At 52.5% G+C, this 57,671-nt stretch carries 48 protein-coding genes (2 of these 48 running past the window's edge); 27 read left to right on the forward strand and 21 right to left on the reverse strand.

Features of this window, described 5'->3' with window-relative positions; genetic code table 11:
* From menB to pmrD, 4 genes are all read left to right on the forward strand, one after another.
* Nucleotides 1-552, forward strand: the 3' portion of a protein-coding gene (gene menB, locus ACLJTG_RS18150; RefSeq protein WP_000640013.1) for a 1,4-dihydroxy-2-naphthoyl-CoA synthase. The gene continues 306 nt to the left of window position 1, outside the view; only the last 552 of its 858 coding nucleotides appear in the window; its start codon lies off the left edge, out of view; its stop codon occupies nucleotides 550-552.
* Nucleotides 552-1,514: an o-succinylbenzoate synthase gene (menC, locus tag ACLJTG_RS18155; protein ID WP_001255560.1), complete on the forward strand. Its 963-nt coding sequence runs from the start codon at nucleotides 552-554 to the stop codon at nucleotides 1,512-1,514. The genes menB and menC overlap by 1 nt, the downstream gene beginning before the upstream one ends.
* Nucleotides 1,511-2,878 carry an o-succinylbenzoate--CoA ligase gene (gene menE, locus ACLJTG_RS18160; protein ID WP_000144666.1) on the forward strand — a complete coding sequence of 456 codons (1,368 nt, stop codon included), beginning with the start codon at nucleotides 1,511-1,513 and terminating at the stop codon, nucleotides 2,876-2,878. Before menC ends, menE begins: the two co-directional genes overlap by 4 nt.
* A 97-nt stretch (nucleotides 2,879-2,975) precedes the next feature.
* The gene (gene pmrD / locus ACLJTG_RS18165) at nucleotides 2,976-3,233 is read left to right on the forward strand and encodes a signal transduction protein PmrD (RefSeq protein WP_000455132.1); all 258 of its coding nucleotides are present in this window, start codon (nucleotides 2,976-2,978) and stop codon (nucleotides 3,231-3,233) included.
* Here the strand turns inward: pmrD and arnF are convergent.
* The 7 genes from arnF to arnB are packed head-to-tail and all read right to left on the reverse strand — an operon-like array spanning nucleotide 3,228 to nucleotide 10,580.
* Nucleotides 3,228-3,605, reverse strand: a complete 378-nt coding sequence (arnF, locus tag ACLJTG_RS18170) for a 4-amino-4-deoxy-L-arabinose-phosphoundecaprenol flippase subunit ArnF (protein ID WP_000538694.1) — start codon at nucleotides 3,603-3,605, stop codon at nucleotides 3,228-3,230. The genes pmrD and arnF overlap by 6 nt on opposite strands.
* Entirely contained in the window at nucleotides 3,605-3,940 is a 336-nt protein-coding gene (gene arnE / locus ACLJTG_RS18175) for a 4-amino-4-deoxy-L-arabinose-phosphoundecaprenol flippase subunit ArnE (RefSeq protein WP_000579484.1), read from the reverse strand. Before arnE ends, arnF begins: the two co-directional genes overlap by 1 nt.
* Nucleotides 3,937-5,583: a lipid IV(A) 4-amino-4-deoxy-L-arabinosyltransferase gene (gene arnT, locus ACLJTG_RS18180; protein ID WP_198898344.1), complete on the reverse strand. Its 1,647-nt coding sequence runs from the start codon at nucleotides 5,581-5,583 to the stop codon at nucleotides 3,937-3,939. Before arnT ends, arnE begins: the two co-directional genes overlap by 4 nt.
* Nucleotides 5,580-6,479: a 4-deoxy-4-formamido-L-arabinose-phosphoundecaprenol deformylase gene (arnD, locus tag ACLJTG_RS18185; protein WP_000169766.1), complete on the reverse strand. Its 900-nt coding sequence runs from the start codon at nucleotides 6,477-6,479 to the stop codon at nucleotides 5,580-5,582. The genes arnT and arnD overlap by 4 nt, the downstream gene beginning before the upstream one ends.
* Complete coding sequence (arnA, locus tag ACLJTG_RS18190; RefSeq protein WP_000648753.1) at nucleotides 6,476-8,458, reverse strand: bifunctional UDP-4-amino-4-deoxy-L-arabinose formyltransferase/UDP-glucuronic acid oxidase ArnA; 1,983 nt, start codon at nucleotides 8,456-8,458, stop codon at nucleotides 6,476-6,478. Before arnA ends, arnD begins: the two co-directional genes overlap by 4 nt.
* Nucleotides 8,455-9,438: an undecaprenyl-phosphate 4-deoxy-4-formamido-L-arabinose transferase gene (gene arnC / locus ACLJTG_RS18195; protein ID WP_000458894.1), complete on the reverse strand. Its 984-nt coding sequence runs from the start codon at nucleotides 9,436-9,438 to the stop codon at nucleotides 8,455-8,457. The genes arnA and arnC overlap by 4 nt, the downstream gene beginning before the upstream one ends.
* Before the next feature lie 2 nt (nucleotides 9,439-9,440).
* Nucleotides 9,441-10,580: a UDP-4-amino-4-deoxy-L-arabinose aminotransferase gene (gene arnB, locus ACLJTG_RS18200; RefSeq protein ID WP_001279284.1), complete on the reverse strand. Its 1,140-nt coding sequence runs from the start codon at nucleotides 10,578-10,580 to the stop codon at nucleotides 9,441-9,443.
* A 298-nt stretch (nucleotides 10,581-10,878) separates the two neighbouring features.
* On the opposite strand from arnB, the gene pmrG reads away from it, so the two are divergent.
* Entirely contained in the window at nucleotides 10,879-11,484 is a 606-nt protein-coding gene (gene pmrG / locus ACLJTG_RS18205) for a lipopolysaccharide core heptose(II)-phosphate phosphatase PmrG (RefSeq protein WP_017465977.1), read from the forward strand.
* Nucleotides 11,485-11,528: 44 nt separating this feature from the next.
* On the opposite strand, the gene nudI is transcribed toward pmrG, so the two are convergent.
* Entirely contained in the window at nucleotides 11,529-11,954 is a 426-nt protein-coding gene (gene nudI / locus ACLJTG_RS18210) for a nucleoside triphosphatase NudI (RefSeq protein WP_079951361.1), read from the reverse strand.
* A 278-nt stretch (nucleotides 11,955-12,232) separates the two neighbouring features.
* Between nudI and ACLJTG_RS18215 the strand changes: the two genes are divergently transcribed.
* The 7 genes from ACLJTG_RS18215 (at nucleotide 12,233) to ACLJTG_RS18245 (ending at nucleotide 18,693) form a co-directional block, all read left to right on the forward strand.
* Complete coding sequence (locus tag ACLJTG_RS18215; RefSeq protein WP_001670658.1) at nucleotides 12,233-12,775, forward strand: YfaZ family protein; 543 nt, start codon at nucleotides 12,233-12,235, stop codon at nucleotides 12,773-12,775.
* A gap of 114 nt (nucleotides 12,776-12,889) precedes the next feature.
* Nucleotides 12,890-14,086, forward strand: coding sequence for a nicotinamide mononucleotide deamidase-related protein YfaY (locus ACLJTG_RS18220; protein ID WP_000935685.1), 1,197 nt, complete (start codon nucleotides 12,890-12,892; stop codon nucleotides 14,084-14,086).
* A 249-nt stretch (nucleotides 14,087-14,335) separates the two neighbouring features.
* Nucleotides 14,336-15,118, forward strand: a complete 783-nt coding sequence (locus ACLJTG_RS18225) for an IclR family transcriptional regulator (protein WP_000894170.1) — start codon at nucleotides 14,336-14,338, stop codon at nucleotides 15,116-15,118.
* A gap of 13 nt (nucleotides 15,119-15,131) precedes the next feature.
* Nucleotides 15,132-16,337 (forward strand): L-rhamnonate dehydratase, encoded by a 1,206-nt coding sequence (gene rhmD / locus ACLJTG_RS18230; RefSeq protein ID WP_111742540.1) that lies wholly within the window; start codon nucleotides 15,132-15,134, stop codon nucleotides 16,335-16,337.
* Nucleotides 16,338-16,392: 55 nt separating this feature from the next.
* The gene (locus tag ACLJTG_RS18235; RefSeq protein ID WP_000028931.1) at nucleotides 16,393-17,682 is read left to right on the forward strand and encodes an MFS transporter; all 1,290 of its coding nucleotides are present in this window, start codon (nucleotides 16,393-16,395) and stop codon (nucleotides 17,680-17,682) included.
* Nucleotides 17,683-17,707: 25 nt separating this feature from the next.
* Entirely contained in the window at nucleotides 17,708-18,511 is an 804-nt protein-coding gene (gene yfaU, locus ACLJTG_RS18240; RefSeq protein ID WP_000992941.1) for a 2-keto-3-deoxy-L-rhamnonate aldolase, read from the forward strand.
* Nucleotides 18,512-18,516: 5 nt separating this feature from the next.
* Nucleotides 18,517-18,693, forward strand: coding sequence for a hypothetical protein (locus ACLJTG_RS18245; RefSeq protein WP_001112764.1), 177 nt, complete (start codon nucleotides 18,517-18,519; stop codon nucleotides 18,691-18,693).
* Between the two features lie 109 nt (nucleotides 18,694-18,802).
* On the opposite strand, the gene sseL is transcribed toward ACLJTG_RS18245, so the two are convergent.
* The 4 genes from sseL to glpA all read right to left on the reverse strand — a co-directional run bounded on the left by sseL (nucleotide 18,803) and on the right by glpA (nucleotide 24,315).
* Nucleotides 18,803-19,825 carry an SPI-2 type III secretion system effector deubiquitinase SseL gene (gene sseL / locus ACLJTG_RS18250; RefSeq protein WP_079951358.1) on the reverse strand — a complete coding sequence of 341 codons (1,023 nt, stop codon included), beginning with the start codon at nucleotides 19,823-19,825 and terminating at the stop codon, nucleotides 18,803-18,805.
* 425 nt (nucleotides 19,826-20,250) lie between these two features.
* The gene (glpC, locus tag ACLJTG_RS18255) at nucleotides 20,251-21,441 is read right to left on the reverse strand and encodes an anaerobic glycerol-3-phosphate dehydrogenase subunit GlpC (RefSeq protein WP_410959044.1); all 1,191 of its coding nucleotides are present in this window, start codon (nucleotides 21,439-21,441) and stop codon (nucleotides 20,251-20,253) included.
* Nucleotides 21,438-22,697, reverse strand: coding sequence for a glycerol-3-phosphate dehydrogenase subunit GlpB (gene glpB / locus ACLJTG_RS18260; RefSeq protein WP_079951357.1), 1,260 nt, complete (start codon nucleotides 22,695-22,697; stop codon nucleotides 21,438-21,440). Before glpB ends, glpC begins: the two co-directional genes overlap by 4 nt.
* A complete protein-coding gene (gene glpA, locus ACLJTG_RS18265) occupies nucleotides 22,687-24,315 on the reverse strand; it encodes an anaerobic glycerol-3-phosphate dehydrogenase subunit A (protein ID WP_000857207.1) in 1,629 nt (542 codons plus the stop codon). Before glpA ends, glpB begins: the two co-directional genes overlap by 11 nt.
* Nucleotides 24,316-24,587: 272 nt before the next feature.
* Between glpA and glpT the strand changes: the two genes are divergently transcribed.
* Entirely contained in the window at nucleotides 24,588-25,946 is a 1,359-nt protein-coding gene (glpT, locus tag ACLJTG_RS18270) for a glycerol-3-phosphate transporter (RefSeq protein ID WP_000948739.1), read from the forward strand.
* Nucleotides 25,947-25,950: 4 nt separating this feature from the next.
* Nucleotides 25,951-27,021: a glycerophosphodiester phosphodiesterase gene (glpQ, locus tag ACLJTG_RS18275; protein ID WP_000858952.1), complete on the forward strand. Its 1,071-nt coding sequence runs from the start codon at nucleotides 25,951-25,953 to the stop codon at nucleotides 27,019-27,021.
* Between the two features lie 114 nt (nucleotides 27,022-27,135).
* Here glpQ and ACLJTG_RS18280 read toward each other — a convergent pair whose 3' ends face one another.
* Entirely contained in the window at nucleotides 27,136-28,014 is an 879-nt protein-coding gene (locus ACLJTG_RS18280) for a LysR family transcriptional regulator (RefSeq protein ID WP_000176719.1), read from the reverse strand.
* Between the two features lie 161 nt (nucleotides 28,015-28,175).
* Here ACLJTG_RS18280 and ACLJTG_RS18285 point away from each other — a divergent pair, with 161 nt between their 5' ends.
* On the forward strand, nucleotides 28,176-29,366 hold the full coding sequence (locus ACLJTG_RS18285; RefSeq protein WP_000660247.1) for an MFS transporter: 1,191 nt from the start codon (nucleotides 28,176-28,178) through the stop codon (nucleotides 29,364-29,366).
* Between the two features lies 1 nt (nucleotide 29,367).
* Here the strand turns inward: ACLJTG_RS18285 and yfaE are convergent, their stop codons facing one another.
* The 5 genes from yfaE to ACLJTG_RS18310 all read right to left on the reverse strand — a co-directional run bounded on the left by yfaE (nucleotide 29,368) and on the right by ACLJTG_RS18310 (nucleotide 35,201).
* Nucleotides 29,368-29,622 (reverse strand): ferredoxin-like diferric-tyrosyl radical cofactor maintenance protein YfaE, encoded by a 255-nt coding sequence (gene yfaE, locus ACLJTG_RS18290; RefSeq protein ID WP_000533921.1) that lies wholly within the window; start codon nucleotides 29,620-29,622, stop codon nucleotides 29,368-29,370.
* Nucleotides 29,622-30,752 carry a class Ia ribonucleoside-diphosphate reductase subunit beta gene (nrdB, locus tag ACLJTG_RS18295; RefSeq protein WP_000332026.1) on the reverse strand — a complete coding sequence of 377 codons (1,131 nt, stop codon included), beginning with the start codon at nucleotides 30,750-30,752 and terminating at the stop codon, nucleotides 29,622-29,624. Before nrdB ends, yfaE begins: the two co-directional genes overlap by 1 nt.
* A 112-nt stretch (nucleotides 30,753-30,864) precedes the next feature.
* Nucleotides 30,865-33,150 carry a class 1a ribonucleoside-diphosphate reductase subunit alpha gene (nrdA, locus tag ACLJTG_RS18300; RefSeq protein ID WP_001076487.1) on the reverse strand — a complete coding sequence of 762 codons (2,286 nt, stop codon included), beginning with the start codon at nucleotides 33,148-33,150 and terminating at the stop codon, nucleotides 30,865-30,867.
* A 355-nt stretch (nucleotides 33,151-33,505) separates the two neighbouring features.
* Nucleotides 33,506-34,234: a bifunctional 2-polyprenyl-6-hydroxyphenol methylase/3-demethylubiquinol 3-O-methyltransferase UbiG gene (ubiG, locus tag ACLJTG_RS18305; RefSeq protein WP_001091009.1), complete on the reverse strand. Its 729-nt coding sequence runs from the start codon at nucleotides 34,232-34,234 to the stop codon at nucleotides 33,506-33,508.
* An 82-nt stretch (nucleotides 34,235-34,316) separates the two neighbouring features.
* Nucleotides 34,317-35,201: a GntR family transcriptional regulator gene (locus ACLJTG_RS18310; RefSeq protein ID WP_000944714.1), complete on the reverse strand. Its 885-nt coding sequence runs from the start codon at nucleotides 35,199-35,201 to the stop codon at nucleotides 34,317-34,319.
* Between the two features lie 49 nt (nucleotides 35,202-35,250).
* Here ACLJTG_RS18310 and ACLJTG_RS18315 point away from each other — a divergent pair, with 49 nt between their 5' ends.
* The 4 genes from ACLJTG_RS18315 to rcsC all read left to right on the forward strand — a co-directional run bounded on the left by ACLJTG_RS18315 (nucleotide 35,251) and on the right by rcsC (nucleotide 43,803).
* Complete coding sequence (locus tag ACLJTG_RS18315; protein ID WP_000098078.1) at nucleotides 35,251-36,576, forward strand: MFS transporter; 1,326 nt, start codon at nucleotides 35,251-35,253, stop codon at nucleotides 36,574-36,576.
* A gap of 14 nt (nucleotides 36,577-36,590) precedes the next feature.
* Nucleotides 36,591-37,793: a mandelate racemase/muconate lactonizing enzyme family protein gene (locus ACLJTG_RS18320; RefSeq protein ID WP_000705581.1), complete on the forward strand. Its 1,203-nt coding sequence runs from the start codon at nucleotides 36,591-36,593 to the stop codon at nucleotides 37,791-37,793.
* 409 nt (nucleotides 37,794-38,202) lie between these two features.
* Nucleotides 38,203-40,839, forward strand: a complete 2,637-nt coding sequence (gyrA, locus tag ACLJTG_RS18325; RefSeq protein ID WP_001281271.1) for a DNA topoisomerase (ATP-hydrolyzing) subunit A — start codon at nucleotides 38,203-38,205, stop codon at nucleotides 40,837-40,839.
* A 117-nt stretch (nucleotides 40,840-40,956) separates the two neighbouring features.
* On the forward strand, nucleotides 40,957-43,803 hold the full coding sequence (rcsC, locus tag ACLJTG_RS18330) for a two-component system sensor histidine kinase RcsC (RefSeq protein WP_000876075.1): 2,847 nt from the start codon (nucleotides 40,957-40,959) through the stop codon (nucleotides 43,801-43,803).
* 102 nt (nucleotides 43,804-43,905) lie between these two features.
* On the opposite strand, the gene rcsB is transcribed toward rcsC, so the two are convergent.
* Complete coding sequence (gene rcsB / locus ACLJTG_RS18335) at nucleotides 43,906-44,556, reverse strand: response regulator transcription factor RcsB (protein ID WP_001061919.1); 651 nt, start codon at nucleotides 44,554-44,556, stop codon at nucleotides 43,906-43,908.
* A gap of 16 nt (nucleotides 44,557-44,572) precedes the next feature.
* Nucleotides 44,573-47,242, reverse strand: coding sequence for a phosphotransferase RcsD (rcsD, locus tag ACLJTG_RS18340; protein ID WP_000083201.1), 2,670 nt, complete (start codon nucleotides 47,240-47,242; stop codon nucleotides 44,573-44,575).
* Between the two features lie 728 nt (nucleotides 47,243-47,970).
* Here rcsD and ACLJTG_RS18345 point away from each other — a divergent pair.
* The 5 genes from ACLJTG_RS18345 to ACLJTG_RS18365 all read left to right on the forward strand — a co-directional run bounded on the left by ACLJTG_RS18345 (nucleotide 47,971) and on the right by ACLJTG_RS18365 (nucleotide 53,788).
* Entirely contained in the window at nucleotides 47,971-49,107 is a 1,137-nt protein-coding gene (locus ACLJTG_RS18345; RefSeq protein ID WP_000865526.1) for a porin OmpC, read from the forward strand.
* Between the two features lie 114 nt (nucleotides 49,108-49,221).
* Nucleotides 49,222-50,274 carry an FAD:protein FMN transferase ApbE gene (gene apbE / locus ACLJTG_RS18350; RefSeq protein WP_000784306.1) on the forward strand — a complete coding sequence of 351 codons (1,053 nt, stop codon included), beginning with the start codon at nucleotides 49,222-49,224 and terminating at the stop codon, nucleotides 50,272-50,274.
* An 80-nt stretch (nucleotides 50,275-50,354) separates the two neighbouring features.
* Nucleotides 50,355-51,416, forward strand: a complete 1,062-nt coding sequence (ada, locus tag ACLJTG_RS18355; RefSeq protein WP_064043069.1) for a bifunctional DNA-binding transcriptional regulator/O6-methylguanine-DNA methyltransferase Ada — start codon at nucleotides 50,355-50,357, stop codon at nucleotides 51,414-51,416.
* Nucleotides 51,417-51,418: 2 nt separating this feature from the next.
* Entirely contained in the window at nucleotides 51,419-52,069 is a 651-nt protein-coding gene (alkB, locus tag ACLJTG_RS18360) for a DNA oxidative demethylase AlkB (protein ID WP_000884991.1), read from the forward strand.
* Nucleotides 52,070-52,144: 75 nt separating this feature from the next.
* On the forward strand, nucleotides 52,145-53,788 hold the full coding sequence (locus ACLJTG_RS18365; RefSeq protein WP_064043068.1) for a multidrug ABC transporter permease/ATP-binding protein: 1,644 nt from the start codon (nucleotides 52,145-52,147) through the stop codon (nucleotides 53,786-53,788).
* A gap of 176 nt (nucleotides 53,789-53,964) precedes the next feature.
* Here the strand turns inward: ACLJTG_RS18365 and eco are convergent, their stop codons facing one another.
* A complete protein-coding gene (eco, locus tag ACLJTG_RS18370; protein ID WP_061380659.1) occupies nucleotides 53,965-54,459 on the reverse strand; it encodes a serine protease inhibitor ecotin in 495 nt (164 codons plus the stop codon).
* Between the two features lie 413 nt (nucleotides 54,460-54,872).
* Between eco and napF the strand changes: the two genes are divergently transcribed.
* The 3 genes in view from napF to napA are tightly spaced (each overlapping or abutting the next) and all read left to right on the forward strand, a layout consistent with a single transcriptional unit that may run on beyond the window.
* Nucleotides 54,873-55,364 carry a ferredoxin-type protein NapF gene (gene napF, locus ACLJTG_RS18375; protein WP_079951355.1) on the forward strand — a complete coding sequence of 164 codons (492 nt, stop codon included), beginning with the start codon at nucleotides 54,873-54,875 and terminating at the stop codon, nucleotides 55,362-55,364.
* Nucleotides 55,354-55,617 (forward strand): chaperone NapD, encoded by a 264-nt coding sequence (gene napD / locus ACLJTG_RS18380; protein ID WP_001260058.1) that lies wholly within the window; start codon nucleotides 55,354-55,356, stop codon nucleotides 55,615-55,617. The genes napF and napD overlap by 11 nt, the downstream gene beginning before the upstream one ends.
* Nucleotides 55,614-57,671: the 5' portion of a nitrate reductase catalytic subunit NapA gene (gene napA, locus ACLJTG_RS18385; protein ID WP_079951354.1), read on the forward strand. 429 nt of this gene lie beyond the right edge of the window; the window shows 2,058 of its 2,487 coding nt (coding positions 1-2,058); it begins with the start codon at nucleotides 55,614-55,616; the stop codon falls past the right edge of the window. The genes napD and napA overlap by 4 nt, the downstream gene beginning before the upstream one ends.

The following is a 57,671-nucleotide window of genomic DNA, read 5'->3' on the forward strand; positions in this document are numbered from 1 at the left end:
GTGCATCACCTGAACGTGCTGGACTTTCAGCGCCAGATTCGCACCTGTCCAAAACCGGTTGTCGCGATGGTCGCGGGTTACTCCATCGGCGGTGGTCATGTGCTGCACATGATGTGCGACCTGACCATCGCGGCCGAAAACGCCATCTTCGGCCAGACCGGTCCGAAAGTCGGCTCCTTTGACGGCGGCTGGGGCGCTTCGTATATGGCGCGTATCGTTGGTCAGAAGAAAGCGCGTGAAATCTGGTTCCTGTGCCGCCAGTACGATGCGCAACAGGCGCTGGATATGGGGCTGGTTAACACCGTTGTGCCGCTGGCGGATCTGGAAAAAGAGACCGTGCGCTGGTGCCGCGAAATGTTGCAAAACAGTCCGATGGCGCTGCGTTGCCTGAAAGCGGCGCTGAATGCCGATTGTGACGGTCAGGCCGGGCTGCAGGAGCTGGCGGGCAACGCTACCATGCTGTTCTACATGACGGAAGAAGGGCAGGAAGGCCGTAACGCCTTTAACCAGAAGCGTCAGCCTGACTTCAGCAAATTCAAACGGAACCCATAATGCGTAGCGCGCAGGTATACCGCTGGCAGATCCCCATGGACGCGGGGGTGGTTCTGCGCGACAGGCGGTTAAAAACTCGCGACGGGCTGTATGTTTGTCTGCGTGACGGCGAGCGTGAGGGATGGGGAGAGATCTCTCCGCTGCCGGGCTTCAGTCAGGAAACGTGGGAAGAGGCGCAGACGGCGCTCCTGACGTGGGTGAACGACTGGCTTCAGGGGAGCGAGGGATTACCCGAGATGCCTTCGGTCGCGTTTGGCGCAAGCTGCGCGCTGGCGGAACTGACAGGCGTATTGCCGGAGGCGGCGGACTATCGCGCTGCGCCGTTATGCACTGGCGATCCTGACGATTTGGTGCTGCGGCTTGCCGATATGCCCGGCGAGAAAATCGCTAAGGTCAAAGTGGGTCTTTATGAAGCGGTACGCGACGGCATGGTGGTTAATTTGCTGCTGGAGGCGATCCCGGATCTGCATCTGCGTCTGGATGCGAATCGCGCCTGGACGCCGCTAAAAGCCCAACAGTTCGCAAAGTATGTTAATCCGGATTACCGCGCTCGTATCGCCTTTCTCGAAGAACCGTGTAAGACGCGGGATGATTCCCGCGCCTTTGCCCGTGAAACCGGCATCGCGATTGCCTGGGACGAAAGTCTGCGCGAAGCGGATTTCACCTTTGAAGCCGAAGAGGGCGTCAGGGCTGTGGTTATCAAACCTACGCTGACCGGATCGCTTGATAAAGTGCGTGAGCAAGTCGCTGCCGCCCATGCGTTGGGACTGACGGCGGTCATCAGCTCTTCGATCGAGTCCAGCCTCGGCCTGACGCAACTGGCGCGGATTGCCGCCTGGTTGACGCCGGGAACGCTGCCTGGACTGGATACCTTGCATCTGATGCAGGCGCAACAGATTCGCCCCTGGCCCGGTAGCGCGTTGCCTTGTCTGAAGCGTGATGAGCTGGAACGACTGTTATGACATTCACGGACTGGCCGTGGCGCCACTGGCGTCAGGTTCGCAGTCAGGCGCCCGCTCTGCGCCTGAACGATGAAGTGCTAAGCTGGCGCGCCCTCTGTGAGCGTATTGATGCGCTGGCGGGCGGGTTTGCCGCGCAGGGCGTACGCGAGGGCGACGGTGTCCTGCTGCGCGCCGGGAATCAGCCGCGCACTCTGTTGGCATGGCTTGCGCTGATGCAGTGCGGCGCGCGGGTTCTGCCCGTCAATCCGCAGTTGCCCCAGACGTTGCTGGAGGCGCTGGTGCCGAAGTTAACGCTGCGTTTTGCGCTGACACTGGAAGGCGAAAACGCGTTTTCCGGATTAACCGCGTTGCAGATACAAAAGAGCACAGCGGCGTATGCTGTGGACTGGCAACCGCAGCGTCTGGTTTCCATGACGCTGACATCGGGTTCCACAGGATTGCCAAAAGCGGCCGTACATACGTGCCAGGCGCATCTTGCCAGCGCGCAGGGAGTGCTTTCGCTAATGCCGTTTGGCCCTCAGGATGACTGGCTGCTATCGCTGCCGCTGTTTCATGTATCTGGGCAGGGTATTATGTGGCGCTGGCTCTTCGCCGGGGCGCGCATGACGGTACGCGATAAGCAACCGCTGGAGCAGATGCTGGCAGGGTGTACTCATGCTTCGCTGGTGCCGACGCAGCTATGGCGGTTGCTGGCGAATCGGGCGGCGGTGACGCTGAAAGCCGTTTTGCTCGGCGGCGCGGTGATTCCGGTTGAACTCACCGACCAGGCCAGCAAACAAGGGATTCGCTGCTGGTGCGGGTATGGGCTCACGGAGTTCGCGTCTACGGTATGCGCCAAAGAGGCCGATGGTTCGGATGATGTGGGCGCGCCGCTTCCCGGCAGAGAGATCAGAATCGTCGATAATGAAGTCTGGCTGCGCGCCGCCAGTATGGCGGAAGGTTACTGGCGTGATGGCAAACTGATCCCGCTGGTTAATGACGAAGGCTGGTTTGCCACGCGCGATCGCGGCGAGCTGAACCACGGCAGGCTAACCATCGCCGGGCGGCTGGACAACCTGTTCTTTAGCGGCGGCGAAGGCATTCAGCCGGAGGAAGTCGAACGCGTTATTAACGCGCATCCGCTGGTGCAACAAGCCTTTGTCGTGCCGGTAGAAGATAAAGAGTTTGGCCATCGTCCCGTTGCGGTTGTGGAGTATGCATCGCAGGCCGGAGACGTGAACCTCGCTGAATGGGTTCGCGATAAGCTGGCGCGTTTTCAACAGCCGGTTCGCTGGTTGACGCTGCCGTCAGAACTGAAAAACGGAGGGATTAAAATATCTCGCCGTGCGCTCCAGCAGTGGGTGTGTAAGATCTGTAAAAATTAATGTTAGGTTAATATACAACCATTCCATCGCTATTGCCGTTTTGTTTATCCGTTGATGTGTAACGTGTTATGAACAATCAGCGTGAAACGGGGGCGCTATGGAATGGTTGGTTAAGAAATCGCATTATGTCAAAAAGAGGGCGTGCCATGTTCTGGTGCTGTGCGATAGCGGCGGTTCGCTAAAAATGATCGCCGAGGCGAATTCCATGATATTACTGAGTCCCGGCGATATCCTGTCGCCTTTACAGGATGCGCAGTATTGTATTAATCGGGAAAAACACCAGACCTTAAAAATCGTTGATGCACGCTGTTATTCCTGCGACGAATGGCAGCGGTTGACGCGCAAGCCATCATGATCTGGCGGGCAGAAAAATCAGCATTACCCCCGCCATAATGCACAATACGCCGAGCATCGCTTTTAGGCTGAAAGCGCCTTGCAAACCGGGTAACAACATTGAGGCTACCCAGACAAGCACATAACTGAGACTCAGCAGCGCATAGGCTTTGCTGAGCGCGAGCGTGTGTAATGTTTTCTGCCAGCAGAAGACGGAAACCAGATACCCCGCCAAACCGGCGAATAGCGCCAGGGTCGCGGCATTAAATGCGCCCAGCCCGGAAATAAACGCCAGTGGATGCGCTATCGATGGCAGTCGCATCATGGCGAATCCTAAACTCAACTGGGCGAGGGAGGCAATCGCAACGCTTATCAGTCCCCACATTACGCCCATTATGCCGCACTCCCCAGAATGATAATGCCGCTGATAATTAATGCGACGCCCAACCAGTGGCGGGGCGGAACCTGTTCATGCCAGATTTTCCAGGCCGCCAGCGTGACCCAGACAAAATTCAGACTCAACATCGGGTAAGCAATTCCCACCGGCAGGGTTTGTAGCACCAGCAGCCACAGCACCATCGCTGCACCCATGCATATCAGCGCCAGGCCCAGCCACAGCATCAAGTGACGGCGGCGTCCGCCCGTCGTCAATGGCCGTGTCGCTTGCTTCTGGCAGAGCTGACCGCCAACGCTGAGCAGACTGGCAAGCACCAGAACGATGCCGATCATTTAGGCCGATACTGAATTAACACCAGACGCCCCTGATAATCAACATTGTCCGCAGGGGGAAGGGAAAGAGCGCTGATGTCTTCGTCTTTGTCTATTGAAAGTACTAGCGTAATAATGCCCTCCTGACGATGCTGGTTGAGCCAGGCGTTAAAATCGTCGGCTTTAACGAATTTATTCTGTACATCAGGATAGCTAAGACCATACCTGAGTTCGCCCGCGTGTCCGTAGAGCATAATATCGTCTCGTTTCAGACTCCAGGCCAGCCCGGCGGCGACGCCCACGCTGTCGGCAAGAATATAGCGGCTTGATGCCAAAGGCGCCTGGGTCATTTCGACAAAAAACTGTGGCTGTTTGGACTCCATCACCCTGTCGGGGACGGAAAAGCCGAACAGCAGCGCCAGTCCCAGCGGACAAAACGCGGGTAATAGGTATTGTTGGCTATGACAGAGGCTATACCAGCCCACAAACGCCCAAACAGTAAAGACGCCCCAGACGCAAAAAACTTTATAGGTTTCGATATGCGTCCACACCGGCGATTTCAGCGGGCCCCATGAGGAGACGACAAACGCTGCGACGATCCCGACTAACCCGAACACCAGGTTGATCCCGCCGTTGACACGTAGCGCGGCGACGCCTTCTTTTACGTTATGCAGGACGAAGCGCGCCATGAGTATCGCTATCGGTGCGAAACAGGAAAGAACATAGGTGGGCAGTTTCCCTTTCGCAATACTGAAAAAGAGAAGCGGCATGATCGTCCATCCGAGCAAATAGAATGCGCCGTTTCGCTCGCGCCAGCCCAGTTTAAGCGCGCCAGGCAGTAACCCCAGCCACGGTAAACTTCCCGCGAGCAGTACCGGCAGATAGTACCAGAAAGGGGCTTTATGCTGGGCATCGCTCATGGCGAATCGCTGGATATGCTCCACCCAGAAAAAGTAATGCCAGAAATCGGCTTCGCGTCGCGCAATGGCGATCGCCCAGGGAAGGACAACCACAAAGCAGCTCAAGACCGCCAGCCAGCCGTAAAGCAAAAAGTCCTTCCAGCGTTTCTGAACAATGACCCACGGCAGCACGCTCACCACCGGTACGGCCAGGGCGAGGAAGCCTTTAGTTAATACACCCAGACCGCAGGTTGCGCCCAGTAGCAAAAACATCCCAATCTTGCCCGTTCGGGTCGTGGCCTGCATCCCCTGCCAGAAACAACACATCCCGGCCGTAAGCCAAAGGGCGATCATCGGGTCGAGTACCGCATACGTCCCGATACTGTAAACGGCAAAGAGGGAGAGAAAGATAACGGAGGCGAGCAACGCGGTACGTTTATCCCGCCATAAGCGGAACGTCAGCCACGCCACCAGCGCTGCGGCCAGCAATGTCGTTAAAATAGCGCCGGCCCGCACGCCAAAATTGGTAGCGCCAAAAAGCCACTGACCCAGACTGTTTATCCAGTAACCGGCTATCGGTTTTTCAAAATAACGTAATCCCAGAAAATGCGGCACGATCCAGTCGCCAGACGCCAGCATCTCCCGACTTATTTCGGCATAGCGCGTTTCATCCGGCTGCCAGAGCAGGCGGCTATTGACAGGAATAACATAGTAGAGCGCGATAAATGCGGCGAAAGCCAGATAATAGCGTATCGATTTCATCATGAGGCGCTCGCTGCCTGTTGGCACCCCAGCCAACCTTCACGGCCAGGGATGTGCCCACGTACAATTTGCCCCAACGGCAGAGACTCAGGCGATGTCGGCAGCAGTTCGCCCAGAGGACAAAAGGTGATCCCCGCGTCACGTGCACGAACGAGCAAATCTTCAAACAGCGGCTGATGGACAATACCTTCGACTTCCGCATGGATGGTATATACCGGCGTGCCTTTGTCCTGCAACATACGGGAGATAATCCAGGTATTGAACGACTGCGCCTGAACGGCGGGGCCGATAACCTCATCCCATGTGGGTAAGGTGACCGGGATTTGCGGCGTCCCTGTCTGGCCCGGCATCAGTAGCGGACGGAATAAGGTGGTTCCACGGCAATCGCTGTTATACCTCAGGTTGAACGGCTCTTTCGCACGAACAACGCGCCCATCCGCTCGCCAGCCGGCCGCGGCTGAGCAGGTGACGGGTTTTCCGATAATGGCCTCAAGCGCCGTTATGCCGCGCGCGATATCTTCTTCAAGCTGGCGGATACTCCAGTGGCCGCTGTGAGTCTGCCACGCATGGTGATCCCAGGCATGTAGTCCCGTCTCATGGTATGTTGCCGTTTCACGAATAATCCCGGCATTAGCGTTGCCGATATTTTTTCCCGGCCAGGCGGTGCCGGCCAGCAGGATATCCCAACCGTAGAGCGAGGCGGCGTTTGAACGTAGCATTTTCCATAAAAATCGCGGTCTTATCAGACGCCAAAGATGACGTCCCATATTGTCCGGCCCGACGCTGAAGAAAAAGCTGGCCTGAACGCCGTGGCGATGCAATGTCGCCAGCAGCCGGGGAACACCTTCACGCGTTCCTCGCAAGGTATCAACATCAATGCGTAAACCGACTTTCGTCATGATGCGCGTTCCGCGACATCTACGCTGCGCAGAAAGAAGTCCAGCGTTTCTTCAACCGTATCACGCATCGCAATAGACGGCTCCCAGCCCAGACAGCGCCTGGCATTGTCGATACTGGGTTTCCGGTGTGCGACATCCTGATAACCCTTGCCGTAATAACTACGGCTTTCGACGACCTGGAAACCGGCAAACGGTGGGAAATGGCAGCGCAGCGGATGCTTATCAAAACTGTCGAGCAACAGCGTCGCCAGTTCCTGAATACTGGCTTCGTTGTCAGGATTGCCGATATTAATGATTTTGCCATCGCACCGATCGCCATCATTCACAATAATGCGGAATAATGCTTCGATCCCATCGCGAATATCGGTGAAACAGCGCTTCTGCTGACCACCGTCGATAAGCTTGATCGGCGTCCCTTCTACCAGGTTCAGAATCAACTGCGTTATCGCGCGTGAACTGCCGATACGCGCCGCGTTCAGGCTATCCAGCCGCGGCCCCATCCAGTTAAAGGGACGGAAAAGCGTGAAGCGCAATCCCTCTTTTTCGCCATAAGCCCAAATCACCCGGTCGAGAAGCTGTTTGGAAACGGAGTAAATCCAGCGTGGCTTATTCACCGGCCCGACGATCAGATTCGATTTGTCCTCGTCAAAAGAGGCGTCCGTACACATGCCGTACACTTCAGAGGTAGACGGGAAAACCACGCGTTTACGGTATTTCACGCAATAACGGATAATCCGCAGGTTTTCTTCAAAATCAAGTTCAAAGACGCGCAGCGGGTTGCGGGTGTATTCAATCGGGGTTGCAATTGCTACCAGCGGCAGTACGACATCGCATTTTTTGACATGATATTCGATCCATTCTGAGTGGATGCTGATATCTCCCTCCACGAAATGAAATCGAGGGTGGAGCAGGAATCGGCTAATGGCGTTGCTGCCGATATCCATACCGTAGACCTCGTAATTCTCTTCATTCAGTAACCGTTCGGTCAAATGATTGCCGATAAAACCGTTGACGCCGAGGATGAGAACGCGAATGCGACGTTTACCGCTGGTCGCTGGTGGACGGTTCAAACGCGCGCCCGCCACCAGACCAAGCGTCTGTGCAAGCTGCGAGCCCTGTACAGTAATGCCGTCTCCGGCCTGGCCGGTAATAATCTCCAGCGCGCCATCAGCGCAGGCGACCCGCAGCGGAGAGACCGAAATTACCGAGCCGGGAAGCGCGCCCTGCGCATCCGGACAAATTCGGGAAGACCAGATAGTGAATTTTTGCGAGCCGTTATAGCTGAACGCGCCGGGCCAGGGGGCGGCTACCGCCCGCACCAGGTTATGCACAGTGGAAACCGGTTTATGCCAGTCGATAAGGCCATCTTCCGGCCTGCGGCGACCATAATACGTAGCGTCAGACTCACGCTGGGGAACAGAAGGTATATCGCCGCATTTCATGGTGGGCAGGATGCTATTAAGCAACTGGCGCGCGGCCTGGCATAGCTTATGATGCAGGGTAAGCGCAACATCGTCCTGCGCAATAGCAACGCGTTGACTGGCGACAATCTCTCCGGCGTCGGCACGTTTGACCATACGATGCAGCGTTACGCCCGTTTCGCTTTCGCCGTTAACCAGAACCCAGTTTAGCGGCGCACGGCCACGATAGGCAGGCAATAGAGAACCGTGCAGATTGAACGCGCCAGCCGGGGCGAGGTGCAGAATTTCTTCGCTTAACAGGTTGCGGTAATAGAACGAAAAAATAATATCCGGCGCAAGCTCAGCGATGCGGTCGACCCAGATAGGATGATTTACGTTATCCGGCGCATAAACCGGAATCCCTAATCCTGCCGCCAGCCGGGAGACGGAGCCAAAAAAGGTGTTTTCCGCAGGATTGTCGGCATGAGTAAAAATCGCGGCAATGTCATACCCGGCATCCAGTACGGCCTGCACGCCCTGACATCCCATATCGTGATAGGCAAAAATAACGGCTTTCATTGGTGACTTTCCTCAGTAAACGACGTGCTTTCCGGGTAGATAACTTGTTGAACAAAATAGCGGGGGCGGGCGCGGACATCGTTATAAATGCGACCAATGTATTCGCCCAGCAGCCCCATACCGATGAATTGCGCGCCGATGAAGGTAAACAGGACGGCAAAGAGCATAAATACGCCTTCCGCCGCCCACTGCGGCCCCAGCGCCAGGCGAAGTACAATAAGCAATACCGACAGGCTAAACCCGCCGATGGCGATAACGCTGCCCAGCAGGCTCAACAGGCGCAGCGGCGTCGTCGTCAGGCAGGTCACCAGGTCATACATCAGGTTAATGAGACGCATAAAACTGTATTTAGAGTCGCCAAATTCACGTTCAGCGTGATGCACCGGGATCTCGGTAGCCCGACGAGCGAAAATGTTGGCCAGAATAGGGATAAAGGTGCTGCGTTCATGGCAGCGCAACATGGTATCGATAATAGGGCGGCGATAGGCGCGTAACATGCAGCCGTAATCGCCCATCGCTTTGCCCGTTGTGCGCTGGATCAGCAGATTAATGATTTTTGACGCCGATTTGCGAAACAGGCTGTCCTGTCGGTTCTGGCGCACGGTGCCTACCACATCGAACCCTTCATCGGCTTTCGCCACCAGGCGCGGGATCTCTTCCGGCGGGTTTTGCAGATCGGCATCCAGCGTAATGATGAGATCGCCGCTTACATGGCTAAACCCCGCCATAATTGCTGCATGTTGACCGTAGTTACGGTTGAGTAAAATAGAGATGATATGGCTATCGGCCTCCTGGGACGCCTTAACCATCAGCTCCGCCGAGCTATCGCTGCTACCATCATCTATCAATAAAATCTCCCACGCTTTGCCCAGACTCTCGCAGGCGGTGGTGGTGCGTCTTATCAATTCCGGCAGGCTTTCCTGTTCGTTATAGACAGGAATAACCACCGAGACTTTTTTTATGGGGGCGGCGTCAAACATGCTTATTGTCCTGCTATCTGATGAAGGGCGGTAATGACCCGATCAAAGTCACTCTCGGTCATGTCCGGGAAGAGCGGCAGTGAGCAGATCCGCTCGCTGTTCCACTCGGTGTCAGGCAGCGTGAGCGTTGGGAAACGTTCGCGATAATATTTTTGCGTATGCGCGGCGCGGAAATGCAGCCCTGTGCCGATGCCTTTCGTTTTCAGCGATGCCATCAGAGCATCCCGGGTAATACCGCAACGGGCTTCATCGACCCGGATAATGAATAAATGCCAGGCGTGAATATGTTCCCACGACGGAAGGCTCAGAGGCTGAAAAGGCAGGTCTGCCATTGCCTGGTGGTACTGCGCTGCGATGGCGGCGCGGCGAGCGTTAAGCGCATCCAGTTTCTGTAACTGAGCAAGCGCGATAGCGGCGTTGAGGTCGGGCAAATTATATTTGTAGCCCGGCGCCAGGACTTCCGCTTGTGGCGCGCGTCCTCCGCTCTGTCGATCCCAGGCATCAACGCCAAGCCCGTGAAACTTGAGACTGCGCAGTTTATCGGCGAATTGCGGGTTATCCGTGACGACGATACCGCCTTCAGCGCAGGTGATGTTCTTAATGGCGTGGAAGGAGAAAATCGCGGTGCCCCGGGCGCCAATGTGGCGACCTTTGTAGCTGGTTCCTGTCGCGTGCGCCGCGTCTTCAATCACCGGGATGCCATAACGCTCGCCAAGAGCGTAAATAGCGTCCAGATCGGCGGGCGCGCCAGCGTAGTGGACGGGGATAATTGCTTTGGTTTGTGGCGTAATCGCGGCTTCGATATGTTCAGGCGTGACCATCAGCGTATCGCGATCGACATCGACCATGACGGGGTTCGCGCCGAGTAAAACGATCATATTTAGCGTAGAAACCCACGTCATTGACGGTGTAATGACCTCGTCGCCTTCACCAATGCCCAGCGCCATCAACGCGATGTGCATACCGGCAGTGGCTGAACTGACGGCAACGGCATATTGATTGCCTGTTAGCCGACAAAATGCCGCTTCCAGTTCCTGATTTTTCGGGCCGGTTGTTATCCAACCTGAGTCCAGTACGGTCTTAACGGCAGCGAGCTCTTCCGCGCCCATCGCCGGACGGGAGAAAGGCAAAAAGTCCGACATCATTTTTCCTTCAGCCATTGAAAGCCGCTTTTCAAATATTTCGGCAATAGAAAAGGGCTTATTTTTTAACGCATTTAGCTGAACCCTACTGGATGAAGATTAAATTAACATTAAGAAATTAAGGTGAAGTAAAAAGATAATTTTTAACGGAATTATGCTTTGCTTTCGCCGAAAGTTTAAGGCATTTTATGCATGCCCAAAAGCTGTTTTTATGTTTCTGGTCTGGTCTTCCGTCGCGGAATTTCATTTTAATTGTATTGCTATTAAGTTAGCTGCACTGTCTGCCTGAGAGGTTAATGTGCTGGCATTTACCCTACGCTTTATTAAAAACAAACGCTATCTCGCGACTCTGGCGGGGGCGTTGGTTATTATCGCCGGGTTGACCTCACAACATGCCTGGAGTGGTAACGGTCTACCGCAGATTAACGGTAAAGCGCTGGCGGCGCTGGCGAAGCAGCATCCGGTAGTCGTGTTATTCCGCCATGCCGAGCGGTGCGATCGTTCCGATAATACCTGCCTGTCAGACAGCACGGGGATTACGGTCAAGGGTGCGCAAGATGCCAGAGCGCTGGGTAAAGCCTTCAGTGCCGATATACAAAATTACAATCTCTATTCCAGTAATACGGTGCGCACCATCCAGTCGGCAACCTGGTTTTCTGCGGGCAGGTCGCTTACGGTGGATAAAAAAATGATGGATTGCGGCAGCGGTATTTATGCTTCAATCAATACGTTACTGAAAAAGTCGCAGAATAAAAATATAGTCATTTTTACCCATAATCATTGTTTGACGTATATTGCAAAAAATAAGCGCGGCGTAAAGTTTGATCCGGACTATCTTAATGCGCTCGTTATGCATGCGGAAAACGGAAAACTCTTTTTAGATGGTGAATTTGTTCCCGGCTAGCCGCATGTTAAAAGCGTAAAGACAGCCTGAAGCGGCTGTCGTCATTATAATAACCCTTTCAATGCTAATGTGTGGCGTGTCGCTGCATTCAAATCATACAGCGCCAGTTCTTCTGGCTTGACCCAGGCGTAGTCCTGAAATTCGTCGTTAATACATATATCGCGGTTAGCGGAAACACAGTCGAAGATGAGATAAATCATATAAATCTCTTCTTGTCTGCCATCAGCGTAGGTTTTAACGCGGATATCGTCGCGAAAGGTCCACGGCGTAATATCGCTCAGAATCAGTTGTTCGCCGAGTTCTTCCCGAATCTCCCGACGCAGCGCCTCTTCAATGCGTTCGCCTGGCTCGACCCCGCCGCCCGACAGCGCCCACTGACCGGGAAAGACGCCGCGGTTGTCGGCCATTTTGCACAGCAGATAACAGCCATCATTTTGAATTAATGGGCAAACTATAGTTCGTTGACGCATAAGTCGCTTCCTTAAACCACCAGGTCGTCAGCTTAACAAATCATTCTGCGAAATTCTTTGTGAAAAATGGAAGCGATAACGCAGACTGCGTTTTTTGTTAATCCTGTTGATGCAGGCGTCGCCATGTGATGGCGCAATGATGCGGCATGGCGAAAGTAGTATTTCGTTACAATATGTTTTTGGAATGGTTTTTTAGTGCATTGATTCCTCAGCGTCTGGCAGTACAATTCTGCCGTTTTGGGGAGTTTTTCTTTATGTGCTTGCTGGAAAGGGTAAAAATGAAAAAAAGCATATTATTAGGTTTTGCCGGAATGCTGTTCGTTTCTGCATCGGCGCAGGCCATCAGTATTAGCGGCCAGGCGGGCGAAGATTACACCAACATTGGCGTGGGTTTTGGTACGGAATCGACGGGACTGGCGCTAAGCGGCAACTGGATGCACAACGATGATGATGGCGACGCTGCGGGCGTGGGTCTGGGGCTGAACATTCCGGTGGGACCGCTGCTGGCGACGGTCGGCGGTAAAGGTATTTATACCAATCCAAAAGACAGCGATGAAGGCTATGCGGCGGCTGTCGGCGGTGGGCTACAATGGAAAATCGGCAACAGCTTCCGTCTGTTCGGCGAGTATTATTATTCACCAGATTCGCTGTCCAGCGGTATCGACAGCTATGAAGAAGCGAATGCAGGCGCGCGTTTCACCATTATGCGCCCGCTGAGCATTGAAGCCGGTTATCGTTACCTGAACCTGGCGGGTAAAGACGGCAACCGCGATAATGCGATTGCTGACGGCCCTTATGTTGGCGTAAACGCCAGCTTTTGATGCTAACGGCGCGGCAATCGTCGCGCCATATTCCTCCTGTTCCCGTCATTCTTCTTTCCACGTCATATTCGTCTTTGCGTTATAGTGTTTTCATCATAAGAGCAGGAGAACACAATGCTAAATGTGGAAATGCTATCCACCGGGGATGAGGTGTTGCACGGACAAATCGTTGACACCAATGCCGCCTGGCTGGCTGATTTTTTCTTTCATCAGGGCGTTCCGTTATCACGGCGAAATACGGTAGGCGATAATCTGGACAGTCTGGTCGCTATCTTGCGTGAACGCAGTCAACATGCTGATGTTTTGATTGTTAATGGCGGGTTAGGGCCGACCAGCGATGATTTAAGCGCGCTCGCCGCGGCAACGGCAAAAGGCGAAGGATTAGTACTGCACCAGGCGTGGCTGACCGAAATGGAACGCTACTTTCAGCAGCGTGGCCGCGTGATGGCGCCGAGCAACCGTAAACAGGCGGAACTGCCTGCCAGCGCGGAGTTTATTAATAATCCGGTCGGCACTGCCTGTGGATTTGCGCTACAGCTCAACCGCTGCCTGATGTTTTTCACCCCCGGCGTACCGTCGGAATTTAAGGTTATGGTGGAGAAGGAAATCTTACCGCGGTTACGCGCGCGTTTTTCGCTGCCGGAGCCGCCGCTTTGCCTGCGGTTAACGACTTTTGGACGTTCAGAAAGTGACCTCGCGCAGCGTCTCGATTCACTGCCGTTGCCGCCCGGCGTGACGATGGGGTATCGCTCATCAATGCCGATCATTGAACTGAAATTGACCGGCCCGGCTACGCAACGGGAGGCGATGCTGGCGTTATGGCCAGAGGTCAAACGGGTTGCCGGGCAGAACCTGATTTTTGAAGGTACGGAAAACCTGCCGGCGCAAATAGCCCGCCGCCTGCAGGAAAGGCAGTTGAGTCTGACGTTGAGCGAGCAATACACCAGCGGCTTACTGGCGCTACAGCTTTCCCGCGCCGGGGCGCCTGTTCTTGCCAGCGAAGTCGTTCCTTCTCAGGAAGAGACGCTGGCGCAAACGGCGCACTGGACGACAGAACGGCGCAGCAATCATTATGCCGGTCTGGCGCTGGCCGTGTCGGGGCTGGAAAACGAACATCTTAATTTCGCGCTGGCGACGCCGGATGGCACGTATGCCTTACGCGTGCGTTTTAGCGCCAATCGGTATAGCCTGGCAATACGTCAGGAGGTCTGCGCGATGATGGCGCTAAATATGCTGCGCCGCTGGCTTAATGGCGAGGACATTACCAGCGAGCATGGCTGGATAGACGTGGTTGAATCATTGACATCATAATCCCTTTCTCTTATCTGCGATGGGAACGACATCGTGAGCCGGATAAGGCCGCTATGCCATTATCCGGCAATATCATCTGCTTTTTTGTCCAGCCAATTGTACTGAATACAAAGTAATACGTGCGTTAATTCACATTTATATGGTTAACCCTTCCACTCCGTTGGAAGGCGGATAAGCTTTGACGCGCTTCACAATTTTTTCCCTACTGACCTTTCACACTGATTCCAGTGTCTCAGACTGGAGTCCAATATGTTGGAATCAAGTAAAGTCCCGGCTCTTACTCGCGCAATCGACATCCTCAATTTGATCGCGCGTATTGGCCCATGCAGCGCGGCAATCATTATTGAAACGCTGCGTATTCCAAAAAGCACCGCGTACCTGCTGTTGAATGAATTAAAACGTCAGCGATTTATTAGCCTCGATCATCAGGATAACTACTGCCTGTGGACTAAGCTCGTTGAATTGTCGGGTCATGCGCTCAGCAAGATGGATCTGCGGGAGCTGGCGCGTCCTCGTCTAACACAACTGATGGATGAAACCGGGCTGCTGTGTCACTTGGGGATCATCGACCACGAAAATGCGTATTACATACTGAAAGTGGAATCCTCATCCACTATCAGCGTGCGCTCGCATGAGGGGAAAAGCCTCTCTCTTTATCGTTCCGGCATCGGCAAATGCCTGCTGGCATGGCAGCCGGCCGCCGTACGCAAAGCCATTATTGAACAACTGGTATGGGAGCGAGCCACGCTGACCACCATCACCGAGCCGCAACAATTGAATGATGAGCTGGAACGCATTCGCCAGCGAGGATGGAGCTTTGATAACGGGGAGGATTATCCGGATGTCCGCTGCGTTGCCGCACCGGTATTTAATGCCAGAAACGAACTGACCGCGGCAATTTCAGTGGTCGGCACGCGCCTGCAAATCAACGAAGAGAATCTTGATTATTTGGCCGGTAAAGCTATTGCCTGTGCCAAAGATATTTCACGCCTGTTGGGATGGAAAAGTCCCTTCGACTCACTCGCATCTTAAAATGGAGAATATTATGACTCTTCCTAAAATTAAACACGTTCGAGCCTGGTTTATTGGGGGCGCTACCGCAGAGAAAGGGGCTGGCGGCGGGGATTATCACGACCAGGGAGGAAATCACTGGATTGATGACCATATCGCCACTCCCATGAGCAAATATCGCGACTATGAGCAGTCTCGTCAGTCTTTTGGGATCAACGTGTTAGGGACGCTGATTGTCGAAGTAGAGGCGGAAAATGGGCAGACGGGGTTCGCCGTTTCGACAGCAGGGGAGATGGGCTGTTTTATCATAGAAAAACATCTTAACCGGTTTATTGAAGGCAAATGCGTAAGCGATATCAAACTTATTCACGATCAGATGCTCGGCGCGACCATGTACTACTCCGGTTCCGGCGGTCTGGTGATGAACACGATTTCCTGTGTGGATCTGGCGCTGTGGGATCTGTTTGGCAAGGTGGTTGGGCTGCCGGTTTATAAATTGCTGGGCGGAGCGGTGCGCGATGAAATTCAGTTTTACGCCACCGGCGCACGCCCGGATCTGGCTAAAGAAATGGGCTTTATCGGCGGTAAAATGCCGACTCACTGGGGACCGCACGATGGTGATGCGGGGATCCGTAAAGATGCCGCGATGGTGGCGGATATGCGTGAAAAGTGCGGGCCGGATTTCTGGCTGATGCTCGACTGCTGGATGAGTCAGGATGTGAACTATGCGACTAAACTGGCTCACGCCTGTGCGCCATTTAATCTCAAATGGATTGAAGAGTGTCTGCCGCCGCAGCAGTATGAAGGCTATCGCGAATTAAAACGCAACGCGCCTGCAGGGATGATGGTTACCAGCGGCGAACACCATGGTACGCTGCAATCCTTCCGCACTCTGGCAGAAACCGGCATTGATATTATGCAGCCGGATGTTGGCTGGTGCGGCGGATTAACCACGCTGGTTGAGATCGCCGCGCTTGCCAAATCGCGCGGGCAACTGGTGGTGCCGCACGGTTCGTCTGTCTATTCGCACCATGCAGTTATTACTTTCACTAATACCCCTTTCAGCGAGTTCCTGATGACCAGCCCGGACTGCTCCACCCTGCGTCCGCAATTTGACCCGATTCTCCTGGATGAGCCGGTGCCGGTGAATGGACGCATCCATAAATCAGTGCTGGATAAGCCGGGCTTCGGCGTCGAGCTTAACCGTGACTGTCACTTGAAACGCCCTTATAGCCACTAATAACTCGTGCGTTGCCTTTGTACGGCAACGCCCTCATCCTGTTGAGGATATTGCTATGAGCATCACTTTACTTGACGGCGTAGTGAAGAAAAACCGCGCACGTTTAATTCCTTTTATGTTGGCGCTGTATGTACTGGCGTTTCTGGATCGTTCAAATATTGGTTTTGCCAAAGAGACCTATCAGATAGATACCGGGCTAAGTAATGAAGCCTACGCGCTAGGGGCCGGTATTTTCTTTGTGGTTTACGCTTTCCTTGGCGTACCGGCTAACCTGCTGATGCGCAAATTTGGCGCAAGAACCTGGATCGGCACGACTACCCTGCTGTGGGGCTTTCTCTCTGCTGCGATGGCCTGGGCGGATAGTGAAGCAAAATTTCTGATAATCCGCACGCTATTGGGCGCGGCGGAGGCTGGATTTTTCCCCGGCATGATCTATCTAACTTCACAATGGTTCCCGCAGCGTAACCGTGCCAGCATTATGGGGCTATTTTATATGGGCGCGCCGCTGGCGTTAACGTTGGGTTCGCCGCTCTCCGGCGCTCTGCTGGAGATGCATGGTTTTATGGGGCACCCGGGATGGTTCTGGATGTTCGTTATCGAAGGCCTACTGGCGATTGGCGCAGGGATATTCACCTTTTTCTGGCTTGATGACACTCCGCAGCAGGCGCGTTTTCTTAGCCTGGAAGAAAAGAACGCGCTTATCAGGCAACTGGCGAGCGAAGAAGAGAAAAAGGTCACGTCAAGGCTTGCGGATGCGCTGCGTAATGGACGCGTCTGGCAACTGGCTATTATTTATCTGACGATTCAGGTGGCGGTATACGGACTCATCTTTTTCCTGCCGACCCAGGTTGCCGCGCTATTGGGCACTAAAGTGGGCTTTACCGCTTCGGTGGTAACAGCGGTTCCCTGGGTGGCGGCTTTGCTTGGCACATGGCTTATTCCTCGCTACTCCGACCGTACCGGCGATCGCCGTAACGTTGCGGCAGTGACGTTACTGGCTGCGGGTATTGGCATTGGCCTGTCAGGTCTGGTTTCTCCGGTGCTCGCTATTCTGGCGCTCTGTGTTGCAGCAGTAGGATTTATTGCCGTTCAGCCCGTATTCTGGACCATGCCGACGCAGCTACTTTCCGGTACGGCTCTGGCGGCAGGAATTGGTTTCGTTAATCTGTTTGGCGCTGTGGGCGGTTTTATTGCCCCAATTCTGCGCGTAAAAGCGGAAACGTTGTTTGCCAGCGATGCGGCGGGCCTGCTGACGCTGGCCGGAGTCGCCATCATTGGCTCATTAATTATCTTCACGCTGAGCGTTAATCGTCCGGTGGCGCAATCCGGCGCTGCGCATCATTAATCTTATCTACGTTGTAAGGATCGCTATGAACGCATTGTTATCAAATCCTTTTAAAGAAGGATTACGTAAAGGGGATACGCAAATTGGTTTGTGGCTCAGTTCAACCACCTCTTATATGGCGGAGATTGCGGCGACGTCGGGTTATGACTGGTTGTTAATAGATGGCGAGCACGCGCCTAATACGGTGCAGGACTTGTATCATCAGTTACAGGCCATCGCCCCATACGCCAGCCAGCCGGTGATTCGCCCGATCGAGGGAAGTAAAGCGCTCATTAAACAGGTACTGGACATCGGGGCGCAAACGCTACTGATCCCGATGGTTGACACCGCAGAACAGGCGCGCCAGGTCGTTTCCGCTACCCGATACCCGCCGTTGGGGCAACGAGGCGTTGGCGCGAGCGTGGCGCGTGCGGCGCGCTGGGGGAGAATCGACAACTATATGGCACAGGCCAATGAGTCGCTCTGCCTGTTGGTGCAGGTTGAAAGCAAAGTGGCGCTGGAAAACCTTGACGCGATTCTGGAGGTTGAAGGCATTGATGGCGTCTTTATCGGTCCGGCAGATCTCTCTGCTTCATTGGGTTACCCCGATAATGCCGGACACCCGGAAGTGCAGCGGATCATTGAAGCGTGTATTTATCGTATTCGCGCCGCCGGAAAAGCGGCGGGTTTTTTGGCGGTCGATCCGGCAATGGCGCAGAAATGTCTGGCGTGGGGCGCGAATTTTGTCGCGGTCGGGGTAGATACGATGCTCTACACCGAGGCGCTGGACAGCAGGTTGGCGATGTTTAAATCTGTTCAGTCAGTAAGCACGGCAAAACGTAGTTATTGAGAAAAATGCCGGATGGCACGTATGCCTTACGCATGCGTCTTAGCGCCTATCGGTATAGTCTGGCAATACGTCAGGAGGTTTGTGCGGTGATGGCGCTAAATATGCTGCGCCGTTGGCTTAATGGCGAGGACATTACCAGCGAGCATGGCTGGATAGACGTGGTTGAATCATTGACGGCATAGAACTTTTAGTGGGAAGGCTTGGCCTTCCCATCCTTATATACTTATAAATTCTTCGCAGAGCATCATTTCAGGATAAGAGCCTAATGGGATAGGCTCTAAGTACTCACCATTACTGGAGACTGTATTCATATATTTGCCGCCGGGTTTGGGTGTTAAATAGTGCTTGTTCTTCTACTGAAAGCGTTAAGAATTTTTCCGCAAATTCTCGTAGTGTGGTAACAGGATCGTTTTGTCCGGCATTCGATAAGAGTTGAATTGTATGGTAACAAAATAGACCACAGCCGTTGGGTACATTGTTCTGTAAATTCATTTCAATAAAATTAACCTCATCGCTTTCTGATATGCCTGCAATTTTTGCTGCTTCTATAATCTCTTGCTTAGTATTTTCATTTAAATCATAATAAGTATTAAATATAAGGCATTTTATTTTTTCTGCAAGTTTATAAAATAAACAGAGAAGCCAGTGATCTCCTGTATTTACCAGGAAGACTTCATTGTGAGATAATCCTGATTGAGAAATCTTTTCAAGTAGCTGAGTGCTTAATATATTTTCTTTGGTGGTAGGATGAATCAGCCCAATAGGATAGTTTACCGAGAGAAGAGGTGATTCTTGAACCAGACCTTGCGTTGCAGCTGCTAGCTCATCTGACGACAACATTCGCGCACCACACCAAAGATTTTCAACTCCTACCTGTTCTTGATCTGTCTGAGCGAACTGGTCGCCCATAATTTTATGTGCTATTCCTATTTTTTTAGAAAGGTCGGTTGTCGCGGAACCTGCCATATAAAGTAATCTGGAAGGGGCATGTAGCTTTTTCCACTCAGTATTATCTTTTGTTATATCGTTATTGGCGATTTGATGTAATACAAGGCAAGCCTGATTGATTTTTTTGTCTATATCTGGTGATCCCGATCTTTTTCCGCTAAAGAGATCAAAAAGAAATTTCTCAACTCTATGCCCCAGGTCATCGTTGCGTAACGCAAGATTGCATAACAGATCAATACAATTCTGATCACCGTTCTCTACGGCGCTAAACAACAATGTAAGCGCCTCATCGCTCACCTCTTCTGTATATAAGCTGTGAAATTGCGGTATGCTCAATCGGTAAAGTGAATTTACACATATATTCATTTTGCTCTGTTTCCTGGTAAGTGAAAGTAGCGAATATGATGTAATGTATAATTATTTGTAAAAATATTATTATTAGCGGGGGATATATTAAATCAGGCATAGACCTGATTTTCTTATTATTCACATAACACTCAATTATTATTGGGGATATTCAGTTATCCCCCTCTTTAAAGGAGGCTGGTAACGCGTCGATACAAGAGATATTGCTCTATAAACAGTAACGTCGTTATCTGTCATGCCACCGTGGGTTAGCGGTCATGGTTAACCAAATAGGGCAGGTTATTGCAAAGAGACATCCGCGTTTATACCCAAAATAATCCGTAGCCAACACATAAGCAACTTGAAGTATGAAGGGTATATGTCTGATGGAAAATCGGCCCTGGTGAGTAGGGTAATGGCGCCGGAGGGGCTCCGGCGCTTTTTACTTAGCCGAGCGCCTGGGCCAGTAGCGTAATGGGGTGTTCGCAGCGTTTGCTTGTAGACATCTCAATTTGCCACTTACAGGTTTCACAATCGGTGACGACAATGTCGGCGCCGCTCTCTTCAATCTGGCGGAACAGTGGCGCGCCGATGGACTGTGATGTCGGATAGTTTTCCTTTTTAAATCCATACGTACCGGCAATGCCGCAGCACTGTGAATCAAGTACCGTCAATTCAAGCCCCGGAATTTGCCGCAACAGTTCAAGCGTGTAAAGCGTCCAGCCCATTTTTTCCATATGACACGGCGTATGGTAGACCACTTTCAGCGGCAAAGGATTAAGCGGCAGCGTTTTCCCGGCATCCAGTTTGCGCCATAGCCAGCGGGTGGCCAGCTCGATATGTTCGCGCAGCCCGGCGTTGTCCACGTCCAGCACTTCAGGATATTCATCGCGCAACGCAAACGTACAGGTGGATGACGTGGCGATGACCGGAATACCTTTGACGGCAATCGCCTCGCGTAACGACTCCACATTGCTGATAGCCTGTTTGCGAGCTTTATCCGTAAAACCGTTAGCGATCAGCGGTACGCCGCAACACTTCTCTTTACTCAGTAACTGTACGCCAGTACCCATTGCGTTCAGCACCTTAATCAGATCTTTTCCGAGCTGCGGATGGTTGTAATTCACAAAACAGCCATGGAAAAAGGCGACCTGATCTTTGTATTTAGCCTGCTGCGCCGCCACGCTACGATACCAGCGGCGGAAGGTGCCGAAAGAGTATTTTGGTAAGGTGCGGCGATGATCGATTTTGAGCGCGTAATCAAGCAACTGGCGCACTGGCTTTAATGCGGTGGCGGTATTGACCACCGGCGCGAACGGCGTTGAAACGCTGCCCATCAGATCGGTATGGCTGAGAATAAAATTACGCAATGACGGGCGCGTCGTATCGTATTTCGCGCGGGCGCGCTGGATGATATCGCCAATCTTCACGTCCGACGGACAGGCGACCTCACACCGTTTGCAGTTAATGCAATATTTCAGCGCCTCATCATACAGTGCGCCGTCTTTCAGACGCAGGCGCTCGCCATCCGGTCCGGCCTGTTTAGGGCCAGGGGAGCCAGGATTAACGCGGCTGACCGGGCACGCGGTGGTGCACACCGTACATTTAATACAACTTTCAAAACGTGTGTCGCTCATTGCTGTTCTCCTGCACGCTCAGCGATATGGTGCGCGGCCTGGAGGGCGCTGACTGCGCAGACACCGCCGCCGCATCCCTCAGCTATAGGATCGAATCCCGCCAGCACAGAACCTATTGCATACAGATTTTCTACCGTGTTGCCCGCAAGGGAGGGGCGGAAGGCGTCATCCGTCACGACGCCAAACTGCTGCCAGGGCTGTGGGTCGAAGAAATGTTGTTGATACCATTCGGCGCGGGTGGCCGTTTGCTGTACGTCGAGCCCTAAAATAGGTTCGCGGATCCCTTCGCGCTCGGCAACCAGACCGCTACTAAAGAAGCTACCGCTGGCAAGTACGGCAAAACGCGGGCGCAGTGGGATATCGGCATGGTTGCGGGTCCATATTTCGCTCACGGTACCGCGACGGCAGGTGACTTTCTTCACTTCATCGCCCGGCATCCAGATGCCGCCCTGACGGACAAACTGGCGCTGGAGCTGATTGTGCAGACGAATACCGAGCACCGATGGCGGCAGCGTCGGCAGCAGCGTGAGCGCGCAGGGCAGACGTTCGTTAAGCCAGCGCCACAGCGTATCGTTCGCCAGCCCGAAACAGGCGGGCATGATGATCATGTCGCAGTTTGTCGCTATTGGCGACAGCGCGTCGTACAGCAGCGGCCATTTTTCTTCGTTATCAAGCAGACGCGCAATATTGACCGCGCGAAATTCCGTCGGGTTATCACGCAGTACGTCCAGTTCCGGAAGGTCGATTTCTGCGGTTTCCACGTTGAGGTCGCGTTGGCGCAGCGACGCTGCCGCAAGGTGCGCCTGGAAATCCAGTAATCCGCTAACGCCGATGACGCAAATTCGCTGTGCGGATAACGGCCAGACCGGTACTTCCGGCGAGCTAAGCCAGGTTGAACGCAATGTGCCAAGCGGCGTGACACGCTGGTGCGCCTGCTGTACGTCACCGTATAACTGCGCGCCGCTGGCGTTAAGTAGCGTTTGCGCCTGTTGCGCCAGCGTAAGGACTTTTTGCGCGCCTAAACGCGAATAAGGATGTTCAGGCGCCTGGCGGCACAGCGCATCAAGCCCGGCGGTAATGTCGGTCACCGGTTGGCCGTCGGGCAGGGCGCTGAGTAGATCCAGCGAGCCGGAGGAAAAATGCAGCGCGCTTTGTCCGCGGGTGACGATGGCGCAGCGTAATCCATGCTGCTGGAGTTGCAGTCCGCATAGCAAACCGGCGAGACCGCCGCCCATAATAACCGTATCAAATTTCATCCTGGTGCTCCTTCTCCAGACCGCATAATCCCTGATAAACCCAGCGCGTGAATTCGCTTTCGCGCAGCGCGTCTCCCCAGGCGACAGGTTGTACGCCTTTCCAGCGCTCATTCAGAAATTCAGAGAGTTGCGTAATAGATTGCGCCGCGGTCGTCACATTAAAACGCTGCAATAGCCCGGCTGCGCGGCAGGCGCATAGCTCGCCCTGGCAAGTGCCCATCCCTACGCGGGTGCGACGGCGCAGATCCAGCAGGCTATTCACGGTTAAGTTTTCGACGGCATACTGCACTTCCCCCGCCGTGACGGCCTCGCATTCACAGACCAGGCTACGGTGTTGGCGGCCTTCACTCAGCCACCCCGGCGTGCGATCGCCATGCCGATAAACCGCCGATCCGCGTAGCGGCGCGGGAAGCGAGATAATGCGTTTCAGCGTATGTTCCGTAGACTCTTTTGAGCCAGGCAACGGCGTATCCGCCGTGATGCAGGGGCGAGTATTGCCCAACTTGCGGCACACGGCATCGGTCGCCCATTCCGCCATCAGGCGGTAAGTCATTAGCTTCCCGCCGGTAATGGTAATGAAGCCTTCAAGCCCGTCGCGCTCGGCGTGGTCGAACAACACAATACCGCGGCTGACGTTACGACCACTGGGATCGTCATCGCTGGCCACCAGCGGGCGGACGCCGGAATACGCGCGCAGAATACGCGTCTTCGCCATGACAGGGGCCAGTTTTTCCCCTTCACGCAGCAGGATATCGACTTCATCTGCGGTGACGCGGTTGCTGTCTATCTCATTGTAATCAATATGGGTAGAGGTAGTGCCGATCAGTGAAATCGTATCGCCAGGTACCAGAATGTCGGCATCCGATGGTTTCCGGCAGCGGTTAATGACATGCTGGTTGATCCGATGGTCCATGATCAACAGCGAGCCTTTCGCCGGGAACATGCGAATACTCAGGTCGGCGTATTCGGCGATCCGTTGCCCCCAGATACCTGCCGCATTGACCACCACCGGCGCGTGAAGCGTCTGAGTTTCGCCAGTGAGATGGTTGCGCACATGGACGCCGCAGACCGTTGCGCCTTCACGAATGAGCCCGGTCACTTCATGCGCCGTTAACACGATTGCGCCATGTTCTCTGGCATCCAACATATTGGCGGCGGTAAGGCGGAAAGGGTCCACGGTGCCATCCGGCACTTTTACCGCACCGATGAGCGCAGGGTTAACGGAAGGTTCGATGATGCGAGCCTGCTGCGGATCGATGGCTTCAGCGCGAATGCCTGCCGCTTCACAGGCGCGAATAAAGGTGGCCTGAAACGCAAGATCATCTTCCGGCAACGTAATAAACAGACCATCCGTCGGTTCGACGCAATGGCGGGCGATCCGTTTTAAAATCTGGTTTTCACTAATGCACTCGCGCGCGGATTCCGCGTCGGTAACCGCATAACGAGCGCCGCTGTGCAGCAGCCCGTGGTTACGCCCGGTTGCGCCAGTCGCTATATCATGCCGCTCCACCAGAATGACACGTAAACCGCGCAGCGCGCAGTCGCGGGCGATCCCTGCGCCTGTTGCTCCACCGCCAATGATAATCACGTCACTTGCTTGCGAGTCGCGAGTTTTCATTGTTTTTCCTCACAGTTCGTTTTTTATCATTTAGCCATACAAATCATATGGAATGTTTGATTTCGCGCATAATCGCTCACTATTCGAAAATGAAACGTGATTTCGTGCGCCTTTCTGAACATTAGTCATAAATCTGTAACAATATGTGCTGTAATTCACATTAACGTGACGTATCTTTACTTAACATCGCGGCCACACTGGGAGCAGCGGGGTTGTTTGAACAAACTGCGGTGTTTACCTCTAAATAAAATACGGGCCACGGAGGCTACAATATGTTGAGTATTTTTAAACCAGCGCCGCATAAAGCGCGCTTGCCAGCGGCGGAGATTGATCCGACCTATCGCCGATTACGCTGGCAGATTTTCCTGGGGATATTCTTTGGCTATGCCGCGTATTATCTGGTGCGCAAGAACTTTGCCCTCGCGATGCCCTACCTGGTAGAACAGGGTTTTTCACGCGGCGATCTGGGCTTTGCGCTGTCCGGGATTTCCATCGCTTATGGTTTTTCGAAATTTATAATGGGTTCGGTGTCCGATCGCTCGAATCCGCGCGTTTTTCTGCCGGCAGGGTTGATTCTGGCCGCAGCAGTCATGTTGTTTATGGGCTTTGTGCCGTGGGCGACATCCAGCATCGCCGTGATGTTTGTGCTGTTGTTCCTTTGCGGCTGGTTCCAGGGGATGGGGTGGCCGCCGTGCGGACGTACGATGGTTCACTGGTGGTCGCAGAAAGAACGCGGCGGCATTGTGTCGGTCTGGAACTGTGCGCATAACGTCGGCGGCGGGATCCCGCCACTGCTGTTCCTGCTGGGGATGGCGTGGTTTAACGACTGGAAAGCGGCGCTCTATATGCCAGCCTTTGGCGCGATTGTGGTGGCGCTGTTCGCTTTCGCAATGATGCGCGATACGCCGCAATCCTGCGGTCTGCCGCCTATCGAAGAGTATAAAAACGACTATCCGGACGACTACAACGAAAAAGCGGAAGAAGAGCTGACTGCGAAGCAGATCTTCATGCAGTACGTACTGCCGAACAAATTACTATGGTATATCGCTATCGCCAACGTGTTCGTCTACCTGCTGCGCTACGGTATCCTCGACTGGTCGCCGACCTACCTGAAAGAAGTGAAGCATTTCGCACTGGATAAATCCTCCTGGGCCTACTTCCTGTATGAATACGCGGGTATTCCGGGCACGCTGCTGTGTGGCTGGATGTCGGATAAAGTCTTCCGCGGCAACCGCGGTGCGACCGGCGTGTTCTTTATGACCCTGGTGACTATCGCGACCATCGTTTACTGGATGAACCCGGCAGGAAACCCGAACGTTGATATGGCTTGTATGATTATCATCGGCTTCCTGATCTACGGCCCGGTAATGTTGATCGGTCTGCACGCGCTGGAACTGGCGCCGAAAAAAGCGGCGGGTACGGCGGCGGGCTTTACCGGTCTGTTTGGTTACCTGGGCGGTTCTGTCGCTGCAAGCGCCATTGTGGGTTATACCGTTGACTTCTTCGGTTGGGATGGCGGCTTTATGGTGATGATTGGCGGCAGCATTCTGGCGGTAATCCTGCTGGTAGTCGTGATGATTGGTGAAAAACGCCATCATGATGAGCTGCAGTTAAAACGCAACGGAGGCTAATAACATGAAAACCACACTGAAAAACCTTAGCGTGGCGTTAATGTTGGCAGGAATGACCATCGGAAGCGGCGCTGTGGCGGCTGAAAAAGTCGTTATCGCCCACCGTGGCGCCAGCGGTTATCTGCCGGAGCATACGCTACCAGCGAAAGCGATGGCGTATGCGCAAGGGGCAGATTATCTGGAACAGGATTTAGTGATGACAAAGGACGACCATCTGGTCGTCCTCCATGACCACTACCTTGACCGGGTGACTGACGTCGCTGACCGTTTTCCGGACCGGGCGCGTAAAGATGGGCGCTATTACGCTATCGATTTTACGCTGGATGAAATTAAATCCCTGAAGTTTACCGAAGGGTTTGATATTGAAAACGGCAAAAAAGTACAAACTTATCCGGGCCGTTTCCCGATGGGAAAATCTGATTTCCGCATTCATACCTTTGAAGAGGAAATTGAATTCGTTCAGGGATTAAATCACTCTACCGGTAAAAATATCGGTATTTATCCGGAAATTAAAGCGCCGTGGTTCCATCATCAGGAAGGGAAAGATATTGCCGCGAAAACGCTGGAAGTGCTGAAGAAGTATGGTTACACCGGCAAGCAGGACAATGTCTATTTGCAGTGTTTTGATGTCGCTGAGCTGAAACGTATTAAGAATGAACTGGAACCCAAAATGGGGATGGATCTCAATCTGGTTCAACTTATTGCGTATACCGACTGGAATGAAACACAGCAGAAACAGCCGGACGGTCGTTGGGTAAATTACAACTACGACTGGATGTTTAAGCCGGGCGCTATGAAGCAGGTGGCGGAATATGCGGACGGTATTGGTCCGGATTACCATATGCTGGTTGCGGAAGGCTCAACGAAAGGGAATATCAAGCTGACTGGAATGGTGCAAGACGCGCATCAGAATAAGATGGTAGTGCATCCTTACACTGTGCGTGCCGATCAATTGCCGGACTATGCCACAGACGTCAATCAGTTGTACGACATCCTGTATAACAAGGCGGGCGTCGACGGGCTGTTCACTGACTTCCCGGATAAGGCGGTTATGTTCCTGCAAAAAAATGACTAAAGGTTTGCCATAGTCGAAGTGACGCGCCGGATGAGGGCATAAACGCCTCATCCGGCCTGGCGCAACGTTTGCCAGCGTAAGTCTGGTAAACGCAATGCCATAGGCGGGGTTGTTTTATAGCAACCCCTCATCGGTCAGTGTTTCCATACATTTTTGTAATAAAAATAACGGACTTCCTTCTACCGGCGGTTCTTTTGCTAACAGGGAAATTTGTCGATAAAAGGTGGGTTCCAGCGCCACGGAGCATAATTTTCCTGTCGTGGCTTTTAAGGTTAATTCTGGCAATAAGGCGATACCTAATCCCTGGCGAATAAAATTCAGCGCAGTATCGGGATGGTTAAATTCATATTTAAATATCGGCTCAATACCCTTTTCTTTAAACAACGCCATAATGCTTAATTCATAACGACCTTTACTGACAATAAGTGGTTCGTCCATCAGTTCTTCGACCGTTACTGTACTATTGGCCGCCAGGGGATGATTTTCAGGCACCACTACGGTGAATTTATCCCGGTAAATGGGGACGCAATACATACCGTTGACCGGAAAAGGAACGAAACCGGCATCAATACTTCCGTCCTGCAGCGAATCAATAATAGCCGTACTGTTCTCTTCATAAGGGATAATTTTTACATTTGGATGATGGCTTTCAAAATAGCGAATGACGCCGGGTAAAATGCAGGCGCAGGCGCTGGGAAAACAGCCAATCCGTAGCGTACGGGCCGGGTTCTTTTTTTCTTGTTCGGCAATCTCTTTTACCGCGTTGACGTCGCGCTGGATCGCGCGTAAGTGCCTGACGATGCGGCTACCGGCGGCGGTAAGCTCAATCTCTTTACGACGCTCACGAATCAATATGTCAACGCCGAGCTCCTCCTCAAGCGCGGAGATGGCCTGGCTGACGGCGGATTGCGTCATGTATAGCCGTTTGCTGGCTTCGGTAAATCCGCCGTACTCCAGTACGGCAAGCAGGGCGTGGATTTGGGTTAGCGTAATTAGTAAAACCTAATCAATATAATTAAAACGATTAATTTTTCTAATAGAGTGCACTTGTTTATACTGTGATTCTATCGAATACATCACATTTTGACGCACCTGATAGGTGTTCAGTTGAGCTGAGCGTTGCCTGCGTGCGCCATCTGAACGGGTCGTTAAGAATGAAAGAAAAATTATGGACGAAGGATTTTTGGGCAATCACCATAGTCAGTTTTATTATCTTTTTTGTTTTTTATGTACTGCTAACTTTATTACCCATTTATATCGCTGACCGCCTGCATGCTTCTGCAGATAAGGCCGGGCTGCTAGTGACATGTTTCCTGGCCGCGGCAATTGTTATTCGGCCGTTTGCCGGACAATGGGTGGGAAAATATTCGAATAAAAAGATTCTGGTGCTCTCTTCTCTGGCTTTTTTGGTGATTACCGCGCTGTATCCGGTTTGCCATTCTATCGAGTCGCTGCTCTTTATCCGCGTACTTCATGGGATTACGTTTGGTGTTATTACCACGGTAAAAGGAACTATTTCAGCGCGGTTAATTCCGGCCTCCCGACGTGGAGAGGGCATCAGCTTTTTCTCTTTAGCGATGGGCCTGGCGATGGTCGTAGGACCGTGGATCGGTTTGAATATGGCCCGCTGGAACGCGTTCACTGCCGCATTCTGGCTTTGTTCCGCTGTAGCGGCGTTAGGGATTGTACTTTCCCTGATTGTGACGGTCCCTCCGGTAATTCGTCATGCCGATGGTTCGAAACCGAATCTGGGTTTTGCCGCGATGTTTGACCGCGCCGCCTTGCCTTTTGCGCTGGTCACCTTTTTTATGACTTTCTCCTATGCCGGCGTGTCGGCTTTCCTGGCGCTGTATGCGCGTGAGCTGGATTTAATGGCGGCGGCCAGTAATTTCCTGCTGTGTTACGCGATTTTCCTGATGATATGCCGTACCTTCACCGGGAATATTTGTGATAAAAAAGGGCCGAAATATGTTGTTTTCCCATGCCTGTTGGCTTTTACCATCGGTCTGGTGGCGCTGGGCTACACCAATGGCAGCATCATGATGATTATTTCCGGCGGTCTCATCGGTATCGGCTACGGTTCGGTCACGCCGGTTTTCCAGACGCAAATTATCAGCTCGGTTGAACCGCATAAAATCGGCGTGGCGAATTCACTGTTCTTTAACGCGATGGACGCCGGAATGGCGATTGGCGCCTTTATCATGGGAATGATGGTTGAGTCGGTTGGCTATCGTATGATTTATGTCGCTGGCGCGGTGCTGGTGGTACTCGCTGGCGCACTGTATGCCGTGCAGATGAAAAAACGTGGCGTGATGCCTTTGGTTTCCACCAGCGAGTTGCACTGAGTTACATCTCGATTTCGATATCGCCTTTTGCCCTGCAGCAGCAGGGCAAAATCTCTCCCGGCTGGATAAACGCTAAAGGTTCCGTAATCCAGTCAACCTGACCGGCAACCAGCCGGGTACGACAGGAGCCGCAATATCCTTCGCGGCACTGATACTCCACCTCAACGTTATGCGATTCCAGCGCGGCCAGCAGAGAAGGGTGTTCATCCTGGCACAGCAGCTGTGTGCCAGTGATACGCAGCGTGACGCGTCCCATCAGAGCTGGAAATTACTCAGATCGTCGGTATCGACTTCCGAATCGATTTGTCCGACCAGATAAGAGCTAACTTCCACTTCCTGTGGCGCGACCTGAACGTTATCGGACACCAGCCAGGTATTGATCCACGGGATTGGGTTGGAGCGGGTCTGGAACGGCAGATCCAGCCCTACCGCCTGCATACGAATATTAGTAATATATTCAACGTATTGACACAGGATATCTTTATTCAGGCCGATCATCGAACCGTCGCGGAACAGATAGTCCGCCCACTCTTTTTCCTGCTGCGCCGCCTGCACGAACAGGTCATAACATTCCTGTTTACACTCTTCGGCGATTTCCGCCATCTCCGGGTCGTCCACGCCGCTACGCAACAGGTTCAGCATATGTTGCGTGCCGGTCAGATGCAGAGCTTCGTCACGGGCGATCAGACGGATAATTTTGGCGTTGCCTTCCATCAGTTCACGCTCGGCAAATGCGAAAGAGCAGGCGAAGCTGACGTAGAAGCGGATGGCTTCCAGCGCGTTCACGCTCATCAGGCACAGATACAGTTTTTTCTTCAGCTCACGCAGATTCACGACAACCGTTTTGCCATTAACGGTATGGGTGCCTTCACCGAGCAGGTGCCAGTAACTGGTCATCTCAATAAGTTCGTCGTAGTAGGCGGAGATACCTTCGGCGCGCTTCTGAATTTGCTCATTGGTCACGATATCGTCAAAAACGACAGCCGGATCGTTGACGATGTTACGAATAATGTGGGTGTAGGATCGTGAGTGAATCGTCTCAGAAAACGCCCAGGTCTCTACCCACGTCTCCAGCTCCGGGATGGAAATGAGCGGCAGCAGGGCGACGTTCGGGCTACGTCCCTGAATGGAATCCAGCAGCGTCTGGTATTTGAGGTTGCTGATGAAGATATGTTTTTCGTGCTCCGGCAACGCCTGATAATCGATACGATCGCGGGAGACGTCGACCTCTTCCGGACGCCAGAAGAAAGAGAGCTGTTTTTCGATCAGTTTTTCGAAGATGTCATATTTCTGCTGGTCATAGCGTGCAACGTTGACCGGCTGGCCAAAGAACATGGGTTCCTTGAGCTGATCGTTTTTCGTCTGTGAAAAAGTGGTGTATGCCATTGAAGTGAATCCTTTATGGGATGAGCGCCGGATGGCGGCGCAAGCGCCTTATCCGGCCTACAAACCGTACAATCGTAGGCCGGGTAAGCATAGCGCTACCCGGCACTATTCATCAGATCTTACAAGCGCCGCTTTCGCAGCCATCGTCCTGAATAGAAGGCGCCAAATCGTCCTGCGCATCTTCCGCGCCGTCGCGGGTATTTTGATAGTACAGAGTTTTCACGCCAAACTTATACGCGGTGAGCAAATCTTTCAGCAGTTGCTGCATCGGCACTTTTCCTGACGGGAAACGTGACGGATCGTAGTTGGTATTGGCGGAAATCGACTGATCGATAAACTTCTGCATGATACCCACCAGTTGCAGATAACCGTCGTTGTTCGGCATCTCCCACAACAGTTCGTAAGCGTCTTTCAGATGCTCATAATCCGGCACGACCTGACGCAAAATACCGTCTTTCGAGGCCTTGATGCTGACGTAGCCGCGCGGCGGCTCAATGCCGTTGGTGGCGTTGGAGATCTGGGACGACGTTTCCGACGGCATTAGCGCCGATAGCGTGGAGTTACGCAGACCGTGGGTTTTGATCGACTCACGCAGCTGTTCCCAGTCGTAGTGCAGCGGTTCGTTGACAATCGCATCCAGATCTTTTTTGTAGGTGTCGATCGGCAAAATGCCTTTTGCATAGGTGGTTTCGTTGAACCATGGGCAGGCGCCTTGCTCTTTCGCCAGTTCGTTGGACGCTTTAAGCAGATAGTACTGAATGGCTTCGAAGGTTTTATGCGTCAGATTATTGGCGCTGCCGTCGGAATAACGCTTACCGTTTTTCGCCAGCCAGTAGGCGAAGTTAATCACGCCAATGCCCAGCGTACGACGGCCCATTGCGCCGCGTTTGGCAGCCGGAATCGGGTAATCCTGATAATCGAGCAGAGCATCCAAAGCGCGTACTGCCAGAATAGCCAGTTCTTCCAGCTCGTCCAGAGTTTTAATGGCACCCAAGTTGAATGCAGACAGCGTACACAACGCAATTTCGCCGTTTTCATCGTTGACATCGTTCAGCGGTTTGGTCGGCAGGGCAATCTCCAGACACAGGTTAGACTGGCGTACCGGGGCGACAACCGGATCGAACGGACTGTGAGTATTGCAGTGGTCAACGTTCTGGATATAGATACGACCGGTAGAGGCGCGTTCCTGCATCATCAGCGAGAACAGTTCGACCGCTTTCACACGCTGTTTGCGGATGCTGTCGTCGTGTTCATATTTCACGTACAGGCGTTCGAATTCGTCCTGGTCGGCGAAGAACGCATCGTATAGCCCGGGTACATCCGACGGACTGAACAGCGTAATGTCGCCGCCCTTCAGCAGGCGGGTATACATCAGTTTGTTGATCTGTACGCCGTAGTCCATGTGACGTACGCGGTTGCCTTCCACGCCGCGGTTGTTTTTCAGCACCAGCAGGCTTTCCACTTCCAGATGCCACATCGGGTAGAAGAGGGTTGCCGCGCCGCCGCGCACGCCGCCCTGCGAACAGGATTTCACCGCCGTCTGGAAGTGCTTGTAGAACGGGATGCAGCCGGTGTGGAAGGCTTCGCCGCCACGAATCGGGCTGCCCAGCGCACGAATGCGGCCAGCGTTGATACCGATACCGGCGCGCTGAGAAACGTATTTCACAATCGCGCTGGAGGTGGCGTTGATGGAATCCAGACTGTCGCCACACTCGATCAGTACGCAGGAGCTGAACTGACGGGTTGGGGTACGCACACCGGACATGATGGGCGTCGGCAGCGAAATTTTGAACGTAGAGACCGCATCGTAAAAACGTTTTACATAGTCAAGACGCGTTTCACGCGGGTAGTTCGAGAACAGGCAGGCCGCTACCAGAATGTAGAGGAACTGTGCGCTTTCATAGATTTCGCCGGTCACGCGGTTTTGCACCAGATATTTCCCTTCCAGCTGCTTAACGGCAGCGTAGGAGAAGGTCATATCGCGATCGTGAACGATAAACGAATCCATCTGCTTGAACTCTTCTTCCGTGTAGTCTTCCAGCAGATGATTGTCGTATTTGCCAAGCTCAACCATTTTTACCACATGGTGGTAAAGTGCGGGCGGCTCAAACTGGCCGAAGGCTTTCTTACGCAGGTGGAAAATCGCCAGACGCGCAGCCAGGTATTGATAATCCGGCGCATCGCGAGAGATCAGGTCTGCGGCAGCCTTAATAATAGTTTCATGGATATCGGAGGTCTTAATCCCATCATAAAACTGAATATGCGAGCGTAGCTCGACCTGAGAAACCGATACGTTATTCAGTCCTTCTGCCGCCCAATCAAGCACGCGATGAATTTTGTCGAGATTGATGCGCTCAGTACGGCCGTCACGCTTTGTCACCAGCAGACTCTGATTCATGTGGTTTTCTACCTGTTTACCTGTCCGTGAAAGAAAAATATCCCCCCGCTTATCCACAACGCCACGTTGTGACTAACTCTGTGGATAAATACTATATATAGGGGGTAATCGATAAGTGAAACGCTATATGGTGAGTATTCTAGTAGGGATTCTTTTGAGTACAAGAGTTGATTTTGGCGTTAAATTGCGGTTGCAAAAGCGTAAGAATCGCTAAATGCGCGTCTGATAAGGCCTGGAGAGGATGTCAACAATTCATAAAAAAAAATCAAAATTTGATCGAATGCTGATTTCTTCATCGAAGAGAAAGGTTGCGCCCGATGATCTAACGCAACCCTTATAGGAAAATTCTTTGATGTCAGGCTTTTTTAGCGCGGGTATGCAACATGTAGTTAACGTCTACTCCGGGACCGAGTTTGAAAGTATTGGTTATCGGGTTGTAGTGCAGCCCGGTGATATGTTGCTCTTTCAGGACGGTTTCATCTACCCAGCTTAACAGTTCAGCAGGCTTAATGAATTTCTTCACGTCGTGCGTGCCTTTTGGCACCATGCGCAGAATATACTCAGCGCCGACGACCGCCATCAGCCAGGATTTCCCATTGCGGTTCAACGTTGAGAAGAACACCTCGCCGCCGGGTTTAACCAGTTGGGCGCAGGCGTGGACGACCGATTGCGGATCGGGAACGTGCTCCAGCATTTCCATACAGGTGACGACGTCGTATTGCTGGGCGTGTTTTGCCGCATGTTCCTCAACCGTCTCCTGCACGTACTCTACCTCGATGCCGCTTTCCAGCGCATGCAGTTTGGCGACCTGCAAAGGCTCAAAGCCCATATCCAGCCCGGTAACGGTAGCGCCTTCGCGCGCCATGCTCTCCGCCAGAATACCGCCGCCGCAGCCGACGTCGAGCACCTTTTTACCGAACAGGCCGCCTGAGCGCTCAGTAATGTAGCCAAGGCGTAGGGGGTTGATGCGATGCAATGGCTTGAATTCGCCCTCCAGATCCCACCAGCGCGACGCGACGGCTTCGAATTTGGCGATTTCATTATGGTCAACGTTGTGAGCTACCGACGGTTTTTCAGTGTTCATGAGTACATGAGATTCCGCTATTGATCTATCGGGGCAGTATAGCAGGTGCAAAGTCGCTGCGTTATATCTACTGCCGTCTTTATTACGCTTTCAGCGCAAGAAGTTTTCTTGCGCGTTCTGTAAAACCGCTACCGATGTGGTGCGTGATAAAATTACAGACGCCCTCGACGTTGTTGTTTTTTAACATATCCAAAATAGTGGCATGTCCACGGTTAGAGCTGGTGATATATTCAGCGGTAAAATCCAGTCTGTAGCGAATTGCCAATAAACGTGCTGAGATCAACAGGTGTGCTTGTGAAATGTATTTATTATCGGCATATTTCACAAAAACATAATGAAAATCATGATCCAGTTTGAGGTAAGCTTGCGTATCTCGCTCTGCATTAATTTTTGCTGACTTCGATAAAATATTGCTTAATTCGACTATGACATTGTTAGCATTTTTCTCCATCGCTTCACGAATTGCGCCCTGTTCAAGGATAACCCTCATTTTGATGAGATCATTGATATCCTCGTCGGTGACAGAAAAAACAAATGTCCCACTGCGGGGAATGATGTTGACCAAGTTTTCATTATAGCTCAGCCAAATAAAAGCTTCACGAATTGGTGTTTTACTTACCATCAGAATATTTGATAGTTCATTTTCACTGATCGCTTGCCCAAGATCGAAATCGCCATGGATAATCATCTCCCTTATTTTCTCTTTAATCACCTGGGTGATGGATTTGGGTATTTCAATTGATATGTGACTAAAGTCACGCTTTAATCTATTTTTCATTTTCTTCTCCTCCATGGTTAAACCCGGTTCCATTGTAATTAATTTATTCAAAATTAACGGATCTAATATATCAGATATAAGAAAATTTACATACTTTATTGTTGTTATTGTATATTTCATTAAGTTTGCTTGCTGATATATCAGATATGACACATTAGCTTTTGAATTGTATTGTTTTTTACGTAACATCGATTCCGGTTAATACCCTTATTCATTGAATCATAAAAGGTGATGCAAAATGAGTAGTCCACAAGAAAATTTATACGATGCAATTCGTATTGTAAAAAGGAAAATCATTCCTTTGGCCTTTATTCTTTACTTTTTTAACTATATGGATCGTGTCAATATTGGGTTTGCTGCATTACGCATGAATGAATCTCTCGGTATTACGCCTGAGGATTTCGCTAATATTTCTTCTATATTCTTCATATCATATTTAATCTTTCAAATTCCGAGTAGCATTGGCTTGCAAAAGCTTGGTGCAAGAAAATGGATTAGTTCCATTATTATCGGCTGGGGAGCGGTAACTGGGCTGATTTTTTTTGCTAAAGATACTCAACATATTTTGCTGGCTCGCATTTTTTTGGGGGTATTTGAAGCTGGCTTTTTCCCGGGCATGGTTTATTATCTTGCATGCTGGTTCCCGGCTCGTGAACGCGGAAAAGTCAATAGTTTCTTCATGTTATCTATTGCTGTTGCATCGGTATTGGCTGCACCGATGTCTGGTTGGATCATCGAGCATTTGAATACCCCGGATTATGAAGGCTGGCGCTGGCTTTTTGCTATTGAAGGTATCCCTACCGTATTCCTTGGCATCCTGACATTTTATTTACTGCCTGACAGTCCAGAAAAGGCTAAATGGCTTACGCCACAGCAGATATCGGCCTTAGTTAATAAATTACGTACTGACAATGAAACCGCAGCTGCATTAAATAAAAATACCAACTCATCCTTTCTTTCCGTAATCAAAAATCCAGTTTTGCTTCAGCTTTCTTTCGCCTACATGTTGATTCAGGCGGCTGCTCTGGCGGCAAACTACTGGTTGCCGGGGTTGGTGAAGGGATTTTCAGCTGATTTTACGGATACTGACGTTGGTTTAATCATGAGTATTCCGTTTATTTTCGCTATGTTCAGCATGCCCTGGTGGGGCTGGCATTCCGATAAAAAGAATGAACGAAAATGGCATGCTGCATTACCCATGTTTCTGGCAGGCTGTGGTTTTCTGATGATTGCTCTTGTCCCCTCAATGTCGCTGAGAATGCTGGGGCTAACGTTCTATGGTGTTGGGATCCTCAGCTATTACGGACCTTACTGGGCGCTGCCTTCTGCATTATTGTCGCCGTCAGGGTTGGCTATCAGCATTGCGTTTATTAACTCATGTTCAAGTCTTGGCGGATTCCTGATTAATAAATCACTGGGATTCGTTTCTACTCATTATGGTGCGACAGGAATATTTATTGTAGAGGCAATACTTTGCTTCGCTGCGGTAGCCGTTTTGGCGTTAATGAAAATTGATGTGAAAAAAGAAAAAAGCCAACAAACAAATGTTGTATCACGAACCTGATAAATGGAGAAATTATGAAAATTACGTCTATTGAAGTTTTTGACTGTGAATTAAAAAAAAGAGATCAAACGATGTCATCCTATAATCCAGTACTTATCCGGGTGAATACCGACTCAGGATTAAGTGGTATTGGCGAAGTAGGACTGGCCTATGGCGCAGGCGCTAAAGCTGGCGTAGGGATCATCAGAGATCTGGCGCCATTGATTGTGGGTGAAGATCCATTAAATATCGAAAAAATTTGGGAGTTCTTTTTCAGAAAGACTTTTTGGGGGATGGGGGGCGGAAACGTTTTTTATGCCGGAATGAGCGCTATTGATATTGCTCTTTGGGATATCAAAGGTAAATATTTAGGTGTACCTGTTTATCAGCTCCTTGGCGGGAAAACTAATGAAAAATTAAGAACCTATGCTAGTCAGTTACAATTTGGTTGGGGGGATAAACGCCAGATATTAGTGACACCTGATGAATATGCTGAGGCGGCGCGTGCGGCTCTTGACGATGGATATGATGCGATTAAAGTGGATCCACTCGAAATCGATCGTAATGGCGATGACTGTGTTTTTCAGAATAAAAATCGTAACTATTCAGGATTGTTACTGGCCGATCAATTAAAAATGGGGGAAGCGCGAATTGCCGCTATGCGTGAAGCAATGGGGGATGATGCTGATATTATCGTGGAAATCCATTCTCTTCTCGGTACAAACTCAGCTATTCAATTTGCGAAGGCGATAGAAAAGTATCGTATCTTTCTTTATGAAGAACCGATTCATCCATTAAATTCTGATAATATGCAGAAAGTTTCCCGTTCAACAACGATTCCAATCGCCACTGGCGAGCGTTCCTACACAAGATGGGGATACAGGGAATTACTGGAGAAGCAGTCTATTGCCGTAGCGCAACCTGATTTGTGTCTCTGCGGCGGAATTACCGAAGGAAAGAAAATCTGTGACTATGCTAATATTTATGACACCACTGTACAGGTGCATGTTTGCGGCGGTCCTGTTTCCACGGTAGCCGCGCTGCATATGGAAACAGCAATTCCCAACTTTATTATTCATGAGCATCATACCAATGCGATGAAAGCATCTATTCGGGAACTTTGTACCCACGATTATCAACCGGAAAATGGCTATTATGTCGCGCCGGAACAGCCCGGATTGGGTCAGGAATTAAACGATGAGGTAGTGAAAGAATACCTGGCCTATGTGATTAAATAGCATCTGGTGATACTGATTATGGTTTATGCCTCCCGGCATATCCCCTAAATAATTCGAGTTGCAGGATAAAATGGTTAACCGTCTTGAACAGCGCTTGCGCTAACCCCGACGGGGCGAGGCCCAGGGATGGGCCGAGTAACTTGCCGCCAACGCACATGAAACTTGAAGTATGACGGGTATACACGGGAGGTATTGATTTTCCAGCCTCTTCCTGGCCAGGCCCAGATCTCCTCTGTGTCGCCTCTGAAGCTGATCGCCGATAAACGCCGAGACCACGCTTATAAATGAAGAGAGCATGCGGCACCCGAATAAAGCATTGTCTGGCTGCATTCCGTTTACCAGTACGTGGGCGAATGTGTTATAATTTGCGACCTTTGAATCCGGGATACAGTAGAGGGATAGCGGTTAGATGAGCGACCTTGCGAGAGAAATTACACCGGTCAACATTGAGGAGGAGCTGAAGAGCTCCTATCTGGATTATGCGATGTCGGTCATTGTTGGCCGTGCGCTGCCGGATGTCCGAGATGGCCTGAAGCCGGTACACCGTCGCGTACTTTACGCCATGAACGTATTGGGCAATGACTGGAACAAAGCCTATAAAAAATCTGCCCGTGTCGTTGGTGACGTAATCGGTAAATACCATCCCCACGGCGATTCCGCAGTGTATGACACCATCGTTCGTATGGCGCAGCCATTCTCGCTGCGTTACATGCTGGTGGATGGTCAGGGTAACTTCGGTTCTATTGACGGCGACTCCGCGGCGGCAATGCGTTATACGGAGATCCGTCTGGCGAAAATCGCCCACGAACTGATGGCCGATCTCGAAAAAGAGACGGTGGATTTCGTGGATAACTATGACGGTACGGAAAAAATTCCGGACGTCATGCCGACCAAAATTCCGAATCTGCTGGTGAACGGTTCTTCCGGTATCGCAGTAGGTATGGCGACGAATATCCCGCCGCACAACCTGACGGAAGTGATTAACGGCTGCCTGGCGTATATCGACAACGAAGACATCAGCATTGAAGGGCTGATGGAACATATTCCGGGGCCGGACTTCCCGACCGCCGCGATCATCAACGGTCGTCGTGGTATCGAAGAAGCCTACCGTACCGGTCGTGGCAAAGTGTACATTCGCGCCCGCGCGGAAGTTGAAGCTGACGCGAAAACGGGCCGTGAAACCATCATCGTCCATGAAATTCCCTATCAGGTGAACAAAGCGCGCCTGATCGAGAAAATCGCCGAGCTGGTGAAAGATAAACGCGTGGAAGGCATCAGCGCGCTGCGTGACGAATCCGACAAAGACGGGATGCGCATCGTGATTGAAGTGAAACGCGATGCGGTGGGCGAGGTGGTGCTTAATAATCTCTACTCCCAGACCCAGCTACAGGTTTCCTTCGGTATTAACATGGTGGCGCTGCATCACGGCCAGCCGAAGATCATGAACCTGAAAGACATCATTTCAGCGTTCGTGCGCCACCGCCGTGAAGTGGTGACGCGTCGTACTATTTTTGAACTGCGTAAAGCCCGTGACCGCGCGCATATCCTTGAAGCTCTGGCGATTGCGCTGGCCAACATCGATCCGATTATCGAACTGATTCGCCGTGCGCCAACGCCGGCGGAAGCGAAAGCGGCGCTGATTTCGCGTCCGTGGGATCTGGGCAACGTTGCTGCGATGCTGGAGCGCGCCGGTGACGACGCCGCGCGTCCGGAATGGCTGGAGCCAGAATTTGGCGTGCGTGACGGTCAGTACTACCTGACTGAACAGCAGGCGCAGGCGATTCTGGATCTGCGTTTGCAGAAACTGACCGGCCTGGAGCATGAAAAACTGCTCGACGAATACAAAGAGTTGCTGGAGCAGATTGCTGAACTGCTGCACATTCTGGGCAGCGCCGATCGCCTGATGGAAGTGATTCGCGAAGAGATGGAGTTAATTCGCGATCAGTTCGGCGATGAGCGTCGTACCGAAATCACCGCCAACAGCGCCGATATTAATATCGAAGATCTGATTAGCCAGGAAGATGTTGTCGTGACGCTGTCTCACCAGGGTTACGTCAAATATCAACCGCTGACAGATTACGAAGCACAGCGTCGTGGCGGTAAAGGCAAATCAGCAGCACGTATTAAAGAAGAAGACTTTATCGACCGCCTGCTGGTGGCCAACACCCATGACACCATCCTCTGCTTCTCCAGCCGGGGCCGTCTGTACTGGATGAAGGTCTATCAGTTGCCGGAAGCCAGCCGTGGCGCGCGCGGTCGTCCGATCGTTAACCTGCTGCCGCTGGAAGCCAACGAACGTATCACCGCGATTCTGCCGGTTCGTGAGTACGAAGAGGGCGTCAACGTCTTTATGGCGACCGCCAGCGGTACCGTGAAGAAAACGGCGCTGACCGAATTCAGCCGTCCGCGTTCCGCCGGTATTATCGCGGTGAACCTCAACGACGGCGACGAGCTGATTGGCGTTGACCTGACTTCTGGTTCTGACGAAGTCATGCTGTTCTCGGCCGCGGGTAAAGTGGTGCGTTTCAAAGAAGACGCCGTCCGTGCGATGGGGCGTACCGCGACCGGTGTGCGCGGTATTAAGCTGGCGGGAGACGATAAAGTAGTTTCTCTGATCATCCCACGCGGCGAAGGCGCTATTCTGACCGTAACGCAAAACGGCTACGGGAAGCGTACCGCAGCGGACGAGTACCCGACCAAGTCTCGTGCGACGCAGGGCGTTATCTCTATCAAAGTGACCGAGCGCAACGGTTCCGTTGTCGGTGCGGTACAGGTAGACGATTGCGACCAGATCATGATGATCACGGATGCCGGTACTCTGGTGCGTACCCGAGTGTCTGAGATCAGCGTAGTGGGACGTAATACCCAGGGCGTTATCCTTATCCGCACGGCGGAAGACGAAAACGTGGTGGGTCTGCAACGCGTTGCTGAACCGGTAGATGACGAAGAACTCGACGCTATCGACGGCAGCGTGGCGGAAGGGGATGAGGATATCGCCCCGGAAGCGGAAAGCGATGACGACGTTGCGGATGACGCTGACGAGTAATGTTATTGCTGTGCGAGGGCCGGATATCCGGCCCTTTTTCTTTGCCGTTGCGGGCTACGTCATTTACCGCTACCTTAGTCACACTCTATTTACATCCTGAGGCGGAGCTTCGCCCCTTTGAAATACCTTGCTTCCTTTCGAACTACGCTGAAAGTCTCGCGCTACTTATTCAGAGCGTTAGCGTTACTCATTTGGCTCTTAATCGCCTTTGTTTCGGTGTTTTACATCGTCAATGCCCTGCACCAGCGGGAATCTGAAATTCGTCAGGAGTTCAACCTTAGCTCCGATCAGGCGCAGCGTTTTATCCAGCGCACGTCGGATGTGATGAAAGAGCTCAAATATATCGCCGAGAACCGTTTAACGGCGGAAAACGGCGTCATGTCGTCGCGTGCGCGTGATGACAAAATGGTGGTGCCGGATTTTGAACCGCTATTCGCCGACTCAGACTGTGCGGCGATGGGCTCCGCCTGGCGCGGCTCGCTGGAGTCGCTGGCCTGGTTTATGCGTTACTGGCGCGACAACTTTTCAGCGGCGTATGATCTTAACCGCGTTTTCCTGATTGGCAGCGATAACCTCTGTATGGCGAATTTCGGCCTGCGTGAAATGCCCGTGGAGCGCGATGATGCGTTAAAAGCGTTACATGAGCGGATTATGAAATACCGCAACGCGCCGCAGGAGGAAAGTGGGAATAACCTTTTCTGGATAAGCCAGGGCGCGCGTCAGGGCGTGGGCTACTTTTATGCGCTGACGCCGGTGTATCTGGCCAACCGTCTGCAAGCGTTGCTGGGCGTCGAGCAGTCCATCCGCATGGAAAATTTTTTCACGCCGGGCAGTTTGCCGATGGGCGTCACCATTATTGATGAGAACGGCCATTCGCTGATTTCGTTGACCGGTCCTGACGGCATTATTAAAGCGGAGCCGCGCTGGATGCAGGAGCGTTCCTGGTTTGGTTATACGCCAGGTTTTCGCGAACTGGTACTCAAAAAAAGCCTGCCGCCATCCTCGCTCAGTATTGTCTATTCTGTGCCTGTAGATTTAGTCCTGGAGCGTATTCGTATTCTTATCCTGAACGCTATCCTGCTGAACGTGCTGGTGGGGGCAGGGCTGTTTACGCTTGCGCGGATGTATGAGCGGCGAATTTTCATTCCGGCGGAGAGCGATGCCCAGCGTCTGGAAGAGCATGAACAGTTCAACCGTAAAATCGTCGCCTCCGCGCCGGTGGGGATCTGTATTCTGCGCACTATTGATGGTGTCAATATTCTGAGTAACGAACTGGCGCACACCTACCTGAACATGCTCACGCATGAAGACAGACAGCGCCTGACGCAAATTATTTGCGGCCAGCAGGTCAACTTTGTTGATGTATTGACCAGCAATAATACCAATTTGCAAATTAGCTTCGTCCATTCCCGCTATCGTAATGAAAACGTCGCGATTTGCGTGTTGGTAGATGTGAGTACGCGCGTCAAAATGGAAGAGTCGCTGCAAGAGATGGCGCAGGCGGCGGAGCAGGCAAGCCAGTCTAAATCCATGTTCCTTGCAACGGTCAGCCATGAATTGCGCACACCGCTTTACGGTATCATTGGCAATCTCGATCTGCTGCAAACCAAAGAGCTGCCAAAAGGCGTGGATCGTCTGGTCACGGCGATGAATAATTCCTCCAGTCTGTTGCTGAAAATTATCAGCGACATTCTCGACTTCTCGAAAATTGAGTCGGAACAGCTAAAGATTGAGCCGCGCGAATTTTCACCGCGAGAGGTGATGAACCATATCACCGCCAATTATCTGCCGCTGGTGGTGCGTAAGCAGCTCGGCCTGTATTGTTTTATTGAGCCTGACGTGCCGGTATCGCTGAACGGCGACCCGATGCGTTTACAGCAGGTCATTTCAAACCTGTTGAGCAACGCCATTAAGTTTACCGATATTGGCTGCATCGTGCTGCATGTGCGCTGTGATGGGGATTATCTCAGCATTCGCGTGCGGGATACCGGCGTTGGTATTCCGGCAAAAGAGGTGGTTCGCCTGTTCGATCCCTTCTTCCAGGTAGGAACCGGCGTACAGCGTAACTTTCAGGGGACCGGTCTGGGGCTGGCGATTTGCGAAAAATTGATCAGCATGATGGACGGCGATATTTCCGTCGATTCGGAGCCGGGCATGGGAAGCCAGTTTACGCTGCGCATCCCGCTTTATGGCGCGCAATACCCTGTAAAAAAGAGCGTGGAAGGACTCGCCGGAACCTGCTGTTGGCTGGCGGTGCGCAATACTTCTTTGTGCCAGTTTATTGAGACCAGTCTGGCGCGTAGCGGCGTTCATACGCAGCGTTATGAAGGGCAAGAACCCGCCGCGGACGATATTTTGATTGTCGATGACGCGCTGGAGCATACCTGGCAGGGGAGGGCGGCGGTCGTCTTTTGCCGCCGTCATATCGGGATTCCGTTGGAAAGAGCGCCGGGCGAGTGGGTGCATAGTGTGGCGTCGGTGCATGAGTTGCCCGCACTGTTGGCGCGTATTTATAGTATTGAGCTGGATAGTGAAGCGCTTTCCAGCGCATTGCCGACGACGGATAAAACCGCAGATTCAAATGACGACATGATGATTCTGGTCGTTGACGATCATCCGATCAATCGCCGTCTGCTGGCCGATCAATTGGGATCGCTGGGGTATCAGTGTAAGACAGCCAATGATGGCGTGGACGCTCTGAATGTGCTGAGTAAAAATGCTATCGATATTGTTCTGAGCGATGTGAACATGCCGAACATGGACGGCTATCGCCTGACGCAGCGTATCCGTCAGCTTGGGCTGACGCTGCCGGTCGTCGGCGTGACGGCGAACGCGCTGGCGGAAGAGAAACAACGTTGCCTGGAGTCCGGTATGGACAGCTGTTTGTCGAAGCCTGTGACGCTGGATGTGTTGAAACAGACGCTGGCGGTGTATGCCGAACGAGTACGTAAAACGCGGGCATAAAAAATGCCGGATGGCGGCGTCGCCTGTCCGGCTTGCAAAAGATGAGTCGACTGGTAGGCCTGATAAGCGTAGCGCCATCAGGCTGGGTAACGTAAAAGCGATTTATTCTTTGTCTGTCGGACTCAGGGTGACGGAAGAGAGATAGTTGAGCAGCGCGATATCATTCTCTACGCCCAGTTTCATCATCGCCGATTTCTTCTGGCTGCTGATGGTCTTAATGCTGCGGTTGAGCTTCTTGGCGATTTCGGTGACCAAAAAGCCCTCGGCGAACAGGCGTAATACTTCGCTCTCTTTTGGCGACAGGCGCTTATCGCCGTAACCGCCTGCGCTGATTTTCTCCAGCAGACGAGAAACGCTTTCTGGGGTGAATTTTTTGCCTTTTTGCAGCGCGGCCAGCGCCTTAGGCAGATCGGTTGGCGCACCCTGCTTGAGTACGATCCCTTCAATATCAAGATCCAACACGGCGCTCAGGATCGCCGGGTTGTTGTTCATGGTCAGAACGATAATAGACAGGCTCGGAAAATGACGCTTGATGTACTTGATCAAGGTGATCCCATCGCCGTATTTATCTCCCGGCATGGAGAGGTCAGTGATCAACACATGCGCATCTAATTTCGGCAGGTTGTTGATCAATGCTGTGGAATCTTCAAATTCGCCGACAACATTCACCCACTCGATTTGTTCAAGTGATTTGCGAATACCGAACAGTACAATCGGGTGGTCATCGGCAATAATTACGTTCATATTGTTCATGTATTGGGCTACCTTGCTACAGCAAGCTTTTGACGTAGGCGTCAATGTCGCTGATATATTTTTCTATACCTGGAGCATCTTTCTCACGAATCAGATGTTCCAGCGTTTCACATAACTGCTTGCCGGGTACCAGATTAAGCATGGCAAACACCCCTTTCAGGCGGTGGGCCGTTTGGGCCAGCGCAGCGAAATCGCTGGTTGCCGCCTCAGTATACAACCTCTTAACATCATCCGGTACTGTGTCTACAAATAGCGCATAATAGCCGCTGGCATGAAGCTCGGCATTTTCATCTCCGCCGAGCGGGGAGGCGGGAATCTCTTCCTGCGCCAGCTGCTCTTCGATAAGTTGTAGTACAGCTTCCTGCATAGCATTGCTCATATTAAAGTTGACGCGCAACTGACCCGGGCCAATTTTCCGCACGCCTGACTCATCATCGCTTAAAAGCAAGCCCGAGGCAGTAAGATTAGACGGATTATCCGTTAAAAAGAGATCATATTCTTGACTTATCTGCCTTTCATCCGGCGTGATGCAGGTGGCGCCCCAGTTTTCTAACTGACGCAGCACAATCGCGCGAACCTCGTTGGACGTCACATCGACCATCACGCTCACGTCGTCCAGCAGGCGCTCTTCGACCTGAGTATGCTGATCGTGAGGAAGCATTTTGACATGAACGGTATAGCGCGTGCCCAGCGTTTCTCGCGCTTTAATGTTGAGATGACCGCCCAGTTTGCGCGCCAGTTGATTGCACAGCCAGAAGGTGAGCGGATTCGCTTTGCCGTAACGATCGCCCTGCGTTTCATTCATATACGGGAAATGCAGATTATCAATCTCGTTTAACGTTACGCCTTCGCCCGTATCCAGAATACGGAAAGTCAGACGCTCCGCGATAGATTCATCCTGCTCGACTTCAAGCGTAATTTTACCCATAGCGGTCGTTGTGACGGCATACTGAATCAACAGCAGCAAAATCCGGCGCAGGGCGTCGCGATCGCCCCAGCGTTCATCGTTGCCGCTAAGATGGTTATTAATCAGCAGTTGCAGCCCTTTACGCTTAATGGCGGGCAGCACTTCCGGCACGACTTCGTCAATAAGATCCTGCAGGGAGAACAGCGTTGCTTCGCTCTTCCATGCGTCATTTTCCAGCATATTCGCCAGTTGGATTTCATCGATCATACGTACCAATACATCCGCCTGATCCGCCAGTTTCAGGCTTTCCGGCGTGGTGACTGCCGCGGCGTTAACCGCCAGTTGGCGTACGGGCTCTTTAAGCGTGTTGCTGATATTTTGCATAAAGGCGGCGCGACCCTGCTGATTCTTCTCATACAAACGCTGCGCCTGTTTGAGCTTCTTATTCACCAGCACTTCCCGGTCCTGATCGCGAATAATAAAGATCTGCGTGCGGGGAGCGATCTGGCTGCGAAACAGACGGATCTCATACAGTTCGTTATTAATTGTCGCCTGAATCACGCCCTGATGCTGTTCCGCCATGCTGGTAATATTTTGCAGGTTAAGATGCGGCAACAGATGATCGGCGATTTTATTGCTGATCACGGTGCGGTTGCCTTCCTGATCGTAGACCAGCAGACCCAGCGGCAGCAGAGAAACGATCTCTTCATTAATGGCGCGTAAGACGCGAAGCTCATTATTCGCCGCGTTGCCGGATGTCGATTCCGTCGACCGTCCCGGCTGATGACGGAACGTGGCGTAGCCAAATAACGCCAACGCCAGCAGCCCGATGTTCAGCAGTAAAGGCAGCAGAATATTTTGCAACGTATCAAGCAAAAGCGTACCGAACGGTACCTGCCAGATCAGGCGCATTCCGGTAGAGTTAAGCGCTGAGGAGATCTCAATTTTTGAACCGTTAAAGCTAATCGTGACGCTATCTGGCGCTTCCTTTTCACTGCTTCGCCCCGTCGCCTGGGTTGCGTCAGGCTCTATCCGAAAACTGTCCAGCGGCATTCCCGGCGGGATTAAATCATTAATGGGCAGATCAAACGCCACCACGGTTGCCAGATGTCCTGGCTGATTGAAGGTCGTGCGCAGCGTAAAATAGTGACCGTTTTGCCAGGCCAGTTTTCGCAATGAGGAGAAACTTTCGCGCTCATCCAGCGCATTCGCCTGCTGCAACATCTCTGCCCGGCGGGAATCGACGATATTGCCAATAGTGGACTCTTTAAAGCCGGAAGAGAGATCTTTCAACGGTAGGGTAGAGATAAGAATCAGGCTGTTATCCTGTCCGTTGAGGTAATACATTGACCACGGCACGTTTTCCGCGCCCCACAGCGTATCCAGATAAGTTGACATACGCTGCGTCATTTCCAGCGTGGCGCTGTCATGGGAACCGAAAATCAGCGCTTCAGTTTTACGTCGCGGCTTTTCAAGATAATACACATCCTGCTTCAGACGCGTTTCCTGAAGTCCTTCACCTGTCGATGGCGTAGTGGTCGCGGCGATGTTGTCATAAATTTGCCAGGTAACATACCGCCAGGTGTCCACGCGTTTATGAATAGCGTGGGTGATATCGACAATTTGATAGCTTTTGTCTTTCAACCAGGCGTTGACGGCGCTCTGTACCATAACGCCCATCGTTACCAGCAGCACAATGATCAGCAATAAGAAGAAACGGGTAATGCTTCCCGGTAGAAGGGAGAATCGGGTAGAGACCGTTGTGTCAGACTGACTCATTTATGTTTACGACCTGTAAAAGCAACGCTGAAGGTGAAGGGCAGTATAAAGGGTAATGAATGAATTTCCAGACTCTTACGTCATGCCGGGCAACTTAACACGCGCTCCGTCGGCGGGACGGGAAAAGCGTACAACCTTCGCAGAACGGTACAAATATAAAGACTACTTATAAATGTTTAGCACTAAATATCAAGAAATTATTTGCTAATGTCTTACGAACGGTCGAGCTGGGGAGGGTAGTGAATAACCGTGATAGTTTTAGGCAGGTAGCATAAATCAGCCAGGTGTGCCTGAAAAAGGGTAAAAAAAACCGAATGCGAAGCATCCGGTTGAAATAGGGGTAAACAGACATTCAGAAGTGAATGACGGTAATAAATAAAGTTAATGATGATAGCGGTCACTATTTTAGTTGCGAATGAAGATTCTGTTTTATCATTCAGTGCTATGAATTTCATCAATTTAACCCATTGATTTTAAAAGTCTCGTGAATATATTTTGTCTATTTGTGCTTATTTTTACTTGATTTTTGCTTTAAAAAAGTTCCGTAAACTTCATATTTTGAAACATCTATGTAGATAACTGTAACATCTTAAAAGTTTTAGTATCATATTCGTGTTGGATTATTCTGTATTTTTGCGGAGAATGGACTTGCCGACTGGTTAATGAGGGTTAACCAGTAAGCAGTGGCATAAAAAAGCAATAAAGGCATATAACAGAGGGTTAATAACATGAAAGTTAAAGTACTGTCCCTCCTGGTACCAGCTCTGCTGGTGGCGGGCGCAGCGAATGCGGCTGAAATTTATAATAAAGACGGCAACAAATTAGACCTGTTTGGTAAAGTTGATGGCCTGCACTACTTCTCTGACGACAAAGGCAGCGACGGTGACCAGACCTACATGCGTATCGGCTTCAAAGGCGAAACGCAGGTTAACGATCAGCTGACCGGTTATGGCCAGTGGGAATATCAGATTCAGGGCAACCAGACTGAAGGCAGCAACGACTCCTGGACGCGTGTGGCGTTTGCGGGTCTGAAATTCGCTGACGCAGGTTCCTTCGATTATGGTCGTAACTACGGCGTAACCTATGACGTGACCTCCTGGACCGACGTTCTGCCGGAGTTCGGCGGCGACACCTACGGCGCTGACAACTTTATGCAGCAGCGTGGTAACGGCTATGCTACCTACCGTAACACCGACTTCTTCGGCCTGGTGGATGGTCTGGACTTCGCGTTGCAGTATCAGGGCAAAAACGGCAGCGTGAGCGGTGAAAACACCAACGGTCGCAGCCTGCTGAACCAGAACGGTGACGGTTACGGCGGATCGCTGACTTATGCAATCGGCGAAGGCTTCTCTGTCGGTGGCGCTATCACCACGTCTAAACGTACTGCCGATCAGAACAACACCGCTAACGCTCGCCTGTATGGTAACGGTGATCGCGCCACGGTTTACACCGGTGGCCTGAAATACGATGCGAACAACATCTATCTGGCAGCGCAGTATTCTCAGACCTATAACGCAACCCGTTTTGGTACCTCTAACGGTAGCAACCCGTCCACCTCTTACGGTTTTGCCAACAAAGCGCAGAACTTTGAAGTGGTTGCTCAGTACCAGTTCGACTTTGGTCTGCGTCCGTCTGTGGCTTACCTGCAGTCTAAAGGTAAGGACATCAGCAACGGCTACGGCGCCAGCTATGGCGACCAGGACATCGTAAAATATGTTGATGTCGGCGCGACTTACTACTTCAACAAAAACATGTCCACCTATGTTGATTACAAAATCAACCTGCTGGATAAAAACGACTTTACCCGCGATGCGGGCATCAACACCGACGACATCGTAGCGCTGGGTCTGGTTTACCAGTTCTAATCAGCAAAAGATGTTGCTAAAGGGCCTACGGGCCCTTTTTTCATGCCTTATTCCGGCGTACAAATACGACGTTTTGATATACGCTTGCGTCCATTCGAATGAGGATAAACAGCGATGAAAATGACTTTTTGCCGGGCCGTGTGTCTGGCGGCGGCTTTTTTACTTATGGGCTGCGATGAGGCTCCCGAAACGACAACAGCGTCACCTGCCGCTCAGGTGCTGGAAGGTAAAACGATGGGGACCCTCTGGCGGGTGAGCGTGGTTGGCATCGATGCGAAACGCGCCGCAGAGTTACAGACTAAAATCCAGACTCAGCTTGATGCTGATGATTGGTTGCTTTCTACCTATAAAAATGACTCCGCGCTAATGCGTTTTAACCATTCACGCAGCCTTGCGCCCTGGCCGGTCAGCGAAGCCATGGCGGATATCGTGACCTCGGCGCTGCGTATTGGCGCGAAGACGGACGGCGCGATGGATATCACCGTGGGCCCGCTGGTCAATCTGTGGGGGTTTGGACCGGATCGGCAGCCGCTGCATATCCCAACGCCAGCACAAATCGATGCGGCAAAAGCGAAAACAGGCCTGCAACATTTGCAGGTTATCGACAGGGCTGGACATCAGTTTTTGCAAAAAGATTTGCCGGATCTTTATGTTGATCTCTCCACGGTCGGGGAGGGCTATGCGGCGGATCATCTGGCGCGTCTGATGGAGCAGGAGGGCATTGCGCGTTATCTGGTCTCGGTGGGCGGCGCATTAAGCAGTCGCGGGATGAATGCGCAGGGGCAGCCGTGGCGCGTCGCGATTCAGAAGCCGACCGACCGGGAAAATGCGGTGCAGGCGATTGTGGATATCAACGGGCATGGCATCAGCACCTCCGGCAGCTACCGCAACTATTATGAGCTGGATGGCAAGCGTATCTCGCACGTTATCGATCCGCAAACGGGGCGCCCCATTGAACACAATCTGGTATCGGTTACGGTTATCGCGCCAACGGCGCTGGAAGCGGACGGCTGGGACACCGGCCTGATGGTGCTTGGTACGCAAAAGGCGCAAGAGGTCGTGCGGCGGGAAGGGCTGGCGGTCTTTATGATCATGAAAGAAGGTGAAGGCTTTAAAACCTGGATGTCGCCGCAGTTCAAAACGTTCATGGTGAGCGATAAGAATTAAAACGCAAGATTACGGGTTTTTGTGGGCGGATTTACGGACACACTGCATGTAAGCAAGCACTATGCTTAATGAAGGAGTCTATGATGAAAAAAGCGTTACTTACCGATGATGAATGCTGGTTGCGGGTGCTGGCGCGCGATGCCAGCGCGGATGGGCGTTTCGTTTTTGCGGTGCGAACCACTGGCGTTTTTTGCCGCCCTTCTTGTCACTCGAAGCGGGCGTTACGTAAAAATGTTCGCTTTTTTGCCAACGCGCAGCAGGCGCTGGACGCCGGTTTTCGCCCCTGCAAGCGCTGTCAGCCGGATAATGCGCGCGCGCAGCAACGGCGGTTGGATAAGATTGCCTGCGCCTGCCGTTTACTTGAGCAGGAGACGCCGGTAACGCTGGCGTCTCTGGCGCAGGCGGTGGCGATGAGCCCGTTTCATCTGCACCGTTTGTTTAAAGCGAGCACCGGTATGACGCCGAAAGGGTGGCAGCAGGCGTGGCGCGCCCGGCGGCTGCGTGAGGCGTTGGCGAAAGGAGAGCCGATCACGGCGGCTATTTATCGCGCCGGCTTCCCGGATAGCAGTAGCTACTACCGTCATGCCGACCAGACGCTGGGCATGACGGCAAAACAGTTTCGCAAAGGCGGCGATAATGTCTCCGTTCGCTATGCGCTGACGGACTGGGTTTACGGACGGTGCCTGGTGGCGGAGAGCGAGCGGGGGATTTGCGCGATTCTCCCCGGTGATAGCGACGACGCGCTACTGGCTGAATTACACACCCTGTTCCCGGCGGCCCGCCACGAACCTGCCGACGCGCTTTTTCAGCAACGGGTGCGGCAGGTTGTCGCGGCTATCAACACACGCGATGTGCTGCTCTCGTTGCCGCTGGATATCCAGGGAACCGCGTTTCAACAGCAGGTCTGGCAGGCGTTATGCGCAATTCCCTGCGGCGAAACCGTAAGCTATCAACAGCTTGCCGCGACTATCGGCAAACCCACGGCAGTACGCGCGGTCGCCAGCGCGTGCGGCGCGAATAAACTGGCGATGGTGATCCCGTGTCATCGGGTCGTGCGTCGCGATGGCGCGCTCTCCGGTTATCGTTGGGGCGTGCGTCGAAAAGCGCAGCTATTAAAGCGAGAAGCGCAAAAAGAGGAGTAGCAATGCTGGATCTATTTGCTGATGAAGCGCCCTGGCAAGAGCCCCTGGCGCCTGGCGCGGTGGTGTTGCGCCGCTTTGCGTTTCGCGCGGCGCAGTCGCTATTAGACGATATCGGGTTTGTCGCCAGTCAGTCTCCGTTTCGTCAGATGGTGACGCCGGGCGGCTACACCATGTCGGTGGCGATGACCAACTGCGGCGCGTTAGGGTGGACTACCGATCGTCACGGTTATTGTTATGCCGTGCGCGATCCGTTGACCGATAAACCCTGGCCTGCGCTGCCGTTATCGTTTGCCAGCGTATGTCGTCAGGCGGCAATCGCGGCAGGGTATGCGAGCTTCCAACCGGACGCCTGCCTGATCAATCGCTACGCGCCCGGCGCAAAACTGTCGCTGCATCAGGATAAAGACGAGCCGGATCTGCGCGCGCCTATTGTCTCAGTTTCGTTGGGGGTGCCGGCGGTTTTTCAGTTTGGCGGCCTGCGTCGCAGCGATCCGCTCCAGCGGATCTTACTGGAGCATGGCGATATCGTGGTCTGGGGCGGCGAGTCCCGGCTGTTTTATCATGGTATCCAGCCGCTTAAAGCGGGCTTTCATCCCATGACCGGTGAATTTCGTTACAATCTCACCTTCCGTCAGGCGGCTGAAAAAGAATAAAAATAAGAATTATTATTGCTGTGCAGGTGGAGTTAGTTAAACTGCGGGCTGTTATTATCGGTCCGGGTTGTATGCATGGAACTTCTTATTCTTGTCTGGCGGCAGTACCGCTGGCCATTTATTAGCGTGATAGCGCTGAGCCTCGCCAGCGCGGCGCTGGGGATTGGCCTGATCGCGTTTATCAATCAGCGCCTGATTGAAACGGTGGACACCACCGTCATGGTGCTGCCGGAATTTCTCGGCCTGCTCCTGTTACTAATGGTCGTCACATTAGGTTCCCAACTGGCGCTCACCACTCTGGGACACCATTTCGTTTACCGCCTGCGCAGCGAATTTATCAAGCGCATTCTGGATACGCACGTTGAACGCATTGAGCAACTGGGCAGCGCCTCTTTACTGGCCGGTCTGACCAGCGATATTCGCAATATTACTATCGCCTTTGTGCGTCTGCCTGAGCTGGTGCAGGGCATTATCCTCACCGTCGGCTCGGCGGCGTATCTGGCGATGCTATCGACAAAAATGCTGCTGGTTACGGCTATCTGGATGGCGGTCACTATCTGGGGCGGATTCGTGCTGGTGGCGCGGGTTTACCAGCATATGGCGACCCTGCGCGAGACCGAAGATAAGCTGTACAACGACTATCAGACGGTGCTGGAAGGACGCAAAGAGCTGACGCTAAACCGCGAGCGTGCGGAGCAGATTTTTCAGCAATGCTATATCCCGGACGCCAAAGAGTACCGTCATCACATTATCCGTGCCGATACTTTTCATCTGAGCGCCGTCAACTGGTCGAATATCATGATGCTGGGGGCGATAGGCCTGGTCTTCTGGATGGCGAATAGTCTCGGCTGGGCGGATACTAACGTCGCGGCGACCTATTCACTGACGTTGCTGTTCCTGCGCACGCCGCTGCTGTCTGCAGTGGGGGCGTTGCCAACGCTACTGACCGCCCAGGTGGCGTTTAATAAACTGAATAAATTCGCGCTCGCCCCGTATAAGCCTGATTTTCCACAGCCGAAAGCCTTTCCCGACTGGAAGACGCTGGAGCTGCGCAACGTGGTTTTCCACTATCAGGATAACGCGTTTTCCGTGGGGCCCATCAACCTGACGATTCACCGCGGCGAACTGCTGTTTTTAATTGGCGGCAACGGTAGCGGGAAATCGACGCTGGCCATGTTATTGACCGGTTTATACCAGCCGCAATCGGGAACGATTTTACTTGATGGTCAACCTATTGCCGCCGGACAGTCGGAAGATTATCGCAAACTGTTTTCTGCGGTGTTCACCGATGTGTGGTTATTCGACCGCCTGCTGGGGCCGCAGGGGAAACCCGCCAATCCCGCTCTGGTCGAAAAGTGGCTTGAGCACCTGAAAATGACGCACAAGCTGGAGCTAAACGATGGGCGCATTTTGAATCTTAAACTGTCGAAAGGGCAAAAAAAGCGCATTGCGCTGCTGCTGGCGCTGGCGGAAGAGCGCGATATTATTTTGCTGGATGAGTGGGCCGCCGATCAGGACCCGCATTTCCGCCGGGAATTTTATCAGGTACTGTTGCCGTTAATGCAGGAAATGGGCAAAACCATTTTCGCCATTAGCCATGATGATCACTATTTTATTCACGCCGATCGTCTGCTTGAAATGCGTAACGGACAGCTAACCGAACTCACTGGCGACGAACGTGATGCCGCCTCGCGTGATGCGGTTGCGCGTACTGCGTAATGGACTATGGCGCCGGATGAACCACCTGATGGCAGCCCGTAGGCCTGATAAGATGCTACGCGTCGCCACCAGGCATCGGGCGAGCGGATTTCCAGACGTGTTTTGAAAAGAACCCCGGAGCGCTGCGTGAGTCGGCGTGTTCAGATGCCCGGTAAGTGTGACCGGGCAGCGTAACATTATCGCGTGACGGCGTTCTGTACGTTAGCGTCCGCTTTCCAGATGCGGTATTTCACGTCCACATTCGCCGGGGTATACACCACGATCGGCAGCTTGCTGTTGTAGCGCACCATCCCGTCTTCACCCAGCCAGGCGGTGACGAATTTTTGCTCTTTCTTACCTTCAGGGCAGGCCATCATGGTTGATACCGGAGAGGTGACGTTATCAAAGACATAATAGTCATAGCCCCAGCCTTCCAGCGTTTTTGTTTCCAGCGTGCCGCCGAGGCGATGCTGGTTACAATCCACATTCAGCGTTTGACCAATCAACAGTTCCACTTTGAGGGTAGATTCATCCTGCTGAGGGGTAAGGGTTATCACTTGCCGCTTCATTCCTTTTTCCGCCTGCGGATAGGGGGCGATTTTTTCCAGCGGCTGGGCGGTATCACCATTGTTAGCCCAGGCAGAGGCGCTGGCGAGGGCGGCGAAGACGACGGCAGGGACAAACATCTTCATTTGATTGTTCACAGTATTTCCTTTCTGCTGTTTTCGGTATGCATGGGAGACAGATTAACACATTCATATTATCTATTAATCTGTATTTGTTCATATTTTCAAGATTATTAATAAAATAGTGTCTTTTTATATAGTGGAATATTCCGATATTGATAATGTAAATGAAATTATCAACTATTAGTGATTTTCGTTATATAAGTATCTATATAACTCATTGAAATGTGAGAAAAAGCACGTTTACGGGTCTTTACCCGGCACTCTTTTGATCCGGCAACAGCATTTACCTCTATCGGGGTATGCATCTCTTACACATCCTGAAATATCTTATTTACAAAAATAACTACTCATAAATTGTACGGTTTTTATTGGCATTCACTCCCTATGGAAGCGTGTCGTTATGGAAGGGCGATATCATGGTTGATTTATCCCGTCGAAGCATGTTGACCGGCAGTTGGCGCAACGCCAGCAATGGGATTTTTCCGCCGTGGGCCAGAGAAACGACCTATTTTCTCGCGCATTGTCTGCGTTGCGACGCCTGCATCCAGGCGTGTGAGGCCGACATCCTGCAGCGAGGGGCGGGGGGATATCCGAGCGTAGATTTCAAACGGGGCGAGTGCAGCTTTTGTTATGCCTGTGCGCAGGCCTGTACTGAATCGCTTTTTCTTCCGCGCCACACCAGGGCCTGGGATCTGATTTTTACGCTCACGGAAAACTGCCTCGCCAGGCAATCGGTTGAATGCCATCGCTGCCAGGACAGTTGTGAACCTATGGCCATTACCTTTCGTCCCACGCTATCCGGCATTTACCAGCCGCAGCTTGACTCGCAGGCCTGTCACGGATGCGGGGCGTGTGTGGCTATCTGTCCCGTGTCAGCCATCAAAGCGGAGAACCACCATGCGCACTAACTGGCAGGTCTGTAGCCTGGTCGTGCAGGCCAAAAGTCAGAACATCGCCGCCATTGGCACACAGTTGAACACGTTGCCGGGTTGCGAAGTCGCGTTAAGCGACGTTGAAAGCGGGCAACTGATCGTGGTGGCGGAAGCAGATCAGAGTGAAACGCTGATGCAAACAATTGAGTCAGTACGCAATGTCGAGGGCGTACTGGCGGTGTCGCTGGTTTATCACCAGCAGGATGAGCAAGGTGAGGAAACACCATGAAACTCAGTCGTCGTAGCTTTATGAAAGCTAACGCCGTTGCGGCCGCTGCGGCGGCTGCCGGTCTGAGCGTGCCGGGCGTCGCCCGCGCCGTTGTCGGGCAGCAGGAAGCCATCAAATGGGATAAAGCGCCGTGCCGTTTTTGCGGAACGGGTTGCGGTGTGTTGGTGGGAACGCAGCAGGGCCGTGTGGTCGCCTGCCAGGGCGACCCCGATGCGCCGGTCAACCGTGGTCTGAACTGCATTAAAGGCTACTTCCTGCCCAAAATCATGTACGGTAAAGATCGTCTGACGCAGCCGATGCTGCGCATGAAAGACGGCAGCTATCACAAAGACGGCGAGTTTACGCCGGTGAGCTGGGAACAGGCCTTCGATGTGATGGAGGAGAAGTTTAAAACCTCCCTGAAAGAGAAAGGACCAGAAGCGATCGGCATGTTTGGGTCGGGTCAATGGACCATCTGGGAAGGCTATGCCGCCGCGAAACTGTTCAAGGCTGGTTTCCGCTCTAACAACATTGACCCGAACGCGCGTCACTGCATGGCCTCGGCGGTGGTGGGCTTTATGCGTACCTTTGGCATGGATGAACCGATGGGCTGCTACGACGATATTGAGCAGGCCGATGCGTTTGTGCTGTGGGGTTCCAACATGGCGGAGATGCACCCGATTTTATGGTCGCGCATCACTAACCGCCGTTTGTCCGACCCGAACGTGAAGGTTGCCGTCCTCTCCACCTTCCAGCACCGCAGCTTTGAACTGGCGGACAACGGTATTGTCTTTACCCCGCAAAGCGACCTGGTGATCCTTAACTATATCGCGAATTACATTATTCAGAACAACGCGGTAAATCAGGATTTCTTCACAAAGCATGTGAATCTGCGTAAAGGGGCGACGGATATCGGCTACGGCTTACGCCCGACGCACCCGCTGGAAAAAGCGGCGAAGAATCCGGGCTCCGACGCTTCCGAGCCGATGAGCTTCGACGAGTATAAAGCTTTCGTGGCGGAATATACGCTGGACAAGACTGCTGAAATGACCTGCGTGCCGAAAGATCAACTGGAACAGTTGGCGCAGCTCTACGCCGATCCGAATAAGCGCGTGATCTCTTACTGGACGATGGGTTTTAACCAGCATACCCGCGGCGTGTGGGCGAATAACCTGGTTTACAACCTGCATCTGCTGACCGGAAAAATCTCCCAGCCTGGCTGCGGTCCTTTCTCGCTGACCGGCCAGCCTTCCGCCTGCGGTACGGCGCGTGAAGTGGGAACCTTCTCACACCGTCTGCCCGCAGACATGGTCGTGACGAACGAAAAACACCGTGATATCTGCGAAAAACACTGGCAGATCCCCGCTGGCACTATCCCGGCAAAAGTGGGTTTACACGCGGTGGCGCAGGATCGCGCGTTGAAAGACGGCAAGCTGAACGTCTACTGGGTAATGTGTAATAACAATATGCAGGCCGGGCCGAACATCAATGAAGATCGAATGCCGGGCTGGCGCGATCCGCGTAACTTTATCATTGTCTCCGATCCTTACCCGACGGTGAGCGCGCTGTCTGCGGATCTGATCCTGCCGACCGCCATGTGGGTTGAGAAAGAAGGCGCTTACGGCAACGCCGAACGCCGCACGCAGTTCTGGCGTCAGCAAATTAAAGCGCCGGGCGAAGCTAAATCCGACCTCTGGCAACTGGTGCAGTTCTCCCGTCGTTTTAAAACCGAGGAGGTCTGGCCGGAGGCGTTGCTGGCCCAGAAGCCGGAGCTGCGCGGTAAAACGCTGTATGACGTTCTGTTCGCCACGCCTGCGGTCAGCAAATTCCCGTTGAGCGAGCTGAAAGAGGAGCAGTTAAACGATGAGTCTCGTGAGCTGGGCTTCTATCTGCAAAAAGGGCTATTTGAAGAATACGCCTGGTTTGGACGTGGCCACGGGCACGATCTGGCGCCGTTCGACGATTACCACAACGCGCGCGGTCTGCGCTGGCCGGTCGTCGAAGGCAAAGAGACGCAATGGCGTTACAGCGAAGGCAACGACCCGTATGTAAAAGCGGGGGAAGGGTACAAATTC

This window comes from Salmonella sp. SAL00672, assembly GCF_046552175.1.
GTDB classification, from domain to species: Bacteria; Pseudomonadota; Gammaproteobacteria; order Enterobacterales; family Enterobacteriaceae; genus Salmonella; species Salmonella enterica.

Bases quoted from the DNA above. Each gene is read 5' to 3' on its own strand.
- menC (WP_001255560.1), top strand. From the start codon at position 552: ATGCGTAGCGCGCAGGTATACCGCTGGCAGATCCCCATGGACGCGGGG.
- menE (WP_000144666.1), top strand. From the start codon at position 1,511: ATGACATTCACGGACTGGCCGTGGCGCCACTGGCGTCAGGTTCGCAGT.
- pmrD (WP_000455132.1), top strand. From the start codon at position 2,976: ATGGAATGGTTGGTTAAGAAATCGCATTATGTCAAAAAGAGGGCGTGC.
- arnF (WP_000538694.1), bottom strand. From the start codon at position 3,605: ATGGGCGTAATGTGGGGACTGATAAGCGTTGCGATTGCCTCCCTCGCC.
- arnE (WP_000579484.1), bottom strand. From the start codon at position 3,940: ATGATCGGCATCGTTCTGGTGCTTGCCAGTCTGCTCAGCGTTGGCGGT.
- arnT (WP_198898344.1), bottom strand. From the start codon at position 5,583: ATGATGAAATCGATACGCTATTATCTGGCTTTCGCCGCATTTATCGCG.
- arnD (WP_000169766.1), bottom strand. From the start codon at position 6,479: ATGACGAAAGTCGGTTTACGCATTGATGTTGATACCTTGCGAGGAACG.
- arnA (WP_000648753.1), bottom strand. From the start codon at position 8,458: ATGAAAGCCGTTATTTTTGCCTATCACGATATGGGATGTCAGGGCGTG.
- arnC (WP_000458894.1), bottom strand. From the start codon at position 9,438: ATGTTTGACGCCGCCCCCATAAAAAAAGTCTCGGTGGTTATTCCTGTC.
- arnB (WP_001279284.1), bottom strand. From the start codon at position 10,580: ATGTCGGACTTTTTGCCTTTCTCCCGTCCGGCGATGGGCGCGGAAGAG.
- nudI (WP_079951361.1), bottom strand. From the start codon at position 11,954: ATGCGTCAACGAACTATAGTTTGCCCATTAATTCAAAATGATGGCTGT.
- ACLJTG_RS18215 (WP_001670658.1), top strand. From the start codon at position 12,233: ATGAAAAAAAGCATATTATTAGGTTTTGCCGGAATGCTGTTCGTTTCT.
- ACLJTG_RS18220 (WP_000935685.1), top strand. From the start codon at position 12,890: ATGCTAAATGTGGAAATGCTATCCACCGGGGATGAGGTGTTGCACGGA.
- ACLJTG_RS18225 (WP_000894170.1), top strand. From the start codon at position 14,336: ATGTTGGAATCAAGTAAAGTCCCGGCTCTTACTCGCGCAATCGACATC.
- rhmD (WP_111742540.1), top strand. From the start codon at position 15,132: ATGACTCTTCCTAAAATTAAACACGTTCGAGCCTGGTTTATTGGGGGC.
- ACLJTG_RS18235 (WP_000028931.1), top strand. From the start codon at position 16,393: ATGAGCATCACTTTACTTGACGGCGTAGTGAAGAAAAACCGCGCACGT.
- yfaU (WP_000992941.1), top strand. From the start codon at position 17,708: ATGAACGCATTGTTATCAAATCCTTTTAAAGAAGGATTACGTAAAGGG.
- ACLJTG_RS18245 (WP_001112764.1), top strand. From the start codon at position 18,517: ATGCCGGATGGCACGTATGCCTTACGCATGCGTCTTAGCGCCTATCGG.
- sseL (WP_079951358.1), bottom strand. From the start codon at position 19,825: ATGAATATATGTGTAAATTCACTTTACCGATTGAGCATACCGCAATTT.
- glpC (WP_410959044.1), bottom strand. From the start codon at position 21,441: ATGAGCGACACACGTTTTGAAAGTTGTATTAAATGTACGGTGTGCACC.
- glpB (WP_079951357.1), bottom strand. From the start codon at position 22,697: ATGAAATTTGATACGGTTATTATGGGCGGCGGTCTCGCCGGTTTGCTA.
- glpA (WP_000857207.1), bottom strand. From the start codon at position 24,315: ATGAAAACTCGCGACTCGCAAGCAAGTGACGTGATTATCATTGGCGGT.
- glpT (WP_000948739.1), top strand. From the start codon at position 24,588: ATGTTGAGTATTTTTAAACCAGCGCCGCATAAAGCGCGCTTGCCAGCG.
- glpQ (WP_000858952.1), top strand. From the start codon at position 25,951: ATGAAAACCACACTGAAAAACCTTAGCGTGGCGTTAATGTTGGCAGGA.
- ACLJTG_RS18285 (WP_000660247.1), top strand. From the start codon at position 28,176: ATGAAAGAAAAATTATGGACGAAGGATTTTTGGGCAATCACCATAGTC.
- yfaE (WP_000533921.1), bottom strand. From the start codon at position 29,622: ATGGGACGCGTCACGCTGCGTATCACTGGCACACAGCTGCTGTGCCAG.
- nrdB (WP_000332026.1), bottom strand. From the start codon at position 30,752: ATGGCATACACCACTTTTTCACAGACGAAAAACGATCAGCTCAAGGAA.
- nrdA (WP_001076487.1), bottom strand. From the start codon at position 33,150: ATGAATCAGAGTCTGCTGGTGACAAAGCGTGACGGCCGTACTGAGCGC.
- ubiG (WP_001091009.1), bottom strand. From the start codon at position 34,234: ATGAACACTGAAAAACCGTCGGTAGCTCACAACGTTGACCATAATGAA.
- ACLJTG_RS18310 (WP_000944714.1), bottom strand. From the start codon at position 35,201: ATGTTACGTAAAAAACAATACAATTCAAAAGCTAATGTGTCATATCTG.
- ACLJTG_RS18315 (WP_000098078.1), top strand. From the start codon at position 35,251: ATGAGTAGTCCACAAGAAAATTTATACGATGCAATTCGTATTGTAAAA.
- ACLJTG_RS18320 (WP_000705581.1), top strand. From the start codon at position 36,591: ATGAAAATTACGTCTATTGAAGTTTTTGACTGTGAATTAAAAAAAAGA.
- gyrA (WP_001281271.1), top strand. From the start codon at position 38,203: ATGAGCGACCTTGCGAGAGAAATTACACCGGTCAACATTGAGGAGGAG.
- rcsB (WP_001061919.1), bottom strand. From the start codon at position 44,556: ATGAACAATATGAACGTAATTATTGCCGATGACCACCCGATTGTACTG.
- rcsD (WP_000083201.1), bottom strand. From the start codon at position 47,242: ATGAGTCAGTCTGACACAACGGTCTCTACCCGATTCTCCCTTCTACCG.
- ACLJTG_RS18345 (WP_000865526.1), top strand. From the start codon at position 47,971: ATGAAAGTTAAAGTACTGTCCCTCCTGGTACCAGCTCTGCTGGTGGCG.
- apbE (WP_000784306.1), top strand. From the start codon at position 49,222: ATGAAAATGACTTTTTGCCGGGCCGTGTGTCTGGCGGCGGCTTTTTTA.
- ada (WP_064043069.1), top strand. From the start codon at position 50,355: ATGATGAAAAAAGCGTTACTTACCGATGATGAATGCTGGTTGCGGGTG.
- alkB (WP_000884991.1), top strand. From the start codon at position 51,419: ATGCTGGATCTATTTGCTGATGAAGCGCCCTGGCAAGAGCCCCTGGCG.
- ACLJTG_RS18365 (WP_064043068.1), top strand. From the start codon at position 52,145: ATGGAACTTCTTATTCTTGTCTGGCGGCAGTACCGCTGGCCATTTATT.
- eco (WP_061380659.1), bottom strand. From the start codon at position 54,459: ATGAAGATGTTTGTCCCTGCCGTCGTCTTCGCCGCCCTCGCCAGCGCC.
- napF (WP_079951355.1), top strand. From the start codon at position 54,873: ATGGTTGATTTATCCCGTCGAAGCATGTTGACCGGCAGTTGGCGCAAC.
- napD (WP_001260058.1), top strand. From the start codon at position 55,354: ATGCGCACTAACTGGCAGGTCTGTAGCCTGGTCGTGCAGGCCAAAAGT.